Below are 55,956 nucleotides of genomic sequence, written 5' to 3'. Positions count from 1 at the left end.
GCTTGATTATCTGAATTTGATGGCCTGCGTTACGTTGCGAGATGCGAGTGATAAGGACATGAGCACGGTGACCAATACCGCCAGGTTATTGCTACAGGATGTGCGGGAGGTATTGGGGGTGATTGAAACAAGGGCGTTTAGCAAGTGATTTAGACACCAAGGAAGCCGGCTATGAGCCGGCTTTTTAATGCCTCAAGCGTTTTTAAAAGAACGCCCTTATTGAAAGACATAATTCCCTCTTACTTGAGCCCATATCCAAACCATCAGCATTTTTTAGCAGGCATTTCGTTGCTAGCGACATGTTCGTGTGCGACCTCATCTTTGAGCAACGCAAATAGAGCACAAAGCAGCCCACAAGCTCCGATCCCCACCCATGACCTGATTTCTACATGGGTTGCTACAGATAGGCTGTCCGACAGGTTAGACTTGCCGCTTTGCCTGCACTCCAAGGAACTCCCGCGTGAACACTGAAAATCATTCCCAGACGGCCGCCTTTCTCTGGTCGATTGCCGACCTGCTGCGTGGTGATTTCAAGCAATCCCAGTACGGCCGCATCATCCTGCCATTTACCCTGCTGCGGCGGATGGAGTGCGTGCTCGAACCGACCAAGGACGCTGTGATTCGCGAGTTCTACGCCCAGGAGGGCCGTCCGGAAAACGTACGTGAAATGTACATGCTGCGAGCAACAGGCGGCCTGCCGTTCTTCAACGCATCGCGTCTAACGCTTGCGACCTTATCTGACACACAGATCGCTGACGATTTGATGAGGTATGTACGAGCCTTCAGCAAAGACGCCTATGAGATCTTCGAACACTTTCACTTCGAGGACCTCGTTCAGCAGTTGGCTAGCGCCAACCTGCTCTATCAAGTGGTGCAACGCTTTGCCACCACCGACCTGAGCCCTGAACGCATCAGCAACTTCGGCATGGGCATCATTTTCGAAGAACTGATCCGCAAATTTGCGGAAAGCTCCAACGAAACCGCCGGGGAGCACTTCACTCCGCGCGACATCGTACACCTCACTACTTCGCTGGTGATCACCGATCAAGATCACAAGCTGGCGCCCAATAGTATCGTTACCATCTATGACCCAACCGCAGGTACGGGCGGCTTTCTGTCGGAAGGCGATGAATACATTCAGTCCATCAGCGAAAAGGTCAGCGTGTCGCTGCATGGCCAGGAGCTCAACCCCGAGTCTTATGCCATCTGTAAGGCCGACATGCTCATCAAAGACAAGGGTGTCAATAGCATTAAGCTCGGCAATACCCTGTCCAACGACCAGCTTGCCGACATGCGCTTCGACTTCATGCTCAGCAACCCGCCATTCGGTGTGGAATGGAAGAAGGTGCAAAAGCAGATCACCGACGAGCACAACCACAAAGGCTTCGACGGCCGTTTTGGCCCGGGCCTGCCACGAGTGTCCGACGGCTCACTGCTGTTCCTCCTGCATCTAGTCAGCAAAATGCGTGACCCACGTGACGGCGGCTCGCGCATCGGCATCATCCTCAACGGCTCGCCGCTGTTTACCGGTGGCGCGGGCTCGGGTGAGTCGGAGATTCGTCGCTACCTGCTGCAAAACGATCTGGTCGAAGCCATCGTCGCGCTACCCACGGACATGTTCTACAACACCGGCATCGCCACCTATGTGTGGATACTCAGCAACCACAAGGCTCCTGCGCGCCAGGGCAAGGTCCAGTTGATTGATGGCAGCCAGCACTACGCCAAAATGCGCAAGTCGCTAGGCAGCAAGCGACAGTACATCACCGAAGAGCAAATCAACGAACTGGTGCGCCTGTATGGCAGCTTTGAGCAAACCGCGCAGAGCAAGATCTTCCCTATCGAGACCTTCGGCTATCGCCGCATCACCGTGGAGCGGCCGCTGCGCCTGAACTTCCAGACCAGCACCGAGCGCGTCGCCAAAGTGCTGGAAGAAAAAGCTATCCAGAAACTCGACAGCACCGCGCAGCAACAACTGATGACAGCACTGCAAGCGATGGACGCCGGCCAGTTGCACCGCAACCGCGAGCAGTTCAGCAAGCTACTGAAAAAAACCCTCACTGCCCACGGCGTCAGCCTCAGCACGCCAGAGCTAAAAGCGCTGCTCAATGCCTTGAGCGAACGCGACCCCAAGGCGGATATCTGCACCAGCAAAGGCCAGCCGGAGGCAGACGCAGGACTGCGTGACAATGAAAACGTACCGCTGGGTGAGTCGGTGTACGACTACTTCCAGCGGGAAGTTATTCCTCATGTGCCAGATGCCTGGATCGACGAAAGCAAAACCGACGCCCAAGACGGCGAGGTCGGCATTGTCGGCTTCGAGATTCCGTTTAATCGCCACTTCTACGTGTTCCAGCCGCCGCGTCCGTTAGCAGAAATCGACCGCGATCTCAAAGCCTGCACTGATCGCATCAAGCAAATGATTGAAGGGTTGTCGGCATGACAAATTTGTCGGGAGCAAATTTGAACAGCGACGCAGCCGTTGGCCCGCAAGGCGAGGGCAGGGATTGCCCGAGTAATTTTCCGGCATATTCGGCGTATAAAAATTCCGGGATGGAGTGGCTGGGTGAGGTGCCCGTGCATTGGGCTTTAGGTTCCTTGAAACATTTGGCTTGGATACGTAACGGAAGGGATTACAAGGATGTTGAAAGCCCAGATGGCGAGTACCCTGTCATCGGCTCGGGAGGGCAATTTGCAAATGCAATTCAGTATCTTTATGACGGCGAATCCGTACTGCTCGGCCGAAAGGGGACTATAGATAAACCACTGTATATCCATGGCCGATTCTGGACCGTTGATACCATGTTTTATACCGAGGTTTCATCAGACGCTTCCGCGAAATTCCTTTATTACAATGCACTCACGATACCTTTTCAGTACTACTCGACCAGTACTGCTCTGCCGAGCATGACGCAGGGTGATTTACTAAATCATCCCTGTGCGATTCCCACACTCAAAGAGCAAACCCAAATCGCCCGCTTCCTCGACCACGAAACCGCCCGCATCGACGAACTGATCGAAGAGCAGCAACGCCTGATCGAACTGCTCAAGGAAAAGCGCCAGGCGGTCATCTCCCATGCAGTCACAAAGGGCCTCGACCCCACGGTGCTGATGAAAGACTCCGGCGTGGAGTGGCTAGGCGAGGTGCCGATGCATTGGCCCTTGCCAAAGCTTGGGCACTTAGCAAGGGTATTAAATGGTTCAACTCCGAGTCGGGAGAATATGGATTATTGGAGTGAAGGTAATATCCCTTGGATCGCGTCCGGCTCACTGAACGACTATCGAATTGACTTGGCATCCGAATACATTACTGAGAAGGCTCTCAAGGAGTGCTCTGTAGAAATGATTCCCCGCGGGGCGATATTGGTTGGCTTAGTTGGGCAAGGTAAAACTAGAGGGTTAGCTGCGTTACTAAATATCGATGCAACGATAAATCAGAATGTTTGCGCAGTTATACCTGATAAAGAAAAGGTGCTTTCTGGTTTCTTGCACCTCTATTTGCACTGTGTCTACGAACCTTTGAGGGATTTTGGTCGAGGAGCTAATCAGGCGGCACTCAACTGCGAGCTAGTTTCGGCGTTGCGTATTCCATTGCCCTGTATGGAAGAGCAAGGTCGGATTGTTAGGCACATCGAGAGCAAGTTGAACGAATTTGATGCTTTGGAAGATTACGCACTGCGCTCAATAGGCTTAATGCAAGAACGCCGCTCCGCCCTAATCTCCGCCGCCGTCACCGGCAAAATCGACGTACGCGGCTGGCAGCCCCCAGCCAGTGCAACATCCCCAGAATTAGCACAAGAGGCCGTGTAATGGCGGACAGCAAGGAAGCTCAGTTTCAGCAGGACATTATCGCGGCCCTATCCGCCCAAGGCTGGCTAGTCGGCACCGCCAGTGGCTATGACCGTCGCACGGCGTTGTACACCGAAGATGTGCTGGGCTACTTCAAAGACGCCTGGCCGGAGCGTTGGGACAAGTTCGCCAAGGCCAACCCCAATGCCCCTGAAGATGTACTGATTCAGAAGCTGGTGCGCGAGCTGGAGCAGAGCGGCACCTTGGATGTGTTGCGTCATGGCTTCAAGCTGCCTGCGGTAAAGGTGGAGCTGTGCAGCTTCCAGCCCGACCACGGCATGAACCCGGACACTCTCAAGCGCTACCAGCACAATCGCCTGCGGGTGGTGCCAGAGGTGTCTTACTCGCCACACGCCCGCGAAGCGGGTGGCAGTGGGCAAAGCTACAACCCTCGGCTGGACTTGGTGCTGTTCGTTAACGGCATCCCCACCGCTACGCTGGAGCTGAAAAGCGAGTTCAAGCAGTCGGTGGAAAACGCCAAGCGCCAGTACCGCTACGACCGCCCGGTCAAAGACCCGCTAACCCGCAAGCCCGAGCCGCTGCTGACCTTCAAGCGTGGCGCGCTGGTGCACTTTGCCGTGGGCCAGAATGAAGTGGCGATGACCACCAAGCTGGACGGCAAAGACACCTTCTTCCTGCCCTTTAACCTCGGTACAGAGGAAGGCGGCGCCGGCAACCCAATGCCTGCCGACGACAGCCAATACGCCACCAGCTACCTCTGGCAACGCCTGTTGCAACCCGATGCCTGGCTCAAGGTGCTGGGGCGTTTTCTGCACCTGGACAAAAAAACCAGCGAAGCCTTCGACGGCACGCTGGTCACCAAGGAAACGATGATCTTCCCGCGTTACCACCAATGGGAAGTGGTCAACAAGCTGGTCAACACCACCCGCACCGAAGGGCCAGGCAAGCGCTATTTAATCCAGCACAGCGCCGGCTCGGGCAAGTCCAACTCCATCGCCTGGACGGCCCATCAACTGGCCTCGCTGTACGATGATGCCGGCCAGCGGTTGTTCAACTCGGTGATCGTGGTCACCGACCGCACGGTGCTGGACAGCCAACTGCAAAACACCATCTACCAATTCGAACACGCCCAGGGCGTGGTCAAACCCATCAGCCGAGACATCAGCAATCAGAGCAAATCCGAACAACTGGCCGAGGCGCTGGCTGAGCAAACGCGCATCATCATCGTCACCATCCAGACCTTCCCTGCCCTGTTCGATGCCCTGGACAAGTACCCCAAGCTCGCCAGCGGGCGCTATGCGGTGATTGCCGATGAAGCGCACTCCTCGCAGACCGGCTCGTCGGCCAGCAAGCTGAAACAGATTCTTGGCAGCGATGTACCGGATGGAGAAGAGATCAGCGCCGAGGAACTGCTGGACGCCGCCGTGCAGGCACGCCAACCCAATGAGCGCATCAGCTACTACGCCTTCACCGCTACGCCCAAGGCCAAGACCCTGGAGCTGTTCGGGCGCCCTACCGACCCAACGCTGCCGGCCAGTTCCAGCAACAAGCCGGAGGCGTTTCATCTGTATTCCATGCGTCAGGCCATTGAGGAAGGCTTCATCCTCGACGTGCTGCGCAACTACACCACCTACAGCACCGCCTGGAAGATCGCCCACCCGGAGGGCGAAGACGACGAGGTGGACAGCAAGAAAGCACGCATCAAGCTGGCGCGTTGGGTGCGTTTGCACCCGTACAACATCAGCCAAAAGGTGGAAGTGATCGTCGAACACTTCCGCGCCAATATCCGCAAGCTGCTCAATGGCCAGGCCAAGGCCATGGTGGTCACCAGTAGCCGCCAGGAAGCGGTGCGCTACCAGTTGGCGCTGCGGGCCTACGTACAGCAGATGGGCTACAAGGATGTGCACCCGCTGGTGGCGTTCTCCGGCAGCGTGCTCGCGGATGAGGTGATCCCCGATGAGGTGACGGAAAACAGCAACCTGCTTAACCCCGGCCTGCATGGCCGTGACTTGGCAGTGGCCTTCGACACCCAAGACTTCAACGTGATGATTGCGGCCAACAAGTACCAGACGGGGTTCGATCAGCCCAAGTTGTGCGCCATGTACGTGGACAAAAAGCTGCAAGGTGTGGACTGCGTGCAGACCTTGTCGCGGCTGAACCGTACTTTCGGTGACAGCAAGGAAACCTTCATCCTCGACTTCTTCAACGAGCCGCAGGACATTCTCGATGCCTTCTTGCCTTACTACACCAAGGCCGAGCTGACCGATGTCACCGACCCGCAGATCATCTATGACCTGCAGAAGAAGCTGGATGCCGAGGGCATCTATCACTGGCAGGAGGTCGAGGCATTCGCCATGGCCTTCTTCGACCCCAAAGCGGCCGCCAGCAAGCTCAGTTATTACTGCACACCCGCCAGGGAGCGCTTTGCCAAGCGCTACGCCTTTTCGCTGGAGTCGCACCAGCAGGCGCTTGATTACAAACGCACCGCCGAAGCCAGCGGCGACAGCGCTGGCTTGAAAAAAGCCGAACATGCATTGAAAGAAGCCGGTGAACAGATCGATCAGCTCGACTTGTTCCGCAAGAACCTACAGAGCTTTGTGCGCCTGTATGAGTTCCTCTCACAGATCATCCCTTATGAGGATCGTGAACTGGAGCAGCTCTGCGTGTACGCCAAGCACCTACACCCGCTGCTGCGTTCGGATCGCCTGCAACAAGAAGACGTCGATGTGGGCGAGCTGCAATTGAGCCACTACCGCCTGAGCAAACGTGCTGAGCACCAGTTGCGCCTGAGCGAAGAAAAAGGCGAATACACCCTCAAACCCGGCAACGATGTGGGCAGCGGCAAGCCCCATGACCCAGAGAAAAAGCGCCTGTCGGAAATCATCGACGCGCTGAACGATATTTTTGGTGCCGAAACGCAAGATGATGACCAACTGCATTTTGCTACGGGCATCACCCAACGTCTGTTGCGCCAAGATGACTTAATGGCTCAAGTCAACGGCCACTCGGTGGACCAGGTGATGCACGGCCTGCTCCCCAAACGCGTGGTGGATACCGTACTCGACGCCATCACTGACAACGAGAAATTGTCGTTGGAAGTGCTGGACAACGAAACCAAGAGCCGAGCCTTTGCGCTGGTGATTTTGAAAATGCTCAAGGCAGCGGCAGGCCTCGCTGAGAGCGATCAACTGGGTTAAGGAGTGACCATGGCAATTCCGGACTTTCAAAGCGTCATGCGGCCGGTGCTGACCACCGTGCAGAACGGCGCGCCGCTGCCACTCAGAGAACTGCGCGAGCGCATTGCCGATCAGTTCCAACTGACCGAGGAGGAGCGCAAAGAACACCTGCCCTCTGGGAATCAGACGGTCATCAATAACCGCGTAGGCTGGGCCCGAACGTATCTCAACAAAGCAGGGCTGCTGACCATTCCCGCCAAAGGCATGGTGCAAATCACCCCGCGTGGCCTCGACGCCTTGGCCAATGGACCCGCGCGCATCACCGTGAGCTGGCTGAAACAATTCCCCGAGTTCGCTGACTTCCATACCGCCAAGCCACAAACAACGGACATCCCGGCTGCGCTGGATATCGCCCCATCGGAAACCACTCCCGACGAACAACTGGCCGAGGCTCACCAGGCACTGGTGCAATCACTGGCGGATGAACTGCTTGCTCAAGTACGAGCGGCAACGCCAAGCTTCTTCGAGCAGGTGGTGGTCGACCTGATGCTAGCCATGGGTTACGGCGGCTCACGTAAAGAAGCCGGCAAAGCCACCCAACTCACGAATGACGGTGGTATCGACGGCATCATCAAGGAAGACAAACTCGGCCTCGACGTGATCTACCTACAAGCCAAGCGTTGGAGCAACACCGTACATCGCCCTGAGATCGACAAATTCATCGGCGCCCTGACCCGCCAACGGGCACGCAAAGGTGTGTTTATCACCACCTCGGATTTCTCCATGGGCGCAAGGGACGCGGCGCTGGGCTTGGATATCAAAGTGGTGTTGATTGATGGCGTCGAACTTGCTCGGCTGATGGTCGAGCACAACCTCGGGGTGAGCGTGAAGCAGGTGTACGAGGTCAAGCAGCTCGACAGTGATTATTTTGCGGAGGAGTGATCCAAAAACGCGCGATTGAAATCCAGGTTGAACTTGTGAGCCCAGGCGATAGCACAACAGAATCATCATCGGCACACTGCTAAACCGCACCAGCGTGTGAGTATTTATTTAAGGTTGTTGTCCGCACGGAAGAAGTAGCAGGGCTGAAATCGCTCAGCAATTGCATAGGTCAAGGAGACCGACATGGTAGATATCAAGGAACAAAAACTGCTTTATCACCTCACCGCCCTTGAAAATTTGAGCAGTATCTTTCAGAACGGCCTCAGGCCACGCGCGCAACTCAAAGGGTTCAAAGACGTAGCTGATGCTGAAATTCTTAAAAAGCGACAAGCGCTGGGACTCGAAAACTACGTCCCCTTTCATTGGTTTGCCGCGAATCCATTTGACGGAAGCGTTCAGGGCAATAAACGCGACACCCAATTCGTAGTCATATCTATTCGCCGATCCTTCGCGATTGAAAAGGATTGGAAGGTCATTCCTCGGCACCCATTGGCTAATGACACCATTCAATTGCTTGACTATGAGGCAGGCTTCGAGGCCATTGACTGGGATGCGATGAACCAAAGGGACTATCACGACCCTCACTGCAAAAGCGTCTGCATGGCAGAATGCCTGTCTCCCACCGTTGTTTCTGCTAATGATTTTTTCAAGATTTTTGTCGCTAATTCAGAGGTTGAAGAGCATTGCGGGGCTAAAATGCGCGAGGCTGGTGTTTCTGTGCAGATTGGAGTGAATCCCGGAATGTTTCGTCGATGAATTACAGCAGACTGAATCCAGAGAAGGCTCTGATTTGGCGTATCGTCCATCGCGACAACCTGCCTTGGATTCTGGACAACGGTCTGCATTGTGCGAGCGCTGAAATAAAGGCTCCACAATACGTGAACATCGGCAACGTCGACCTGATCGACAAGCGTCGGTTACGCCATGTCCCTATTGCCCCTGGCGGTGTGCTCGCTGATTATGTGCCCTTCTACTTCACCCCTTTCTCTGTGATGATGAAAAACATTCACTCAGGCCGGAGTGTTCAACAGCGCACCAATGACGAGATCGTGATTCTGGTCTCAAGCCTGTACCGCGTCGAACAGCTAGGAATACCGTTCGTCTTCACAAACGCACACGCCTATCCGTATTGGACAGACTATTACAGCGATCTGGCGAGTCTCAGCCAGGTCGACTGGGCTATCCTTCAGCGACGCGACTTCAAACGCGACCCCGATGACCCTAGAAAAATGGAGCGTTATCAGGCCGAAGCGCTGATTCACCGTCACCTACCGATTACAGGACTCCTCGGCATCATGTGCTACAGCGATGCAATGAAGAAACGCATAGAACAAGACTTGGCCACCAGAGGCTTGGCCTTACCTGTTCATGCGCGTCCGGGATGGTATTTCCAATGATCCGTTTTACCAAAGGCAACCTTCTGGAAGCCAAAACCGAAGCCCTGGTCAACACGGTGAATACCGTAGGTGTAATGGGCAAAGGAATCGCTCTGATGTTCAAAGAGCGCTTTAGCGAGAATTACCGTCTGTACTCGGCAGCCTGCAAAGCTGGCGCGGTGGAGACAGGCAAAATGCATGTCACCGCCGTCAACGAGTTGGATGGACCACGTTGGATCGTGAACTTCCCCACTAAGCGTCACTGGCGATCACCGTCGCAGATGGCTTGGATAACAGAAGGTTTGCATGACCTTCGCCGTTTTTTGCTTGAAAACCAGGTGAAGTCCGTCGCAGTGCCTCCGCTGGGGGCCGGTAACGGTGGTTTGAAATGGCCTGAAGTTCGAGAGCAAATCGTTTCGATACTCAGCGATCTGGATGTCGATATTTTAGTGTTTGAGCCTTCTAAACAGTATCTGAACGTCGCCAAACGAAACGGAGTGGAGAAACTCACGCCCGCTCGCGCGTTGATTGCTGAACTGGTTAGGCGTTACTGGGTTTTAGGCATGGAGTGCAGTCTGCTAGAAATACAGAAACTCGCTTGGTTCCTTGAGCGAGCCATAGAAAAACTGCCAGGTACCGAAAACCCTTTAAACCTTAAATTTGTTGCTCACAAATTTGGGCCATATGCCAACCGCTTGGAGCATTTGCTAAATAATCTGGATGGCAGCTATCTGCACTGCAACAAGCGAATCAGTGACGCCGATATTAGCGATGTGATCTGGTTTGACGATGTGCGCAAGACTTTTCTACAGACCTATCTCAAAACCGAAGCAAAAGAGTACGCCCAAGCATTGGAGCGCACCGCTGAGCTGATCGACGGTTTTGAATCTCCCTTTGGCATGGAGCTATTGGCGACGGTCGATTGGTTACTAAACCGAGAAGGGGTTTCTCCAACTGTTCCCGCCGTACGCGAAGCCTTGAAGCAGTGGGACGGTGGGGCTGGCTCTGCTGCTCGCAAGAACAGGCTGTTCGACGATCAGGCTCTTGATATAGCGCTTAAACGCCTAACCACCAGTAGCTTCAGCCCTGAATTGGCTGTCTGTTAAATAGAGTTCAAGTTCCGCCAAACCACAAACGGCGGACATACCCGCTGCGCTGGATATCGCCCCATCGGAGACTACTCCCGACGAACAACTGGCCGAGGCTTACCAGGCACTTGTGCAATCACTGGCGGATGGCCTTGGCGGCGAGTAACGCTGAAAGTTCGATCCTGAATAGCCTGAAAGACACCGTACCTACGTCCGTAGGTCATCACTCCATGTTCAGCGTCCGTCCCGGCATCAATGCCGAAGAAGCCTTGGTGCATGTGTCGTTGCTGCTGGACTGCGCAGTACAGGTCAGCGATGAAATCACCGAGCGCGCCAGCGGTGTGGAGCGTGGGTTGATTTGGTCGATGATTCATTCGGTGGAAATGGCTAGAGCAGTGGTGGATTCGTTGCTGGATGCCAATAGACCGGCAGAAAACATTCAGCAGATCTGAGGAAGGAGAAAACGGGGTAAGGCGTGACTTACCCCGTTGCCATCTGACTGAAGCGCTAAACAACTTGCGACTAAAACTCAGTAACCGGCTTCTTTCTGATGCCGAAAGGCAAGTAGGTAAACAGCATCATCCGCACGCTCATGCCGATAAAGTGCGACATAACCCGAATCACCGAACTCGATGATCAGCTCGCGCAGCTCCGGCAGTTCTGGAAAGGGACGACCGATTTCTGGGTCTTCCTCCAGTCGAGCGATTTGACGCTCAATCACTTGGGCAGCTCGTTGAGCGATCAGCGGGCCTTTCTCGACTAGAAACTGGCGACAACGCTCCAACCCTTGCGCAGCACCTTCGGTGAGCATCAATCGTGGCACTTAGGCAGCTCCGCCTCAGCCTCGGTACCCCAGGTATTGAGCCAGGCCCGAGTTTCTTCGCCGGTCAGGTGCCGACCCGTTTCCTGATACGCCGCCCAAGACGCCAAGGCTTCTTGTTTGAAGCCCTCACGGGCTTCCTCGCGCTCGACGTACTGCGCTATTGCTTCGCGCATAATCCAGTGGGACGAACGTTGACGCAGTCCCGCCAGATGCTGAATGCGTTTTTTCAGCTCGTCATCAATCTTGATAGAAGTGGCCATAGCCGAACCCTTGTTATCGAAAGGTATTACCTTTCGATAAGGTATCAGGCACCCAACGCAGCTGTCCACGCACCGAAAGCGCGGATAATGTCACGCAGCCCTGGCCTGGGAGGACACGTGGGGAGCAGATATGTATTTAAAAATAAACCTGATTAACGCCGTTTCCATCTAACTTCCCCCCTTTCTCCGTGATGGATGAAAAACATTCACTCAGGCCGGAGTGTTCGATAGCGCACCCATGATCAGGTTGTGATTCTGGTCTCAAGCCTGTAACGCGTCGAACAGTTGGCAATACCGTTCGTCTTTGCACATGCACGTGCCTATCCGTACTGGACGGACTATTACCGCGATCTGACGAATCTCAGCCAGGTCGACTGGGCTGCCCTTCAGCGATGCGACTTCAAACGCGATCCCGATGACCTTAAAAAGCTGGCAAGCCAGCTCCGGCCGGCGTCACCCGATGGCTGTGCGGTGTCAGCGAACGTTGCGATGAACCAGCGGTGATTGCCGCAGGTTTGCAGGTAGGCGAAGAACGGCTGGTTTTGGGGATGGCGCGATGCACCTACCTGTTCATGGAAGATGCCGGAGCGGGTATCAACGAAAAAGAACGCGGACGGTTGCTGGAGCGTTTTTACAGCCAGGGCAACGCCAATAGCGCTGGGCTGGGCTCGGGCTGGCGATCGTGCAGATGATCGTCAGCAAGATCGGTGACCGCCTAAAGCTGCGCAATCGGCCCGAGGGCGGGTTGTGCGCACGCCTGCTGCTGAAGCCGGCGCTCTAGTCGGCGGCGCGCAGGGCCTGGCCCGTGCGCCGCTCGGCAATGGTGGTGGTCTGGCGGGTATCTCGACGAGCCCATGAGGCTGTCACCACTGGCTCCGCCTACTACAGGTTGCGCACAACATTCAGCGCCGCGCTGCTCTGCGCCACCGGCATGATTTCGATGGAGTTGATGTTCAGATGCTCCGGCTGCTGGGCGATCCAGCACACGGTGTTGGCGATGTCCTCGGGGCGGATGGCTTCAACATCCTTGTACAAGGCTTGCACCGCGTCCATGTCGCCGTTAAGCCGCACCACCGAGAAGTCGGTGCCGGAACACAGGCCAGGTTCGATGTTGGTCACCCGCACCCGGGTGCCGGCCAGGTCTGCGCGCAGGTTCAGGCTGAACTGTTTGACGAAGGCCTTGCTGGCGCCATAGACGTTGCCACCCGGGTAGGGATAGGTGCCGGCAATCGAGCCGATGTTGACGATCAGCCCGCTGTTGGCTTCGACCATGCGTGGCAGGACGCGCTGGGTAATCAGCGCCAGGCCGGTGATGTTGGTGGCGATCATGCGCTCCCAGTTCTCTGCGCTGCTTTGCTGGGCACGTTCGATGCCCAGCGCCAGCCCGGCGTTGTTGACCAGTAGATCGATGGCCAGGGACGCCTCATGGATCTGTTCCACCGCCCGCTCCAGGGAGGCCTTGTCGGTGACGTCCAGCTCCAGGGCGATGAAGTTTTCACCCAGTTCCTGTTCCAGGCGCTGGAGCTTGTCCATGCGCCGTGCACCGCCGATCACGCGATAGCCTTCGGTGATCAGTCGGCGACAGATCGCTTGGCCAAAACCGGCCGAGGCGCCGGTCACAAATGCGGTTTTCATAGGGTTCTCTCCTTTGTCAGGCGCTCAGGCCAGGTATTTCACGCCAAGGCTGGCGAACAGACACAGCATCGAAAGCACCAGCACTTTGCGCACCACATCGTTGCCCTTGCGAATGGCCAGGGCGCTGCCCAGGTGGTTGCCCAGGATGTTGCAGGCCACCAATGGCAAGGCCAGCAAATAGATGACTTTGCCGGCCATGATGAACGCCACCAGGGCGCCGATGTTCGAGGCGAAGTTGAAGGTCTTGGAGTTGGCCGAACTGGAGACCAGGTCCATTTTCAGCAGGTAGTGAAAGGCGATGATGAACATGCTGCCGGTGCCCGGGCCGAAGAAGCCGTCATAGAAGCCGATGACCAGGCAGGTCAGGGGCACCACGGTAAACAGCATGGCATCGGACAGCACGTGCTCCTGCACGGGCCGGTCTTTGGGCGCGAGGAAAATCAGAATGCCGAAGGGGATCAGGGCCAGGATGATTTTGCCCACGGTTTCCTGCGAGATCGACACAATCAGGTGCGCCCCCAGGTAGGCACCGAGCAGGGAAAACGGCACGCCCACCAGCGCCACTTTCCAGACCATCTTGCTGTTGACCAGAAAGTTCCTGATCGCCGCCAGGGTGCCCAGGGTGCTGACCAGTTTCTCCTGGCCCAGCGCCACTTGCGGTGGCAGGCCCACCAGCAGGAAACCCGGCACCAGAAACAGCCCGCCCCCCCCGGCGATGCTGTCGACAAAACCGGCGACGAAAGCAATGGCGCCCAGCAGCAGAATCGCCAATACCCAGTGTTCAGCCCAATAGGCTCCTAACAGTTCCATAGCGTTACCCAATAAAGATGAAAAAATTCAGGAAAGGACTTCATACAGATGGTCGGCTCGCGCAAAGCGCACGCGGTTCAGGTCATTGACCGAGAACAGGCGCAACAGCCAGCGATCCGCCCCGTCGTTTTGCGGTTCGAAACCGTCCCGGGCATGCAGCACCCGCTGGTTCTTGAAGATCATGAAATCCCCCGGCAACAGCAGGTGCGGCTCATCGAAGCGGCGGGTTTCCAGCAGTGCACGCAAGGTATTGAGCGCAAGCTCGGCGGAGGCATTCATGCCGTAGGTGTTTTCACTGTCAAAACGGCACAGCCACTCGTTGGCCGACCCGCGCACCAACACCGCCAGGTGGGGCGTTGAACGCCGCTGGCTGGCGAACGAATCCGGGCGGCGTATTTCGAACTGCGGCAGGCTCAGTTCACGCACGGTGGCGGCCGGCAGTTGGTCGAGCACATCGTCCAGGTTGACCAACGTGGTGTTGATTCGCGGGTCGCAACGCATACCGAAGAACGACAGGTATTCCGGGCAGCAGGAGAGTTCGCCGAGCGCTTCGGAAGACAGCGGCAAGTCCGGGTTGTCGACGTGGTAGGAGAAGCGCAGGCGCGAACCGTGCGAGCTTTTCTGACTGGAGGAAGTGCGTGAAGGAATCACATGGCGAAACAGGCGTCCGTCATTCTCCCCTTCGTAGACGACCGGGTGGATACCCAGCAGGCTTTGCAGCGACAGGCTGACCAGGCAGGCAATGGGCGTGCTCTTGGGGCTCAACACCCCGGAGTAAGGCGTCGGCGGAATGTCACGATCTCGCGGGCAGTTGCGAATCACCATCGAGGTCAGGGCGGGGTCTTCGACAAACGCCCGAATCTGCCGCGTCAGGGCCGCACCCAGTACATCCTGGGCCTGCTCCTTGAGCTGAAAATAAATTTCTTTGCTGGCTTCGAATTCCAACGGCGTCTGGCTCAAGACGGTTTGCCATGCGCTGGAAATAACCCACGGCAAGCGGATTTCCAACGTTGTCACGGCCTCGACTGCCTGCTTGTGCTGTGCGCTTTCCATTTCAGTTGAATTCCATAGTTCGATGCGCGTTGCACCTGACCCGGGGGACGGCACAACCTGTTGTTTTTTGTGATTCAGCTCACACGAAACCCGTGTAATGCCAGGTAAACCCAGTCAATGCATTGATAACATCTCGAAACAACATCGACGCAATCATTGTAATTATACAAATAGATTCGATTCAATTTATTTCTACAAAACCAGGTTGAAGCGCGCAATCATCGCGCAAAAACCATTGAATTTATTGATATTTTTTATATATAAATTTTCAAGTGCCTCAAGGCCGGCAAAAAGCATCGGCCATCCTGAAAAATTAAATCGCATCAATTAGGTGCAACAGACTCGATTACCCAGGAATTACGCCCCTTCATGGGTTCATGTTACGCTTGCGCGCTCGTGCAGACTTTGGTGCTTTACCTATGTGGGTTCCTCAATACAGCGGCCATGCGCAGCCGGTTTACCTAATGATTGCCGACGCTCTGGAGCAAGACATCCGCTCCGGACGCCTGAGCCCTGAAGATCGGCTGCCCACGCTCAAGGAGCTGGCCGAGGCCTTGAAAGTTACCCCCGGCACCGTGGGTCGCGCCTATGACGAAGCGGCCAAGCGCGGACTGGTGGTGGGCGAGGTCGGACGCGGGACTTTTGTCCTCCCGGCCAAAGCCAGGGCTGCATCTCCCGCACCGGAAATCAGCACCAGCGACGACAACGCGCAGATCGATTTGTCGATCATCAAACCCAATGACGCCAACGTCGGGATGTGGCTACGGGATTCGTTGAGCGAACTGGCACAGTCGGCCGACCTGAGCCGTGTTCTGGACTACACCACCGATGGCGGGCACGCCGTGCACAAACAAGCCGGCGCCCGCTGGGTGCAGCGCAGCCTGCCCGACGCGCGCTGGCAGCAGATCGTGCTCACCAGCGGCGCGCAACACGGCTTGCTGGTGACGATCAGTAGCTTGTCCAACACCCACGACGTGATTCTCTGTGAAGAGCATTGCTACCCTGGGATCATCTCCCTGGCCCACAGCCTGGACAGGCGTCTGGTGGGCGTACAGATCGACGAATACGGTCTGGTGCCGGAAGCCTTGCGCGCCGCGTGCATCGAGCACCGTCCGGCACTGCTGGTGTGCGTGACCACCCACCAGAACCCGACCAACTCAATCATGCCGCCAGAGCGCCGTGAAGCCATTGCCCAGATCGCCCGTGAATACGATGTGTTCATCATTGACGATGACATTTATGGCTTTTTGGAATCACAAACCGTGCATAAACCGATTTCGGCCTATGCCCCCGAGCGCTCCGTTTATCTGACCAGCCTGTCGAAAAGTATCCTGCCGGCCCTGCGCATCGGTTACCTGTATGCCCCTCCTGAAACCCTCTCGCGCCTGTCGTCCATGGTCCGCAGCAGCGTATGGATGCCCTCACCGATGATGGCGCAACTGGCCAGCAACCTGATCAACAGCGGCATGGGTGAGCAGTTGGTCAAGGTGCAACAGCAGGAGGCGGCGGTGCGCCAGCAGATGGCCAGGGAAATTCTTGGCAACTATCAAATTCGCAGCCAGCCCAACAGTTTTCATATCTGGCTGGTATTGCCGGAGCCTTGGAGCTGCGATGAGTTTGCCAACCTGGCGCGAGCCCAGGGGGTCACCGTGGTCAGCGGCAGTCAGTTCCTGGCTCAGCGCACCGCCGCCGCCAGTGGCGTGCGCATTGCCTTGATGTCGCCAAGCCGCGCCGAGCTGCGCTTTGCCCTGACCAAGCTGGCCAGCTTGCTGGCCTCACCCGAGCCGCGCCTGTTTTACTGACGGCCGCCGGCGGCAAGCCTGAGGCCGCCGGGTTTCAGCCCTGATCGCCACCGCCCACCGGCATGACCGTCCCAGTGATGTAGGACGCTTCGTCGGAGGCCAGGAACAGGATCGCCGCGGCCTGTTCGTCAATGCTGCCATAGCGCTTCATCAAGCTGCTCTCCAAGGTCTGGTCGACGATCTGCTGATACCAGGCCTGCTCCTCGGCGCTTGGCTCGGCGCTGTTGCGCGGGATGCGCCGCGGCGGGGCTTCGGTGCCGCCGGGGGCGGTGGCATTGACCCGCACGCCCCGGCCGGCGGTTTCGAAGGCCAGGCAGGCGGTCAGCGCATTGACCCCGCCCTTGGCCGCACCGTAGGGCACGCGGTTGAGGCTGCGAGTGGCAATCGACGAGACGTTGACGATGGCGCCACGGCCCTGCTCCAGCATCTGCGGCAAGGCGGCGTGGCAACACCACAGAGTCGGGAACAGCGAGCGGCGCACTTCGGCTTCGATTTGCGCAGGCTCATAGTGTTCGAAGGGCTTGGCCCAGATAGTGCCGCCGACGTTGTTGACGAGGATGTCGAGGCGGCCGAAGTGGGCGATGCCCGCCGCCATGATCCGGCTGCATTCGCTGTACTGCTCCAGATCGGCGGTCAGGGCCAGGACCGGGTAGCGGGGGCTCAGTTCGGCGCCCAGTTCGAAGACCAGTTCCGAGCGGTCCACCAGCACCACGCGGGCGCCCTCTTCGGCCAGGCGCTGGGCAACGCGATGGCCGATGCCTTGGGCAGCGCCGGTGACCAGGGCGACTTGGTTATGAAAGCGGTTCATGAAAACCTCGTGCGTGCAAAAGAATGGAGAGAACGCCACTCGCCATAGGCGTAGGTTTGCCGGCGAAAAGGCCCTGAAGCCTTGCCGCGCGCTTGTGGACGCCTTCGCTGGCAAGCCAGCGCCGACAACTCGATGGCTTGCCGTATGGAACTCCGTAGGCGCCGGCTTGCCGACGAAAGGGCCCTTGAGCCTTGCAGCGCCCTTGTGGGCGCCTTCGCTGGCAAGCCAGCGCCTACGAGAGTGAAATGCCCTTCAGGCGGCGCTGGCGGCAAACTTCTCGTAGTAGAAATTCGCTGGGGCGATGCCTTGTTCGTGGATGAACTGGCTCACCGCCTCGACCATCGGCGGCGGCCCGCACAGGTACACATCCACATCGCCCTGGTTGAGGTGCGCCGGTTCGATGTGCTGGGTCACGTAGCCCTTGCGCGGGTACTGGCTCTCGGGGTTGGCCACGCAGGCGCTAAAGCTGAACTGCGGGATGCGCGCGGCAAAGTCTTCCAGGCGCTCCAGCTCCACCAGGTCAAAATCGTGGGTCACGCCATAAATCAGGTGCAGAGGGTACTCGCTGCCCTGCTCGGCGATTTTTTCCAGCATGGCGGTGAACGGCGCCAGCCCGGTGCCGCCGGCCAGCAACAGCAGGGGCCGGCGGATGTCCCGCAGGTAGAAACTGCCCAAGGGCCCAGCCAGGGTCATGCTGTCGCCGACTTTGGCAAGACCGGTGAGGAAGCTGCTCATCAGCCCGCCGGGCACATTGCGGATCAGGAAGCTGACTTCGCCGTCGCGCTGCAGCGAGCTGAAGGAATAGGCCCGGGTTTGTTCGCTGCCGGGCACCCCGAGGTTGACGTATTGCCCCGGCAGGAACGCCAGTTGGCTCAGGGCTTCGTCCTTGATCGATAGGGCGATGGTGCTGTCGGACAGCTGGCGCACCGCGCTGATGCGGGCCTGGAAAGTACCCTGCCCGGCACGGCAGACCTGGGACGAAGCCGGCACCCGCACCACGCAGTCGCCAAGGGCGCGCATCTGGCAGGTGAGGACAAAACCCTGCTCGGCCTCATCGGCGCTCAGGGCGTCTTCGATGTAGTCCTCGCCCAACTCGTAGCGCCCGGCCTCGGCAAAACATTTGCAGGTGCCGCAGGCGCCGTCGCGGCAATCCAGGGGTATGTTGATGCCCTGGCGGTAGGCGGCGTCGGCCACGGTTTCGCCCGGGTTGGCGTTGACGAAACGGGTCACGCCGTCTTCGAAATTGAGTGCGATTTGATGGCTCATGGCGGTCGCCTCAGAGGTGGTAGATGTCGACGACCTGGCGAACGTAGTCGTTCTTCAGGATGACTTTCTTGGCCAGGATCAGCGGGGTTTCGCCGCGCAGGTCGAGGGTGTAGAAGCTGCAGCCGAAGTAGCTGTCCACGGTCTTGTAGCGAACGCTCAGGGTGTGCCAGTTGAAACGCAGCTTGCACAGGCCGTCGCCCTGCTCCAGCAGCTCGATATTGCTCAGGTTGTGGGAGGTGCGGGTGTCGGGAATGCTCGCACTGGAGCGCTCGGTCTTGATGCGGAACACCCGATCTTCCAGGCCGCTGCGGTTGCCGTACCAGATCAGCGAGATTTCCCGCTGCGGGTCTTCGGTCAGTTGGTCGCTGTCGTCCCAGGACGGCATCCAGAAGGTCGCGTCCGGGGCATAGAGTTCCAGCCAGTTGTCCCAGTCCTTGTCGTCCAGGTAACGGGCTTCGCGATACAGGAAATCGCGCACGGTGTCGTCGGAAACAGTCATTGCACTGCCTCCACGTCGATCTGGCGAGAGGCTTCACGCTCCAGGGCCGCGAGCAGGGTCTGCTGCCAGTACTTGTGCTGCATCACGAACAGGCCTTCATCCTCGGTGCGCACACCGCTGAGGATCGGCTGTAGGTCGATTTCTTTCGCGGCATCGTCAGCCCCCCGAACCCAATGTTCGGCACCGCGAGACATGTCGTTCCAGGCCGTGCTGCTGCCCTGGTAGCCGAGCTGGCAGGAGCGAAATTCCTCCAGATCGTCCGGGGTGGCCATGCCGCTGACGTTGAAGAAATCTTCGTACTGGCGGATGCGCCGGGCCCGGGCGTCGTCGCTCTCGCCCTTGGGCGCGATGCAGTAGATGGTGATTTCGGTGCGGTCCACGGAGATCGGCCGGGCGATGCGGATCTGTGAGCTGAACTGGTCCATCAGGTAGAGGTTCGGGTACAGGCACAGGTTGCGCGAGTTCTCGATCATCCAGTCGGCGCGGGCCTGACCGAAGTCTCGGGCCAGCTCGTCGCGGCGTTCGTACAGCGGGCGATCCTCAGGGTTGGACCAGCGGGTCCAGAGCAGCATGTGGCCCTTGTCGAAGGCGTAGAAACCGCCGCCCTGCTTGGCCCAGGTGCCGGCGCTCATGGTGCGGATGTCTGCCCCGGCCTCGCGCTGCTTGCGCTGGTTCTGGGTGGCGGCGTAATTCCAGTGCACCGAGCTGACGTGGTAGCCGTCGGCACCGTTCTCGGCGGTGAGCTTCCAGTTGCCTTCGTAGATGTAGCTGGAGGAGCCGCGCAGCACTTCCAGGCCGTCGGCGGACTGGTCGACGATCATGTCGATGATCTTCGCCGACTCGCCCAGGTGTTCCACCAGGGGCAGCACGTCGGGGTTGAGGCTGCCGAACAGAAAGCCACGGTAGGACTCGAAGCGCGCGACGCGGGTCAGGTCGTGGGAGCCTTCGCAGTTGAAGCTGGCCGGGTAGCCGGCAGCGGCCGGGTCCTTGACCTTGAGCAGCTTGCCGGTGTTGTTGAAGGTCCAGCCGTGGAACGGGCAGGTGAAGGACGCCTTGTTGCCGGTCTTGTGCCGACAGAGCATGGCGCCGCGATGGCTGCAGGCGTTGATGAAGGCGTTGAGTTCACCGTTCTTGTTGCGCGCGATGAACACCGGCTGCCGGCCCATGGTGGTGCTGTAGTAGTCGTTGGGGTTGGGGATCTGGCTGTCGTGGGCCAGGTACAGCCAGTTGCCTTCGAAGATGTGCTGCATCTCCAGGTCGAACAGCCGGGGGTCGGTGAACATCCCCCGCTGGCAGCGGTAGACGCCCAGGTCGGGGTCTTCTTCAAGCAGGGAATGCAGGTATTCGGGTCGCAGGGACATGGCCGCCGCCTCCATTGTTTTTATTCAGGCAGGGCCATGCTAGGACGGGGGTTGGCGGGGCAATAGCCAATGCGTGCAGACCTGTATCCGTTTTCTGCAGATTGCTCTGTAGCCGCTGCCGCAGGCTGCGAACGGCCCGAAGGGACGCAAGGCTCTCAAGGCCACTGGAGGTTCGACTGGTGATCGCCAGGCAAGGTCCTGCGGACCTTTTCGCAGCCTCGCAGACTCGGCAGCGGCTACAGGGGCGTGTTGCCGCTGCCGCAGGCTGTGAACGGCTCTGCAGGAGACGCAGGGATCCCGAGGACGCCGAAGGTCTGCCGGGTGATCGCCAGGCACAGGTCGGAACGGATGCCCATAGCGGGGCGAGCCGGTCAGTGGCGACGCTTGAGGGTGTCAGAGGGCCGTTCGCCATATTGCTGGCGGTAGCTTTGGGCAAAACGCCCAAGGTGCAGGAAGCCGAAATCCAGGGCCAGTTCGGTGACGTTGCGCACCGGGCTGTACGGGTCGCTGAGGCAGGCGTGCACACGCTGCAGTTTTTTCTGGCGGATGTAGTTTTTCGGCGTGGTCCGGGCGTTGCGTTCGAACAACGCGTACAGCGAACGCAGGCTCATGCGCGCCTGCTGCGCCAGTTCTTCGCAGCCGATGTCGTGCTTGAGGTTGCGTTCGATGTAGTCGGCAATGTGTTCGAAGGTCGCCGCCGAGGCACTCAGGGTGCCGCGTTGCACGTTGGTCTGCATCAGGCCCAGCAGTTTGTTCACCAGGATGTGCGCGTAGTGCTCCTGGACCTTGGGCATGCTTTCCAGGGCTTCGGCTTCCTGGCACAACAGGCTCAGCAAGGGCACGAAACCTTCCAGTTCCTGCAGTTGATAGCGCTGGCGCAGAAAGCGCACGCCCTGCCCCGGGTACTGCCAGCGCTGTTCCTGGCAGGCGGCTTCCAACAGGTGCGTGGGAATCTTGATGATGAATTTTTCGCAGTCGTCGGAATAGGTCAGGTCCACCGGATCGTCGGGGTTGATCAGCAGCAGTTCCCCCGGGGCGAAGCAGTGTTCCTGGTCGCGGCTGCGCCACAAGCAGTGGCCGCGCAGCAGCACCTGCAGGTGGTAAATGCTTTCCAGCGCCGGCGAGGTGACGCGCACGCTGCCGCCGTAGCTGAGGCTGCACAAATCCAGGCTGGCCAGGGCCCGATGGTTGAGGCTGGCCTGGGGCTGGCCCGCCCGAGGCAGGCGGATGCAGTGGCTGCCCACGTGCTGATTGACGTAACCGGACACGGCATGGGGATCGGCTTGAACAAACACGCGGCTGCGTTCACTCAACAGATGCATTTGCATGATCGGGTCACTCTGCTGGTTCTGGTTGGGGGCTGCATCACGTGCTGGCGAGCCACGGATGCAGACAATCACGCCGGGGCAACGAGCCAAGGCCGACAACGACAAAAGCCACGGGCCGCACAAGGCGTCCGTGGCTCGGTCTTGCCGTGCAGGGGTCAGGCCTCCAGGGCACGCACCCGTTCGTGGCGCTGCTGCTCTTGCGGCTGGGCCGAGGACTGCAGGGTGAAGTCGAAGTGAATTTCCGCGAAGCGGCCACTCACGCCCAGCTCCTTGGCCCGCACCTGGTCCTCGCTGAAGCTGATCTTGGCGATCAGCTCGTCGCGGGTGGCGTAGGCAAAGTCGTCGTGCAGGTACGGGTCGCCGTCCAGGTTGATCTGGGTGGTCAGGTGGCGATGGTCATCAGCCGAGATGAAGAAGTGGATGTGCGCCGGGCGCTGGCCGTGGCGACCCAGTTGATCCAGCAGTTGCTGGGTCGGGCCTTCCGGCGGGCAGCCGTAGCCGGACGGCACGATGCTGCGAAAACGGTAGCGGCCCTCGGCATCGGTGACGATGCGCCGGCGCAGGTTGAACTCCGACTGGCTGCCGTCGAAGTAGGAATAGGTGCCACCGGTGTTGGCGTGCCAGACGTCAACAACGGCGCCAGCCAGGGGCTGGCCGGCGGTGTTGGTCACCTGCCCCTGCATGAACAGCACCACACCCGGATCGAGGCCGTCGTCCAGGCGCGCTTCGCCCTGGCTCAGGGGCGCGCCGGCCACGTACAGCGGGCCTTCAATGGTGCGCGGGGTGCCGCCGGTCTTGCCGGCCTGTTCGTCGGCGGCGTCCATCAGCAGGTCCAGGTAGTGTTCCAGGCCCAGGCCTGCCGCCAATAGGCCGGCTTCCTGGCGGGCGCCGAGGACGTTGAGGTAGTTGACGGCTTTCCAGAACTCTTCCGGGGTGACGTTCAGGTCTTCGATGATGTTCACCGTGTCCCGCAGGATGCGGTAGACGATGGCCTTGGTCCGAGGGTTGCCGCCTTCGGTGAACTGGCCGCTGGCTTCTTCAAGAAAGCGTTGGGCGCTGGCAGTCTGGGAAATTCTGACGTTCATGATTAATCCTCATCTTGTATTTATTAGAGTGGTGAACGGGCTGATGCAAACTCAGCGATCATCCTCATGAATGGACGAAGGATGCCTGCACAGGGCGTTAACTTCGATGGCCATGTACGGGTACAGCGGCAGTTGCATCAGGGTGTCGTGCAGTTCCTGCACGCTGTCGACATCGAACACGCTGTAGTTGGCGTACAGCCCGGCAATGCGCCACAAGTGACGCCACTTGCCTTCGGCCTGCAGGCGCTGGGCCAGGGCCTTTTCCTCGGCTTTCAGTTGCGCGGCGCGCTCGGGGTTCATGTCGACCGGCAGGTTCACGGTCATTTTCACGTGGAATAGCATGCAGCCCTCCTCAGGTGTGATGCAGCACGGGGGTGGTTTTGTCGCGACGGAAGAACGCCAGGCGCTCTTCGTCCAGGCTCAGGCCGAGGCCCGGTGCCCGTGAGACATGCAGGTGGAAATCCCGGTACACCGGCGCCTCGGCGAGGATGTCCTCGGTCAGCAGCAGCGGGCCGAACAGCTCGGTGTCCCAGCTCAGTGTGTTCAAGGTCAGGAAGGCGTGGGCCGAGGCCAGGGTGCCGATACCGCCTTCGAGCATGGTGCCGCCGTACAGGCCGATGCCCGCTGCCTCGGCAATCGCCGCGGTGCGCAGGGTGGCGCGGGGGCCGCCGTTCTTGGCGATCTTCAGGGCGAACACCGACGCCGCGCCTTCGCGGGCCAGGTTGAAGGCGTCTTCCACGCATTCGATGGACTCGTCGGCCATGATCGGCGCCGGGCTGCTGGCATTCAGGCGCACCATGCCGGCGCGGTTGTTGCGCGAAATCGGTTGCTCGATCAGGTCGATGCCGTTGCCGCCGAGGATGCGGCACGCGCGCAGGGCCACCGCTTCGTCCCAGGCCTGGTTGACATCGACCCGCACACTGGCGCGATCGCCCAGGGCCTTCTTGATGGCGCTCACGTGGGCCAGGTCGCGGTCTACTTCACCGGCGCCGATCTTCAGCTTGAAGATCCGGTGACGGCGCAGGTCGAGCATCTTTTCGGCTTCGGCGATGTCCTTGGCGGTGTCGCCGCTGGCCAGGGTCCAGGCCACCGGCAGCGCATCGCGCACGCGGCCGCCCAGCAGCTCGCTGACCGGCAGGCCGAGGCGCTTGCCCTGGGCGTCGAGCAAGGCGCTTTCGATCCCGGACTTGGCGAAGGTGTTGCCGCGGATGCTCTGCTCCAGGCGCAGCATGGCGGCGTTGATGTTGCTGGCGTCCTGGCCGAGCAGCAGCGGGGTGAAGAAGCGGTCGATGTTGGTCTTGATGCTGTCCGGGCTTTCGTTGCCATAGGCCAGGCCGCCGATGGTGGTGGATTCGCCCAGGCCTTCGATGCCGTCGGCACAGCGCAGGCGGATCAGCACCAGGGTCTGGTTCTGCATGGTGTGCATGGCCAGCTTGTGGGGGCGAATGGTCGGCAGATCGACGATGATCGTTTCGATCGATTCAATGGCAGAAGCGTGCATATCCATACCCGTGAGGTTCTTGAAGTTCTGCGCTCGATTCTGTCCCGGCTTTTTCCGGGGTTCCAATATAGAATTGGTCTGGCTTGATACCTTAGAGGTATGCACATCACTACTGGGGAGCTGTCATGGAATTGCGTCATCTGCGCTACTTCCAGGTGCTGGGGGAAACCCTCAACTTCACCCGCGCCGCCGAGCGCCTGCACATCGCCCAGCCGCCGTTGAGCCGGCAGATCCAGCAGTTGGAGGACGAGTTGGGGGTGCTGTTGCTGGAACGCGGCCGGCCGCTGCGCCTGACCGCCGCCGGGCGGTTTTTCTTTGAACATTCCAACCGGGTGCTGGAGCAGTTGGGCAAGGTCTGCGATAACACCCGGCGAATTGGCCTGGGGCACAAGACCTGGCTGGGCATCGGTTTTGCCCCCTCGACCCTGTACGGCGTACTGCCGCAACTGATCCGCCGCCTGCGCAGCAACGAAACCCTGGAGCTGGAACTGGGCCTGTCGGAAATGACCACCCTGCAACAGGTGGAAGCCTTGAAGGCGGGACGCATCGATATCGGCTTCGGACGCATCCACATCGACGACCCGGCCATCGTGCAGAGGGTGCTGACCGAGGACCGGCTGGTGGTCGCCCTGCCCGCCGGCCATCCCTTGCTGGGACAAGAGGTGAGCCTTGAGCAACTGGCCAACGAGCCCTTTGTGCTGTATCCGGCCAACCCGCGCCCGAGCTACGCCGACCACGTGATCGCGCTGTTCAGTGCCCGCGGCCTGAACCTGAAGATCGCCCAGTGGACCAACGAATTGCAGACCGCCATCGGCCTGGTGGGCGCCGGCATTGGCATCACCCTGGTGCCGGCCTCGGTACAGGTGCTACACCGCGACGACATCGGTTTTTGCCCCTTGCTGGAAACCGCCGCCACCTCGCCGATCATCCTCAGTCGCCGGGTCGGCGAGCCCTCGCCGGGGCTCACCCACTGCCTGCACCTGATTGCCCAACTGCGCAGCGAGATCGGTCGCGAGCAGCCCGTGGTCAGCTGACTCGGTGCGGGTGCAGTAGCCCCCCCGCCAAAACCACTGCTACACCCCGCCCTGCGGGGATTACACTGCGCCCCATGTGATGGAAAAACCTTGGAATCGACCATGAAAGTCTCAAGAACCCAACTGATCCTGCGCCGCGCCGCCGCCTTCATGTTCGACCAGGTGCTGGCGCTGGCGGTGTATGTGTTCCTGTCGCTGAGCCTGCACGGGGTACTGGCGTTGCAGCCGGTCAGACGGTGGCTCGACCTCGAGCAACAGACGGGGCTGGAGCCCTACCTCCACTCAATGCTGTTCATGCTGGTCTGGCCCTTGTACTTCGTGGCCTGGGAGTATTTCTTCAAGGGCCGGACGCCCGGCAAGTGTGCCCTGGGCCTGGTGGTGATCAACGCCGCCGGGACGCCGCCGACGCTGATCCAGGTACTGATCAGAAGCGCCACCCGCTATCTGGAGGCCGCTTTCGCCTTTGTCCCGCTGATGGCCTGCGTGGAATCAAGCCGCTGCCAGCGAATAGGCGATATGCTCGCCCGCACCTACGTGATCCCGCACAAGGATCTGCAGCAACTACGCAGTCAAATGCCAGCACATACCCTGTCCCGGGCTTGATGCCTGAAGACTGCCCGTTCCCCTCAAGGAGCCCCGATGCCCGCCGATGCCCTGCCCCACGAAATAGCCTTGGAAAAATTTCTCGCCGCCCGCCCCGAACTGCGCGAAGCCCTGGACAAGCTCAATCCGCTGGAGGCCCAGGTCAAGGGCGAGACGCCCGAGCAGTACCGCAACGAACGCCTGCATGAAGCCTTTGAAGCCCAAGCCGAGCGCCTGGGGCTGTTCGCCTGGGAGTTGAGCCTGCAACTGACCGCCGCCAGCCCCGAGGAGTTCCATGCCCAGCGCCTTGAGGTGCACAAGGAGGTGGCGGAAATGGCCGGCATGCCCTGGGATGACTATTGCGCCCTGCATCACCTCGCCCCATAGCCTTGACCCGCACGCGTCCCCCGCAGTCCCTGTTCAGGAGAACCGACGATGTTGCCTTCAACTTCCACCCAAGCGGCCAGCGCCGCCTTGCAGTACACGCAGAAATGGCGCGGGCGGGTCGGCCTCGGGCTGGTGGCCTGCCTTTCGGTACTGGCTGGCATGACCGACGCCATCGGCTTCATGGCCACCGGCGATTTCGTTTCCTTTATGAGCGGCAACACCACACGCCTGGCGGTGGCCATCAGCGATGGCGAGCTGGGGCTGGTGCTGCGCCTGCTGCTGTTGGTGGCGACCTTTGTCGTCGGCAACGCCCTGGGCGTAGTGGTCAGTCGCCTGGCCGGGCACCGCGCCCTGCCCTTGCTGCTGAGCATCGGCGCATTGCTCTGCGCCTCTGCCGCCTGGCCCTTCGACCAGCACCTGCCGGCCCTGCTGGCGGCCATCATCGCCATGGGCATGCTCAATGCGGCGGTGGAGGAAGTGAACGGCCTGCCCATTGGCCTGACCTATGTCACCGGGGCCCTGTCGCGTTTTGGCCGTGGGCTGGGACGTTGGATGCTCGGTGATCGGCGCAACGGCTGGCGGGTGCAACTGGTGCCGTGGAGCGGGATGTTCGCCGGAGCGGTGCTGGGTGCCCTGCTGGAACAGCACCTGGGGCTCAAGGCGCTGTATGTCAGCGGGTTGTTTGCCGCCCTGCTGGGCATCGCGTCATTGAAGATTCCGCGCCGCTGGCAACTGGGCTACAAGACCCGCTGACCTGCGCCGCCGTCAGTCGAACAGACCGCCGCAGTCGGTATCGATGACAATCGACGACAGGCTGATGTGACGTGGTCGGGTCAGGGCGAAAACCACTGCTTCCACCACGTCGCGGTTGGTGCCCTGCTGGCCTTTGTGCCGTGCCGGAACCTGCTGCCAGGCCGGGTCCAGCGGCGAGATGTCTTCCAAGTACGGCGGATGCACGCACAACGAGCGCACCGGCGTGCCCTTGAGTACCTGGCGCAGACCGTCGGCCAGGGCCAGTTGCCCGTGCTTGGCCGCGTAGAACGGCAGCGACACGCTGTGCAGGGGGGCATTGGGCAAGCCGCTGATGGAGCCGATGGTGACGATGTCCGGGCGCCGCGAGGCCTTGAGCGCCGGCATCAGCCCCTGGGTCAGGAGAAAGGTGCCCGTCAGGGCCGCATCGATCACTCCGGTGACCTCGGCCGCACTGTGGGGCTGCTCGCTGGCCTCCAGCCACATGGCGCCGTTGTTGATCAGAATGTCCACCCGGGGCTGGCGCACATGAATCTCCGCCAGGGCCACCTTGACACTCTCGCTGCTGGCCAGGTCCACCACCACGCAATCAGCAGCCTGGCCGGTGCGCGTCTTGATGGCCGCGCTCACTTGCGCCAGGGCTTCGGCGTTGCGCCCACAGAGAATCAACTTGCAGCCCAGGTCCGCCAGACTGATGGCCAGTGCCGCGCCCAGACCACGACCGGCACCGGTGACCACCACCACCGCCGAATTCAAATCCATCATCCCTTGCTCCTTGTCCCAGGTTGATTGAAGGCGCGAGTCTATCCCTGGTTGCTGCTTCAGGGCCCGGGCAAAGCTTTACCCGATATGTCCTGAGCTCCCGGAGCCAGAGCCTTCGGGGCGAAAGGGGTTTAGCCGATCCACGGAGAAAGCTTTATCATGGCCGCAGTTTTATCCATCGAGTCCGTCATGAAGTTCGCCATCGCCCTGTTCTCTGCCGCTCACGCGCCGTCCTCGCGCCGCGCCCTGCTGTTCGCCCAGGCGGCGCTGGCGGGCGGGCATGAGATTGTCCGGCTGTTTTTCTACCAGGACGGCGTCTACAACGCCGCCAACAGCATCGTCACGCCCCAGGACGAACAGGACCTGCCCCGGGAATGGCGCGACTTTGTCGAGCAGCATCAGCTCGATGGCGTGGTGTGCATCGCCGCCGCCCTGCGTCGGGGTGTGTTGAATACTGACGAAGCCCAGCGCTATCAGCGCACGGCGGTGAACGTCGAGGCCCCCTGGGAACTGTCGGGGCTCGGCCAGTTGCATGACGCGGTACAGGCCGCGGACCGCCTGATCTGTTTTGGAGGGGCGTGAGATGGCCAAATCCTTATTGTTGATCAGCCGTCAGGCGCCGTGGTCCGGCCCCGGTGCCCGGGAGGCCCTGGACATCGTCCTGGCCGGCGGCGCCTTCGACCTGCCCATCGGCCTGCTGTTTCTCGACGATGGCGTGCTGCAACTGGCACCGGGGCAACAGGCTTCGTTGCTGCGTCAGAAAGACCTGAGCGCCAACCTGCAGGCGCTGTCGCTGTTCGGCGTCGACGAACTGTTCGCCTGCAGCGCCAGCCTCGCCGCCCGTGGCCTGGACCCGGCCGCCTTGAACCTTGACGCTGTACAACTACTGGCCGCCCCGGAACTGGCGGCGATCATCGACCGCTTTGACCAGGTGATTACCCTCTGATGTCGATCTTGCATGTGTTGTCCCACTCGCCCTTCACCGACACCCGCCTGAGCAGTTGCCTGGGTTTGCTAGGCAGCGCCGACGGCCTGCTGCTGTGCGGCGATGCCGCCTATGCCTTGCAACCGGGCACGACGCTTTACGGCGAACTGGGCGTCCGTGACGGCCTGAAGCTGTATGTGCTGGAAGAAGACTTGCGAGCCCGGGGCCTGGAGCTGCCAACCTGGGCCCGCGCGGTGGATTACCCAGGCTTCGTCGCCCTGTCGATTGAGCATGACAAGGTCAACACCTGGCTATGAGCACCCTGACTGTAGGCACCCGCGCTATCGAACTGGACAAGGACGGTTACCTGGTCAACCTCGACGACTGGTCCGCCGAAGTGGCGCAAGCCCTGGCCGCCAACGAAGAGCTGGAGCTGAGCCCGGAACACTGGGAGATCCTCGAACTGTTGCAGGGCTTCTATCAAGAGTTCCAGCTGTCCCCAGCCACCCGCCCGCTGATCAAGTACACCGCCCTCAAGCTGGGCCCGGACAAGGGCAACAGCCTGCACCTGAACCGACTGTTCAAGGGCACTCCCGCCAAACTTGCCGCCAAGCTGGCGGGCCTGCCGAAGCCGACCAATTGCCTATGAACGATTTCGCCCCCCTGCTCACCCAGACCCCACAAGAGCATCCGTTCGCCCAGTTCGTGCGCATCCTTGGCAAGGGCAAGCGCGGTGCGCGCAACCTGACTCGCGAGGAAGCCCGCGAGGCCATGGGCATGCTACTGGACGACAAGGTCGAGGACACTCAGCTCGGTGCCTTCCTCATGCTGCTGCGGCACAAGGAAGAAAGCCCGGAAGAGCTGGCAGGCTTCACCGAAGCCTTGCGCGAACGCCTCAACGCCCCGGCGATCGCCCTGGACCTCGACTGGCCGACCTACGCCGGCAAGAAGCGCCACCTGCCCTGGTACCTGCTGGCGGCCAAGTGCCTGGCGCAGAACGGCGTGCGCATCCTGCTCCACGGTGGCGGCGCCCATACCGCCGGGCGCCTGTACACCGAACAATTGCTGGAACCCCTGGGGATTGCCCTGTGCCGTGACTGGCCATCGGTCGGCAAGGCACTGGACCAGGGCAACCTGGCCTTCATGCCGCTAGGCGACTGGGCGCCACAGCTGCAACGGATGATCGATTTGCGCAACATCCTCGGCCTGCGCTCGCCGATCCACTCCCTGGCTCGCCTGCTCAACCCCCTGGGTGCCCGTTGCGGCCTGCAGAGCATCTTCCACCCCGGTTACCAGGCGGTGCACCGCGATGCCAGCGGACTGCTGGGGGACAACGTGATCGTGATCAAGGGCGATGGCGGCGAGATCGAGATCAACCCGGACACCACCAGCCATCTGTACGGCAGCACCGGTGGGGTCAGTTGGGACGAGGAATGGCCGGCCCTGTCGGCCCAGCGTCATGTGAAGCCGGCCAGCCTCGACCCCGAGCACCTCAAGGCGTTGTGGCGTGGCGAGGTACAAGACAGCTATCCGCAACTGGCCCTGCTGGCGACCATGGCCCTGGCCTTGCGCGGTTTGGGCACGCCGCGGGAACAAGCCTTCGCGCTGGCCCAGCAGTACTGGGATGCCCGGGACAGATCGATTTAATCGATCAAAACCGCCCATGCTTTGCGCTTTTTGTTCGAACCCAGGGGCATAGACTGCACGCCAACGCACAATAGCTGAGGAGCCTGACATGGGGCTGTTGATCGAAGGGCGCTGGCATGACCAGTGGTACGAAAGCGGCAAGGACGGCGCCTTCCAACGGGAACAGGCGCAACGCCGCCACTGGGTCACCGCCGACGGCAGTCCCGGCCCCAGCGGCGAAGGCGGCTTCGCTGCCGAGGCCGGGCGCTACCACCTGTATGTCTCCCTGGCCTGCCCCTGGGCCCACCGCACCCTGATCCTGCGCAAGCTCAAGAGCCTGGAACAACTGATCGACGTCTCGGTGGTCAGCTGGCTGATGGGCGAGAACGGCTGGACTTTCGACAGCGCCTACGGCTCCAGCGGCGACGGACTGGATCACTTTGACTTCATGCACCAGCGTTATACCGCCGACAGCGCCGACTATACCGGCCGCGTCACCGTGCCAGTGCTGTGGGACAAGCAGCAACAGCGCATTGTCAGCAACGAGTCGGCAGAGATCATCCGCATGTTCAACAGCGCCTTCGACGGCCTGACCGGCAATGCTCTGGACTTCTACCCGCAGCCGCTGCGCGCACCCATCGATGAACTCAACGCACGCATCTACCCCGCGCTGAACAATGGCGTGTACCGTGCCGGGTTCGCCACGTCACAACAGGCCTATGAGGCGGCGTTCGATGACCTCTTCACCGAGCTGGACGCCTTGGAGGCGCTGTTGGACAAACAGCGCTACCTGGCCGGCGAGTACCTGACCGAAGCCGATGTGCGGCTGTTCACCACGCTGATCCGTTTCGATGCGGTGTACCACGGCCACTTCAAGTGCAACCTGCGGCGGATTGCCGATTACCCGAACCTGTCGAACTGGCTGCGGGAGCTGTATCAATGGCCGGGGATTGCCGAAACCGTTGATTTTGCCCATATCAAGGGGCACTACTACGCCAGCCATAAGAGCATCAACCCGACCGGGATCGTGCCAAAGGGGCCGTTGCAGGATTTCAGCCGCGGCCATGATCGGCAGCGATTGGGTGGGCATGGAGTTTGGCGCAGGGGTTGAGGGGGCGTTCGCTGGCCAGCCGACTCCTATGCAGATCGTGGAGCCGGCTGGCCGACGAAGCTTTTCAGACCTCGGACTGGGCGCCTTCGAACCAGGCCAGCTTTTCGCGCAACTGAACCACTTCGCCAACAATCACCAGGGTCGGCGCGTGCACTTCGTGCTCTGCCACCAGCGCCGGCAGGTTGGCCAGGGTGCCGGTGAACACTCGCTGATTGCGGGTGGTGCCCTGCTGAACCAGCGCTGCCGGGGTGTCGGCGCCGCGCCCGTGCTTGATCAGTTGCTCGCAGATGGTCGGCAAGCCCACCAGGCCCATGTAGAACACCAGGGTCTGGGCCGGTGCCACCAGGTCGCTCCAGGGCAGGTTGCTGGTGCCGTCCTTGAGGTGACCGGTGACAAAGCGCACCGACTGTGCGTAGTCGCGGTGAGTCAGGGGAATCCCGGCATAGGCCGAGCAACCACTGGCTGCGGTAATCCCCGGCACCACCTGGAACGGAATGCCGTGGGCCGCCAACTCTTCGATCTCTTCGCCACCCCGGCCGAAGATGAACGGATCGCCACCCTTGAGCCGCACCACCCGCTTGCCTTGCTGGGCCAGGGTCACCAATTGCTGGTTGATCTGCTCCTGGGGCACGGCGTGATCGGCGCGGCGCTTGCCAACGTAGATGCGCTCAGCATCGCGGCGGCACAGTTCGAGAATCGCCGGCGCCACCAGACGGTCGTAGAGCACCACGTCGGCCTGTTGCATCAGGCGCAGGGCGCGGAAGGTCAGCAGATCCGGATCACCTGGGCCTGCGCCCACCAGATACACCTCGCCCGGAGCATGGGGCGCTTCACCGGCAATCTTGGCCTGCAACAGACGCTCGGCTTCCGCACCCTGCCCCGCCAGCTGGCGATCGGCGATGGGACCCTGGAATACATCCTCCCAGAACGCCCGGCGCTGCTGCACATCCGGAAACAGGCCCTTGACCTGTGCCCGAAAACGCGCTGCTAACCCGGCCAACTGGCCATAGGTGGAAGGAATCCAGGTTTCCAGCTTGGCCCGGATCAGCCGCGCCAGCACCGGCGCATCGCCGCCGCTGGAAACCGCAATAACCAAGGGCGAACGGTCGACGATGGCCGGGAAAATCACGCTGCACAGGGCCGGCGCGTCCACCACGTTGACCGGCACGCAACGCCGATGGGCGTCGGCGGAGACCTGGGCATTGAGGGATTCGTCATCGGTGGCGGCGATGATCAGGGTGCAGCCGTCGAGGTCGGCCTCGACATACCCACGCGGCAGGGACTCACCGCCGCTGGCGACGATCAGTTCCTGCAATTGCGCTTCTATTTCAGGTGCGACCACTCGCAGCTGCGCACCGGCATCGGCCAGCAGACGGGATTTGCGCAAGGCAATCTCCCCCCCACCGACCACCAACACACGACTGCCGCGAAGGTTGTGAAACAGCGGCAGATAGTCCATTTAGCCGATGACCTCAAGGCCACCCATGTACGGCTTCAGCACGTCCGGCACACGGATCGAACCGTCGGCCTGCTGGTAGTTCTCCAGCACCGCCACCAGGGTGCGCCCCACGGCCAGGCCGGAACCGTTGAGGGTGTGCACCAGCTCCGGCTTGCCGGTTTCCGGGTTGCGGAAACGTGCCTGCATGCGCCGGGCCTGGAAGTCGCCGCAGTTGGAGCACGAGGAGATCTCGCGGTACTTGTCCTGGCTCGGCACCCAGACTTCCAGGTCGTAGGTCTTGACCGCGCTGAAACCCATGTCGCCGGTGCACAGGGCCAGTACGCGGTACGGCAGTTGCAGCAGTTGCAGGACTTTCTCGGCGTTGGCGGTCAGGCCTTCCAGGGCTTCCATGGAGGTCGATGGCTCGACCACCTGGACCATCTCGACCTTGTCGAACTGGTGCTGGCGGATCATGCCGCGAGTGTCGCGACCCGAGGCACCGGCCTCACTGCGAAAGCACGGCGTGTGGGCGACGAACTTCAGCGGCAGTTGCTTGGCGTCGAGAATCTCGCCGGCCACGATGTTGGTCAGCGACACTTCAGCGGTCGGGATCAGGTACAGATCGGCTTCGCCTTCGCGAGTGATCTTGAACAGGTCTTCCTCGAACTTCGGCAGCTGGCTGGTGCCCACCAGGGCCGGGGCCTGCACCAGGTATGGGGTGTAGGCCTCTTCGTAGCCGTGCTCGCCGGTGTGCAGGTTGATCATGAACTGCGCCAGGGCGCGGTGCAGACGGGCAATCGGGCCGCGCAACAGGGCGAAGCGCGCGCCGGACAGCTTAGCGGCGGTTTCAAAATCCAGCCAGCCGTGGGTTTCGCCCAGGGCCACGTGATCCTTGATCGGGAAGTCGAAGGTGGTCGGGGTGCCCCAGCGGCGCACTTCAACGTTGCCGTCTTCGTCTTCACCCACCGGCACCGATTCGTGAGGCAGGTTGGGAATACCGAACAGGATCGAGTCCAGTTCGCTCTGGATGTTTTCCAGCTCGACTTTGCCGGTGCTCAGCTCGTTCCCCATGCGCTCAACGTCGGCCATCAGCGGGGCGATGTCTTCGCCGCGTTGCTTGGCCTGGCCGATGGACTTGGAGCGCGCGTTACGTTCAGCCTGCAGTTGCTCGGTGCGGGTCTGCACGGTCTTGCGCTGCTCTTCCAGCGCTTCGATGCGTGCCACATCCAGGGCAAAGCCGCGGGATGCCAGACGATCCGCTACGTCCTGGAGGTTGCTACGTAACAGTTTGGAATCGAGCATGTCGTTCTCTCGTTTATCAAAGTTTGGTCAAGGACAGGCCGGCCCAGGTAGCAAGCAGCCCGCCGAATACGCTCAGTGCCGCGTAGCCCAGGGCCAGCGCCACTTGTCCACTTTCCAGCAGACGCACGGTATCCAGTGAAAAGGATGAAAAAGTCGTCAGGCCACCGAGGAAGCCCACTATCACGCCGGCGCGTACTTCGATCGGCACTTCCGGACGGACCAGGAACAGTCCGTACAACACGCCGATCAGCAGGCAGCCCACGATATTAACGGCCAGCGTCGCGGTATAGAAGTGCCGCGGCCAATTGCCGCTGATCCAGTTGGCGCTGGCAAAGCGTAACAAGGTGCCTGCCATGCCGCCGGCGGAGACTGCGAGGATCAGAGGAATCAAGGTTTTCTCCGCTGCTGGGGGCTGGCCCGGTCCAGAGCCGCCAAGTGCTTGAGTTTTTCGCCGATCTTCAGTTCCAGGCCACGGGGCACCGGCTGATAGAGGGACAGGGGTTCGAGCTCTTCGGGAAAGTAGTCTTCACCGGCGGCGTAGGCATCCGGCTCGTCATGGGCGTAACGGTATTCATCGCCATAGCCCAACTGTTTCATCAGCTTGGTCGGGGCATTGCGCAGATGGATCGGCACTTCCAGGGAACCGTGCTCGGCAGCGGCGCGCATCGCAGCCTTGAAGCCCATGTACACGGCATTGCTTTTCGGCGCGCAGGCCAGGTAGGTGATGGCCTGGGCCACTGCCAGTTCGCCTTCGGGGCTGCCCAGGCGCTCCTGTACATCCCAAGCCGCCAGGCACAGGCTCAGGGCTCGCGGATCGGCGTTGCCGATGTCTTCGCTGGCCATGCGCACCACGCGCCGGGCCAGGTACAGCGGGTCGCAGCCGCCGTCGAGCATGCGTGCAAACCAATACAGGGCGCCGTCGGGGTTGGAGCCGCGCACAGATTTATGCAGCGCGGAAATCTGGTCGTAGAACGCCTCGCCGCCCTTGTCGAAACGCCGACGGGTATCCCCCAGCAGGCTTTGCAACAGATCAACGCCGATCTCGCCGCCGTCTTCCGCCAGGTCCGAGGCGTTTTCCAGCAGGTTGAGCATGCGCCGGCCATCGCCATCGGCCGCCGACAGCAGCACCTGGAAGCCTTCATCGCTCAGGCTCAACTGGCGCTTGCCCAGTCCTCGCTCTTCAGTCAGCGCGCGCTGTACCAGGGTGCCCAGGGCCGCTTCATCCAGGCTTTTGAGCACATACACCCGTGCTCGGGAGAGCAAGGCGTTATTGAGTTCGAAAGACGGGTTTTCCGTGGTGGCGCCGATAAAGATCAGGGTGCCGTCTTCCACATAGGGCAGGAAGGCATCCTGCTGCGACTTGTTGAAGCGATGCACTTCGTCGACGAAGAGGATAGTCCGCCGACCGTATTGACCGGCCTGTTGCTTGGCGATCTCCACCGCCTGGCGGATCTCCTTGACCCCGGCCAACACCGCCGAGACGGTTTCGAAGTGAGCGTCCGAGACTTCGGCCAACAGTCGTGCCAGGGTGGTTTTGCCCACTCCCGGCGGGCCCCAGAAGATCATCGAATGCAGGGCACCCTGCTCCAAGGCTTCGCGCAGCGGCTTGCCCCGGGCCAGCAGGTGCTGCTGGCCGACGTACTCGTCCAGGTTGGTGGCACGCAAGCGTGCGGCCAGTGGCTGGGCGATCGGGGCACTACGAAACAGGTCCATGGACTACCTTCGACACCTTGCGGTTGCGGCTGCTTACTCTTGGATCACATCGGCACCCTTGGGGATGTCGAACTTGAACTTGGACGCTGGGATCGCTTCGTTGGCCTTGACCCCGGTGAACAGGATATTGGTGCGCTGACCAACGCTGTCAATCAACTGCATGTCGTTGATCATGCCGTTACGGAACGACAAGCGCAGGCTGTCGAACAAGGTATCGCGGGTTTTCGGCTTGAGGGTGAAGTCCATCACGCCACCGGCTTCCTTAGAGGTGATGTCGAAGCTTTCGCTGATCTTCGACACGTCACCGGACAGCAGCAAGGCTGGAGTCTGGGTCAGGCGCTGATCGAGCTTCTTGATGGTCACCTGCTCCAGGTCCGGGTCCCACAGCGAGACTTTCTGGCCATCGGAAACCATCAGTTGCTCTTGCGGCGCGTCGGTGTGCCAGTAGAACAGACCTGGACGCTTCAGGGACATCTCGCCCGCGGTTTCCTGCAACTGAGTGCCGCTGCCGTCGAGGGTCAGTTGGGAAAAACGCGCGGTCAGGGTCTGGGACTTTTCCAGCAGCTGGGTCAGGCGCGCCGCGTCTTTGGGATCGGCGTGGGCGGACAAGGTGGTCACAGCCAGTACCGGCAGCAGCAACATGCGAATCAGGCGCATGGAATTCCTCATAAATTGGATGGATGTACGAGCGGCGTGACCTCACGCCGCTGATATCGAAACAAGCATCAGTCGCGCACCGGACCCGGCGCCAGCACTTCGCGGGAGCCGTTGGTGTTCATTGCCGTCACCACCCCGGCCATTTCCATGGCCTCAATCATCCGGGCGGCGCGGTTGTAGCCAATCTTCAGTTTGCGCTGTACCGCCGAAATCGAGGCCCGGCGGCTTTCCAGGACAAACTGCACGGCTTCGTCGTACAGCGCATCGGCTTCCGGGTCATCGCCGTCACCGCCGCCACTGCTGCCCTCAAAACCACTGCCCGCCTCTTCGACACCGTTGAGGATGTCGTCGTTGTATTCCGGCGCGCCGCGCAGTTTCCAGGCCTCCACCACGCGGTGCACTTCATCGTCGGAGACGAAGGCGCCGTGGACGCGGATCGGCAGGCTGGTGCCCGGCGGCATGTAGAGCATGTCACCGTGCCCCAGCAGTTGTTCGGCGCCACCCTGGTCGATGATGGTCCGCGAGTCGATCTTGCTCGACACCTGGAATGCCATGCGGGTCGGGATGTTGGCCTTGATCAGGCCGGTGATCACATCCACCGACGGCCGCTGGGTCGCGAGGATCAGGTGGATACCGGCGGCCCGGGCCTTCTGGGCGATACGGGCGATCAGCTCTTCGACCTTCTTGCCGACGATCATCATCATGTCGGCGAATTCGTCTACCACCACCACGATGGTCGGTAACTTGGCCAGCAGCGGTGCTTCGTCGTGGATGCTTTCGCGGTTGTACAGCGGATCGGCCAGCGGTGTGCCGGCGTCGATGGCTTCCTTGACCTTGGCGTTGAAGCCCGAGAGGTTGCGCACGCCCATCTTGGCCATGAGTTTGTAGCGCCGCTCCATCTCAGCCACGCTCCAACGCAGAGCGTTGGCCGCGTCCTTCATGTCGGTGACCACCGGGCACAGCAAGTGCGGAATGCCTTCGTAGATCGACAGTTCAAGCATCTTCGGGTCGATCATGATCAGCTTGGCGTCTTCCGGGCCGGACTTGAACAGGATCGACAGGATCATCGCGTTGACCCCCACCGATTTACCGGAACCGGTGGTACCGGCCACCAGCAGGTGAGGCATTTTCGCCAGGTCGGTGATGATCGGCTTACCGCCGATATCGTGCCCCAGGGCCAGAGTGACCGGGGATTTGAAGTTGTCGTATTCCGGGGTCGAGAGCACTTCGGAGAAGCGCACGATCTGCCGGTCTTCGTTGGGAATCTCGATACCCACGGTGGTCTTGCCGGGAATCACTTCCACCACCCGCACGCTGGTCACGGCCAGGGAACGGGCCAGGTCCTTGGCCAGGTTGGCGATACGACTGACCTTGACCCCCGCCGCTGGCTGGATTTCGTAACGGGTAATCACCGGGCCCGGATGAATCGAATCCACCGTCACTTCGACGCCGAATTCCTTGAGTTTGATTTCCAACAAGTGGCCGATGGCCGCCAAGGACTCGGGGGAATAATTGAGTTGCTTCTTTTCGGCCGGGTCGAGGATCGAAATCGGCGGCAAAGTGCCTTCTACCGCGCTGTCGACAAACAGCGGCGCCTGTTTCTCTTTCTGCACCCGCTTGCTTGGTTCTGGAGGCTTGGTGGCCACCGGCGTGATCACTGGCGGCACCTGCTTTTCGCGCTCGGACATGTGTTTGCTCAACGCTTGCTCACGTTCGATAAGGCGCTCCTTGGCCTTGGCCTGCTCACGCTTGTCGACAACGCTCGGAGCTACCACCTCATCGACCCGCGCATCCACCTCCCGCAGTTGCGCTACCAACTGTTTGCGCTCAACGCGAGCATCCCACCAACGGTTAGCCGCGCCTTGGAACAGCTCGAACAGATCGAGGGTAATCTTGCCGGTGACGTCCATCACCTTGAACCATGACAGGTCGGTGAACACCGTCAGACCGAACAGGAACAACGCAATGAACATCAGGGTGCTGCCCTGGACGTTCAAGGCGTTTTTGGCCAAATCGCCCAGGCTTTCTCCCAGCGCCCCACCGGCACCGGCGGGCAGGCCCGTGGCCGCATGAAAATGGATGTGCGCCAAGGCCGCGCCAGACAACACCAAAAACACCAGGCCGATCAGCCGCCAGGAAAACAGCCAGCCGCTCCACTGCCAGGGTTCATGGCGCTGACGGAAGATCTGGTAAGTCTTGATCGCCAACAGCAAGGGGAAGATATAAGCGAAGTAACCCAACACCATAAACAGGATATCGGCGCTGTAAGAGCCCGCAGGGCCACCGAAGTTCTGCACATCTTCAATCTTGCTGTTATGACTCCAACCCGGATCATCTTTACCGTAGGTCAGAAGTGCCATCATCAAGAACAGACACAGGGCTCCAATGGCGATCAACGCACCTTCCTTGAGCCGGTAGTGCAATTGTTGACGCCAGAGCGGAACAACAGGTTTAGGTGTTGCGGTGGATTTCTTCAAAACGCGTCTTTTCCTGCGCCATAAGCGCGTCCAACGGGTGATTGACTACAAGATATTGCTCAAACCGAGCAGGTAAATAAAGTTGACCGGCGTAACTGGGGCTACTTTTAACACTCTGCCCCTTGCTTCTGAAACGGTGCAATTCTGAATAAGCCTGGTACATCGTCGTATTGTACGGGTTTGTTCACACCGTGCCACGTCAGAACAGTCTGTTAAGCATAGCCAATTGCGTAATACGCACTGTTCAATTGGAGCATGCATTCTCTTTTGTGACAAAGGCTTATGAGGTGTTTTTATGAACCAAACGAAGCATTCACGCCTGATCATTCTGGGCTCCGGCCCTGCCGGTTACAGCGCCGCCGTTTATGCCGCGCGTGCCAACCTCAAACCGACAGTGATCACTGGCCTGCAAGCTGGCGGTCAACTGACCACCACTACCGAAGTCGACAACTGGCCCGGTGACGTCGAAGGCCTGACAGGGCCGGTATTGATGGAGCGCATGCAGAAACACGCCGAGCGCTTCGACACCCAGATCGTCTATGACCACATCCACACCGCTCAGTTGCAACAGCGGCCGTTTATCCTCATCGGCGACAGCGGCACCTACAGTTGCGACGCGCTAATCATTGCCACCGGCGCATCGGCCCAATACCTGGGCCTACCATCGGAAGAGGCGTTTGCCGGCAAAGGCGTTTCCGCCTGCGCTACCTGCGACGGCTTCTTCTATCGCAATCAGGTGGTCGCTGTGGTGGGCGGCGGCAACACAGCCGTGGAAGAAGCACTGTACCTGTCGAACATCGCCAAGGAAGTGCACTTGGTCCACCGCCGCGACAAGCTCCGCGCAGAGAAAATCCTCCAGGACAAACTGTTCGACAAGGCCACCAACGGCAATATCCGCCTGCATTGGAACCAGCATCTGGACGAAGTACTGGGTGATGCCAGCGGCGTCACCGGTGCCCGCCTCAAGGACAGCCATAGCGGAGAAACCAAGGATCTGGCACTGGCTGGGGTGTTTATCGCCATCGGCCACAAGCCCAATACAGAGCTGTTCCAGGGACAACTGGAGATGCGCGACGGCTACCTGCTGATCAAGGGTGGCAGCGAAGGCAATGCCACCGCCACCGGCATCCCGGGAGTATTCGCCGCCGGCGATGTGGCCGATCACGTCTACCGCCAGGCCATTACGTCCGCCGGTGCCGGCTGCATGGCAGCTCTGGATGCAGAAAAATTCCTCGACGACAACTAAGCCCACGCCCTAGGCTTGTGGCGGGCCATCATTGGCCCGCCACCGCCCTCCCCTGCCGTAAGTCTGGATGCCATGCTGACCTGGTTACAACGCAACAAGCTTGATTTCCCCCCATTGGAAAAGGCCATGCGCGAGCCCAACGGGCTGCTGGCTGCAGGCGGTGATCTGTCCGCCGATCGCCTGATTCAGGCCTATCGTCATGGCTGCTTCCCTTGGTTTTCCGAGGGTCAACCGATCCTCTGGTGGTCCCCCGACCCACGCACCGTGCTACTGCCGGACGAGCTGCATGTCTCCCGCAGCCTGGGCAAGCTGCTGCGCAAAGAGCGCTATCAAGTGACGTTCGACCAGGACTTCGCTGCGGTCATCAGTGCCTGCGCAGCACCTCGGGCTTATGCCGACGGCACCTGGATCAGCGAGGCGATGCAACAGGCCTATTTGCAATTGCACCAGCGCGGCTATGCCCATTCGGTTGAAGTCTGGGATCAAGGCATGTTGGTGGGAGGGCTGTACGGCCTGGCCATGGGCCAACTGTTTTTTGGCGAATCGATGTTCAGCCGTGCCGACAACGCCTCGAAATTCGGATTCGCCACCCTGGTACAGCATCTGAAGGCGTGGGGATTTGTATTGATCGACTGCCAGATGCCTACCGAGCATCTGCACAGCTTGGGTGCGCGCTCCATTTCCCGACCAGAGTTTGCTGGCTACCTTACGCATCACCTGGATCAGCCGAGCCGCGCCATATGGGTTTCCTAGGCGGGTTTTACGGCTGTGGCTTACACTTAATTTCAAAGCTTATTCCGAGGGTTGACTCATGACCGAGTTGGCGCGTCTGAAGTTTTATGCCACTCAACCCCACTCCTGCAGCTACCTGCCCGACGAACAGGCCACCACCTTGTTCCTCGATCCCAGCCAGCCCATGGACGTGCATGTGTACGCGGACCTGTCGGAAATGGGCTTTCGCCGCAGCGGCGACCATCTGTACCGCCCCCACTGCCAGAACTGCAACGCCTGCGTGCCAGCGCGCATTCCTGTAGCGCAGTTCCTGCCCAACCGTCAGCAAAAACGCATTCTCAAGCGCAACAGCGACCTCAGCGTACAAGCGGCCAAGCCGGGGTTCAGCGAAGAGTATTTCGAGCTCTACCAACGCTACATTGAGCAACGCCACGCTGACGGCGATATGTTCCCCCCCAGCCGCGACCAGTTTTCGACCTTTCTGGTGCGCGACCTGCCGTTTTCCCGCTTCTACGAATTCCGCCTGGATGGGCGCTTGCTGGCCGTGGCCGTTACCGACCTGCTGCCGAACGGCGTTTCGGCGGTGTACACCTTCTATGAACCCGACGAAGAACGCCGCAGCCTGGGACGCTATGCAATTCTTTGGCAAATCGGCGAAACCCTGCGCCAGGGCCTGGACGCGGTATACCTTGGCTACTGGATCAAAAACTGCAAAAAAATGAACTACAAGACCCAATATCGCCCCATAGAGCTGCTGATTAACCAGCGATGGGTGATGCTCAACTAGAAGGTCTTGGCTTAAACGTCACTTTTCGGGCACAATGCACGCCGCTTTTGCCTGGCGCAGTTGCACCGGGCCATTCATTGGATACCGAGGGCTTTACTGCATGTCGAAAGAAGACAGCTTCGAAATGGAAGGCACTGTCGTCGACACCCTGCCCAACACCATGTTTCGTGTGGAGTTGGAAAATGGGCACGTCGTAACCGCGCATATTTCCGGCAAGATGCGCAAGAACTACATTCGTATTCTTACCGGTGACAAAGTGCGCGTCGAGCTGACGCCCTATGACTTGAGCAAAGGGCGCATCACCTACCGCGCTCGCTAAGCAAGTCAATACAAAACGCCCGGTTATGCCGGGCGTTTTTGTTCGTCTGCAAAAAAAATTTTAAGTCCCAGATAGTACAAAGGCACCCTCCGGTGCCTTTGTCGGTACTGCTGCGTTACGCGATCATCAAGCCATTTCCGCCGTGGTCTCGAAATCGAAGGTCAACTCGCCATCCTTGATGTCGATGTGTACCACACCGCCATGATCGGACAATTCGCCAAACAGGATCTCCTCGGCCAAGGGACGCTTGATCTTGTCCTGAATCAAACGCGCCATCGGGCGCGCGCCCATCGTCACATCGTAACCACCGGCGGCCAGCCAACTGCGAGCGGCATCGGTCACTTCCAGCTGCACGCGCTTGTCTTCCAACTGCGCTTGAAGCTCGGTAAGAAACTTGTCCACCACGCTCTTGATCACTTCGTGACTCAGGCGACCGAACTGGATAATAGTGTCCAGACGGTTGCGGAACTCCGGCGTGAAGCTCTTCTTGATCACTTCCATGGCATCGGTAGAGTGATCCTGATGAGTAAAACCAATGGACGCTCGCGCCGCGGTTTCAGCGCCTGCGTTGGTGGTCATGATGACGATCACATTGCGGAAATCCGCCTTGCGCCCGTTGTTGTCGGTGAGGGTGCCGTGATCCATCACCTGCAGCAGCAGGTTGAAGACTTCCGGATGCGCCTTCTCGATTTCATCAAGCAGCAATACGCAATGCGGCTGCTTGGTGATCGCCTCAGTCAGCAAGCCACCCTGGTCGAAACCGACATAGCCGGGAGGCGCACCAATCAAGCGCGATACGGTGTGCCGCTCCATGTACTCAGACATATCGAAGCGCACCAGCTCGATCCCCATGGCCTTGGCCAACTGCCGAGCTGCTTCGGTCTTGCCGACACCGGTAGGTCCGGCGAACAGGAACGAACCCACCGGCTTGTCCGGCGACTTCAGCCCCGCACGGGACAGCTTGATCGCAGTAGACAACGAATCGATCGCCGCATCCTGACCAAACACCGTCAGCTTGAGATCACGCTCAAGGTTGCGTAGCAGCTCTTTATCGGAACTGGTGACATGTTTTGGCGGAATGCGGGCAATTTTCGCCACGATGTCTTCAACCTGAGCCACCTCAATGCGCTTCACGCGCTTCTCGGCCGGCTGTAGACGCTGGTAGGCACCCGCCTCGTCGATGACGTCGATGGCCTTGTCCGGCATATGCCGGTCATTGATATAGCGCGAGGCCAATTCAGCCGCGGCACGCAGGGCTTCATCGCTGTATTCGATGCTGTGATGCTGCTCGAAACGACCTTTGAGACCTCGCAGGATGCCGATGGTGTCCTCAACCGAAGGCTCGGACACATCGACCTTCTGGAAGCGCCGAGCCAGGGCCCGGTCCTTCTCGAAGATTCCACGGAATTCCTGGAAGGTGGTCGAACCGATGCAACGGATATCACCTGAGGACAGCAGCGGCTTGAGCAGATTCGAGGCATCCATTACCCCACCGGAAGCCGCACCGGCACCGATGATGGTATGAATCTCGTCAATGAACAGAATCGCCTGGGGACGCTTCTTCAACTCGCCCAGCAACGCCTTGAAACGCTTCTCGAAGTCGCCGCGATACTTGGTACCCGCGAGCAGCGCCCCAAGATCCAAGGAGTAGACAACACTGTTGTTCAGTAGATCAGGCACTTGATTGTCGACAATGCGCTTGGCCAACCCTTCGGCAATCGCAGTCTTACCCACACCCGCCTCACCCACCAACAACGGATTGTTCTTACGTCGACGAGCGAGGATCTGCGCAACGCGCTCGACCTCCTGCTCGCGACCGACCAGCGGATCAATCCGCCCTTGACGGGCCAGCTCATTGAGATTACTGGCATAGGCATCCAGCGGATTGCTCGAAGAAGACGACTCGCCACCTTCCTCGTCCTGCATATCCTGCTCACCTTCAGAGTGATCACCATGCCCAGGCACCTTGGAGATGCCATGAGCGATGTAATTGACCACGTCGATACGGGCAACACTCTGCTGCTTCAGCAGAAACACCGCCTGGCTCTCTTGCTCACTGAAGATTGCCACCAGCACATTGGCACCGGTGACCTCGCGCTTGCCCGAGCTCTGTACATGAAAGACAGCACGTTGCAATACACGCTGAAACCCCAGAGTAGGCTGAGTCTCGCGATCCTCATCGTGTACAGGAATCAATGGCGTGGTGGAGTCGATGAACTCCTGCAGATCATGCTTGAGTTTGTCGAGGTTGGCTCCGCAGGCACGTAAAACAGTGGCGGCGGCCTCATTATCCAAAAGAGCCAGCAGGAGATGCTCGACGGTCATGAACTCATGACGCTTCGAACGGGCCTCCTTGAAGGCGAGATTGAGGGTGACTTCGAGCTCGCGGTTTAACATAGCTTCACCTCATACCCAAGTGGTCGGCGTTAACCGTCCTTCTCGATTTCACAGAGTAGCGGATGCTGGCTTTCACGGGCGTACTGGTTGACCTGCATGGCCTTGGTCTCGGCGATGTCGCGGGTAAACAATCCACACACTGCCCGCCCTTCGGTATGGACGGCCAGCATGACCTTGGTCGCCAGCTCGCGATTCAGGTTAAAAAACATCTCGAGCACTTCGACGACGAAATCCATCGGGGTGTAGTCATCGTTGAACAAAACCACCTTGTACATCGGCGGCGCCTGTAACGCAGGCTTAGCTTCCTGTACAGCCAAGCCAGCGGAATCGTCGTCGTGCAAGTCCGGGCGATCCTGATTGAATGTTAGTCGAATCTGGCTGATTGCATGCATGGAAAGAAAGGTTCGTCAGTTGTGCAAATGCAGTGGTGGGGGCGCCCTGGATGGAATTCAACTCCGACCGCCGGGTCACCTTGACTATCGGCAAAACGGTGTTACAACCAATAGGGCCCACATTGGGTAATAAACGTCCGCGGCGTCAACCTTTTTACCAAGCTTGGCGGCGGATGAACTGGATGATACTCCAGTGATGGAGTCTGTTGCAGAGGGATATGAGTATGGCTAGCGGTAAGGTCAAGTGGTTCAACAATGCCAAGGGCTACGGCTTTATTAATGAGGAGGGCAAAAACGAAGATCTGTTTGCCCACTACTCAGCCATCGATATGGATGGCTACAAGACCTTGAAAGCCGGACAGGCCGTGAGCTTCGAGATCATTCAGGGACCCAAGGGCCTGCACGCGGTCAAAATCAGCGCCCTGAAAACACCCGACACCTCCCTCAGCGCCGAGACTCAACATGAGAGCGCCCTGAGCTGATCGACCCAACATCCAGTCATAAAAAAACCGGCCGACTCAAGGGATTGAATCGGCCGGTTCGCTTTGTGCCCGAACTCGCTTACATGTGCGAGATCAGTGCATCACCAAATGCCGACGACGACAGCAACGTCGCGCCATCCATCAGCCGCTCGAAGTCATAGGTCACCGTCTTGGCCGAGATAGCGCCGTTGGTGCCCTTGATGATCAGGTCCGCCGCCTCGGTCCAGCCCATGTGACGCAGCATCATCTCTGCAGAGAGAATCAGAGAACCTGGGTTGACCTGGTCCTTGCCGGCGTACTTGGGCGCGGTACCGTGGGTCGCTTCGAACATGGCCACGGTGTCAGACAGGTTGGCACCCGGAGCGATGCCGATACCGCCAACTTCAGCCGCCAGGGCGTCGGACAGGTAGTCACCGTTGAGGTTGAGGGTGGCAATCACATCGTATTCGGCAGGGCGCAGCAGGATCTGCTGAAGCATGGCGTCAGCGATAGCATCCTTGACGATGACGTTCTTGCCGGTTTTCGGGTTCTTGAACTGCATCCAAGGACCGCCGTCCAGCAAGGTTGCGCCGAACTCTTCAGCCGCCACTTCGTAGGCCCACTCTTTGAAGGCACCTTCGGTGAACTTCATGATGTTGCCTTTGTGCACGATGGTCAGCGAGTCACGGTCGTTATCCACGACATATTGCAGCGCCTTGCGCGCCAGACGCTTGGTGCCCTGCAGGGATACCGGCTTGACGCCGATGCCGCAGTTTTCGTCGAAACGGATCTTGGTAACGCCCATTTCTTCTTTAAGGAATTTGATGACCTTGGTGGCCTCCGCCGACCCAGCCTTCCACTCGATACCGGCGTAAATGTCTTCGGAGTTTTCACGGAAGATGGTCATGTCCACATCACCCGGCTTTTTCACTGGGCTAGGCACGCCTTCGAACCAGCGCACCGGGCGCAGGCACACATAGAGATCGAGTTGCTGACGCAGGGCCACGTTCAGGGAACGGATGCCGCCACCGACCGGAGTGGTCAGCGGGCCCTTGATGGAAACCACGTAATCCTTTACTGCATCCAGGGTTTCCTGAGGAAGCCAGGTGTCCTGGTCGTACACTTGAGTCGCTTTTTCCCCGGCATACACTTCCATCCAGGAAATCTTGCGTTCGCCGCCGTAAGCCTTCTTAACCGCAGCATCGACAACCTTGATCATGACCGGGCTGATATCAACACCAATACCGTCGCCTTCGATGAAAGGAATAATCGGGTTGTTAGGAACATTGAGAGAATGGTCTGCATTGACGGTGATTTTGTCGCCGACTGCTGGAACCTGAATCTTCTTGTATCCCATGCTGAACTCCGTTGTGTGGATTGAACATCTGGCTGCGTTCGAGCGTAACCCAGTTGAATCTGGACGGGAACCTCATGTTCCACCCATATGCCGTGAAAGCTTTACGGTTCGCGGCCTACAAGCCTGAATGCAAAGGGAAAAGTGCCAAATTCGAGCACAGCCAACGACTCTACGCCTGCACCCCGCCTGCGACCTTTAGACCAATGGACGAGCGCCGGTACCTATGAAGCACCGGCGCTTTGCTAGCTACCTATGTATAATGCCGCCGCTGACCACAGAGTCACGACGGCCGAACGCTCTGCTACCGAAGAAAACAAGCCGAGATCGGCCGCCCAAAGCCGGGTTGTTACCGCAGCCCACCCGCTTGACGCTCGACTGATGCACCCAACATCACCGCGAAGAAACCTCGACATTCGGCTCATGGATGACCTTTGAACGAAAGCGCTTACCCGGCGCACCTCGAGTTTCTGCGCACGCTTTAGCAAAGAAGAGAGTTAATCCGAATATGCCCACCCGCTCGAAGATCATCTATACCTTCACCGACGAAGCTCCGGCCCTCGCCACCTATTCCCTGCTGCCTATCGTAGAAGCCTTCACCGCTTCGGCTGATATCGCCGTGGAAACCCGCGACATCTCCCTGGCCGGCCGCATCCTCGCCAGCTTCCCTGAGCAGTTGGGTGCCAAAGCGGTGCCGGACCACCTCGCCGAACTGGGCGAGCTGGCCGTCACCCCGGAAGCCAACATCATCAAGCTGCCGAACATCAGCGCCTCGGTACCGCAGCTGCAAGCCGCGATCAAGGAACTGCAAGCCCAGGGCTACGCCCTGCCGGACTATCCGGAAACCGTGACCAGTGACGCCGACAAAGACGCCAAAGCGCGTTACGACAAGGTCAAGGGCAGCGCCGTGAACCCGGTCCTGCGTGAAGGCAACTCCGACCGCCGCGCTCCGCTGTCGGTGAAGAACTACGCGCGCAAGCACCCGCACAAGATGGGCGCCTGGGCCAAGGACTCCAAGTCCCACGTTGCCTACATGAGCAACGGCGACTTCTACGGCAGCGAAAAAGCCGCCCTGATCGATGCCGCAGACAGCGTTAAAATCGAGCTGATCGCTCAAGACGGCACTGCCACCGTCCTGAAGGAAAAGACCACCGTGCAAGCCGGTGAGATCCTCGATTGCGCAGTCATGAGCAAAAAGGCCCTGCGCGCCTTCATCGCCACTGAAATCGAAGACGCTAAGAAGCAAGGCGTACTGCTGTCGGTGCACCTCAAAGCCACCATGATGAAAGTCTCCGACCCGGTCATGTTTGGCCAGATCGTTGCCGAGTTCTATCAGGACGCCCTGAGCAAGCACGCTGCCGTGCTGCAAGAAATCGGTTTCAACCTGAACAACGGCATCGGCGACCTGTACGCCCGCATCAAGGCCCTGCCAGCCGAACAGCAAGCCGCGATCGAAGCCGACATCCAGGCGGTCTACGCTGCCCGACCTGCCCTGGCCATGGTCAACTCCGACAAAGGCATCACCAACCTGCACGTACCGAGCGACGTGATCGTCGACGCCTCGATGCCAGCCATGATCCGTGACTCCGGTAAAATGTGGGGCACCGACGGCCAACTGCATGACACCAAGGCGGTCATTCCGGACCGTTGCTACGCCACCATCTACCAGGCCGTGATCGAAGACTGCAAAGCCAATGGCGCATTCGACCCGACCACCATGGGCAGCGTGCCAAACGTTGGCCTGATGGCGAAAAAAGCCGAAGAGTACGGTTCCCACGACAAGACCTTCGAAATCAAGGCTGACGGCGCGGTTCGCGTCACCGACAGCCAAGGCAAGCTGCTGCTGGAGCAGAAAGTCGAAGCCGGCGACATCTTCCGCATGTGCCAGACCAAGGACGCGCCGATCCAGGACTGGGTCAAACTTGCCGTCAACCGTGCTCGCGCCAGCAGCACCCCGGCCATTTTCTGGCTGGACCCAATGCGCGCCCACGACGGTGTGATGATCGAGAAAGTCCAGGCCTACCTGAAGGATCACGACACCAGCGGCCTGGACATCCGCATCATGTCTCCGGTCGAAGCCATGAAGTTCACCCTGGCCCGTACCCGCGACGGCCAGGACACCATCTCGGTGACCGGCAACGTACTGCGCGACTACCTGACCGACCTGTTCCCGATCATGGAACTGGGCACCAGCGCCAAGATGCTGTCGATCGTGCCACTGATGAACGGTGGCGGCCTGTTCGAAACTGGCGCCGGCGGTTCGGCTCCGAAGCACGTGCAACAGCTGCTGGAAGAGAACTTCCTGCGCTGGGATTCCCTGGGTGAGTTCCTGGCCCTGGCCGCTTCCCTGGAACACCTGGGCAACACCTACAACAACCCGAAAGCCCTGGTACTTGCCAAGACCCTGGACCAGGCTACCGGTCAGTTCCTCGACAACAACAAGTCGCCATCGCGCAAAGTCGGCAACATCGACAACCGTGGCAGCCACTTCTACCTGGCGCTGTACTGGGCCCAAGCCCTGGCCGCCCAGACCGAGGACGCCGCCCTGCAAGCGCAGTTCAGCCCTCTGGCCAAGACCCTGACCGAGAACGAAGCGACCATCGTCGCCGAGCTCAACGCCGTACAGGGCAAGCCCGTGGACATCGGCGGCTACTACAGCGCCAACCCTGAACGGGTGAGCAAGGCCATGCGTCCGAGCGCCACCCTCAACGCGGCCATCGCTGCGCTGGTGTAAGTACGATCGAACACACAAACCCCGGCCCCGCGCCGGGGTTTGTGCTTCTGAAGCCCTTAGGAGCCGGCTTGCCGGCGAATGCCCTCACGCCGGACATGCGGCGCTCGCTTCGCCGGCAAACTGACTCCTACAATACCCGCCTCTTATAAAGGAGTGCCCATATGGAATGGCAACCCCATATCACTGTCGCCACCATCGTCGAAGATCAGGGCCGCTTCCTGTTCGTCGAGGAGTACTCGGGCAAACAGGCCGTGCTCAACCAGCCCGCCGGGCATCTGGATGCCAATGAAAGCCTGCTCCAGGCAGCCATTCGCGAAACCCTCGAGGAAACCGGATGGGACGTGGAATTGACTGCTGTGGTCGGCATCTACCTGTACACCGCCCCGAGCAACGGCGTGACCTACCAGCGCGTGTGCTTTGCCGCCAAACCGCTGCGCCACCATCCGGACTATCAACTGGACGACGGCATCATCGGCCCACGCTGGCTAACCCGCGAGCAACTGCTGGAGCAACGGGCCAACTGGCGCAGTGAGCTGATCCTGCAGTGCCTGGACGACTACCTGGAGGGCCAACTGCACAGTCTGGCGCTGATCCGACCAATGCTTTAACCGCAGTTTTAGCCTTGCAGGCCTCAGCCTGTTAGAATCGCGTCCTTTTTCAAGACTCCCATTGAATTCCTATGCGTGATCCAGCCCCTTCTGACACCCAAAAGAAACGCGTCATTGTCGGCATGTCCGGCGGCGTGGATTCTTCCGTTTCCGCCCTTCTGCTGATGGAGCAGGGATACCAGGTGGAGGGCCTGTTCATGAAGAACTGGGAGGAAGACGACGGCACCGAATACTGCACTGCCATGGATGACCTGGCGGACGCCCAGGCCGTGTGCGACAAGCTGGGCATCAAGCTGCACAGCGCCAACTTCGCCGCCGAGTACTGGGACAACGTGTTCGAGCACTTCCTGGCCGAATACAAGGCCGGCCGCACGCCGAACCCGGACATCCTGTGCAACCGCGAAATCAAGTTCAAGGCGTTCCTCGACTACGCCATGATGCTCGGCGCCGACCTGATCGCTACCGGTCACTATGTGCGTCGTCGCGACATCGACGGCCGCACCGAACTGCTCAAGGGCCTGGACCCGAATAAGGACCAGAGCTACTTCCTCCACGCCGTTGGCGGCGAACAAATCGCCAAGACCCTGTTCCCAGTGGGCGAGCTGGAAAAGCCCGAAGTGCGCGCCATCGCTGAGAAACATGACCTGGCTACGGCAAAGAAGAAAGACTCCACCGGCATCTGCTTTATCGGTGAGCGGCGCTTCAGCGACTTCCTCAAGCAGTACCTGCCGGCCCAGCCCGGCGAGATCAAGACCACCGAGGGTGAAGTCATCGGCCGCCATCACGGCCTGATGTACCACACCATCGGCCAGCGTCAGGGCCTGGGCATCGGCGGCCTGAAAGACGCCGGCGAAGAGCCGTGGTACGTACTGATCAAGGACCTTGAGCACAACGAGCTGATTGTTGGCCAGGGCAACGATCACCCCTGGCTGTTCTCCCGCGCCCTGCTGGCCTCCGACATCTATTGGGTCAACCCCATCGCCCTTAACCAGCCGCGACGCCTGACCGCCAAGGTGCGCTACCGCCAGAGCGACCAGCCCTGCACCCTGGAAAAGACCGCCAACGGCTACCGCGCCACCTTCGACGACCCGCAGCGCGCCGTAACCCCCGGCCAGTCCGTGGTGTTCTACGACGGTGAAATCTGCCTCGGCGGCGGCGTGATCGAAGTGGCCGAACCCTGGAGTAGCAAGGACGTCCGCCCATGAGCCCGATTCAGGAACAACTGACGGCGCTGGGTGGAGTATTCCTCGCCGCGGTGTTGGTAGACCGCATCGCCAAGACCGGCCAGGTCAGCGAAGCGGCCTTGAGCTGCATGCTCGGCAGCCTGCTGATCCGTGATCCGAAAGACACCCTGGAAGTCTATGGCGGCGACGACATCAATCTGCGCGAGGGCTATCGCGCCCTGATCGGCGCCCTGGAGCGCGACCCCAGCACCCTGCAACGCGAGCCACTGCGCTACGCCCTGTCGATGCTCGGCCTGGAGCGTCAATTGGCCAAACGCGACGACCTCTTGGAAACCATCGGCAAGCGCCTGCCACAGATCCAATCCCAGGTGGAACACTTCGGTCCGGCCCACGAAAACGTCATCGCCGCGTGTGGCGGGCTGTACCAGGACACCCTGAGTACCCTGCGCCAGCGCATCCAGGTGCACGGCGACATGCGCAACCTGCAGCAGCCGAGCAATGCCTCGAAGATTCGCGCACTGTTGCTGGCCGGCATCCGCTCGGCGCGCCTGTGGCGCCAATTGGGCGGTCATCGCTGGCAACTGGTGATCAGCCGGCGCAAATTGCTTAAAGAACTGTATCCATTGATGCGCAGCAGCTGAGCTGCTGCTTGCGCCACCCGTTTTTTTCAAGAGCTGCGCGTAAGACGCTGGTCAGTTGGCAACGGACCTGCGGATATTTTCATGTATGATACGCGCCCCATTTCGTTGCCCGACTGTCCGAGAACACCCCATGCAGCTCTCTTCGCTCACTGCGGTTTCCCCTGTTGACGGCCGCTACGCCGGCAAAACCCAGGCCCTGCGCCCCATTTTCAGCGAATACGGCCTGATCCGTGCTCGCGTCCTCGTTGAAGTGCGCTGGCTCCAGCGCCTGGCCGCCCACAGCGCCATCAGCGAAGTGCCGGCGTTCTCCGCCGAAGCCAACGCCGTCCTCAATGCCCTGGCAGAGAACTTCTCCCTGGAGCACGCCGAACGCGTCAAAGAGATCGAGCGCACCACCAACCACGACGTCAAGGCCATCGAATACCTGCTCAAGGAACAAGCCGCCAAGCTGCCTGAGCTGGCCAACGTCAGTGAGTTCATCCACTTCGCCTGCACCAGCGAGGACATCAACAACCTGTCCCACGCCCTGATGCTGCGCGAAGGCCGTGATGACGTGATGCTGCCGCTGATGCGCCAGACCGCCAACGCCATCCGCGAACTGGCAATCCGCTTCGCCGAAGTGCCGATGCTGTCGCGCACCCACGGTCAGCCGGCTTCGCCGACCACCCTGGGCAAGGAACTGGCCAACGTCGTGTACCGCCTGGAGCGCCAGATCGCTCAAGTCGCCGCCGTGCCGCTGCTGGGCAAGATCAACGGCGCCGTGGGCAACTACAACGCCCACCTGTCGGCCTACCCGGACATCGACTGGGAAGCCAACGCCCGCGCCTTCATCGAAGACGAGCTGGGCCTGGCCTTCAACCCCTACACCACCCAGATCGAGCCGCACGACTACATCGCCGAGCTGTTCGACGCCATCGCCCGCTTCAACACCATCCTGATCGACTTCGATCGCGATATCTGGGGCTACATCTCCCTGGGCTACTTCAAGCAGCGCACCATTGCCGGCGAAATCGGTTCCTCGACCATGCCGCACAAGGTCAACCCGATCGACTTCGAAAACTCCGAAGGCAACCTGGGGATCGCCAACGCCCTGTTCCAGCACCTGGCAAGCAAGCTGCCGATTTCCCGCTGGCAGCGCGACCTGACCGACTCCACGGTCCTGCGCAATCTGGGCGTGGGCTTCGCTCACAGCGTGATCGCCTACGAAGCCAGCCTCAAGGGCATCAGCAAGCTGGAGCTCAATGCTTCGAGGATCGCCGAAGACCTGGACGCTTGCTGGGAAGTGCTGGCCGAGCCGATCCAGACCGTGATGCGTCGCTACAACATCGAAAACCCGTACGAAAAGCTCAAGGAACTGACCCGCGGCAAGGGCATCAGCCCTGAAGCGCTGCAGACTTTCATCGACGGCTTGGACATGCCTGCCGCAGCCAAGGCCGAACTGAAACAACTCACCCCGGCCAGCTACATCGGCAATGCCGCGGCCCAGGCCAAGCGCATCTGAGCCACTGCTCGACCCTTTGACGCCCGGCCGCGCCGGGCGTTTTTATTCCTGCTAGAAAAGTACATTTTTTCAATAGGTTACACATGAATCCTGATATTCCTCTTCAACTTCTGGGCGGCATCACTGCACGGGAATTTCTGCGCGACTACTGGCAGAAGAAGCCCCTGCTGATCCGTCAGGCCCTGCCTGACTTCGAAAACCCGATCGAACCCGACGAACTGGCCGGCCTGGCCCTGGAAGAGGAAGTCGAATCGCGCCTGGTGATCGAGAACGGCGAGCGCCCTTGGGAACTGCGCCGCGGCCCGTTCGCCGAAGACGAGTTCAGCAAGCTGCCAGAGCGCGACTGGACCCTGCTGGTCCAGGCCGTAGACCAGTTCGTTCCGGAAGTCGCCGAGCTGCTGGAGCACTTCCGTTTCCTGCCCAGCTGGCGCATTGATGACGTAATGATCAGCTTCGCTGCGCCTGGCGGAAACGTCGGCCCACATTTTGACAACTACGACGTATTCCTGCTGCAAGGCCACGGCAAGCGCAACTGGAAGATCGGCCAGATGTGCGACTCAGAAAGCCCGTTGCTACAGCACGCAGACCTGCGCATCCTCGCCGAATTCGAAGAGACCGAAAGCTGGGTCCTGGAGCCGGGCGACATGCTCTACCTGCCACCACGCCTGGCCCACTACGGCGTCGCGCTGAACGACTGCATGACCTACTCAGTGGGCTTCCGCGCCCCGAGCGCCGCTGAAGTGCTGACCCACTTCACCGACTTCCTCGGCCAGTTCCTGCCGGACGAAGAGCGCTACACCGATGCCGACGCACAGCCAGTCAGCGACCCACACCAAATCCAGCGGGACGCCCTTGATCGCCTCAAGAGCCTGCTGGCCGAGCACATGGGCGACGAGCGCCTGTTGCTGACCTGGTTCGGCCAGTTCATGACCGAGCCGCGCTACCCGGAGCTGGTGGTCGGCCCGGAACTGGAAGAAGACGACCTGCTGGGCGGCCTGGAACAGGGCGCGATCCTGATCCGCAACCCAAGCGCGCGCCTGGCCTGGTCGGAGGTCGATGAAGACCTGCTGCTGTTCGCTAGCGGCCAAAGTCGCCTGCTTCCCGGTAAACTGCGCGAGCTGCTGAAAATGATTTGCGCCGCCGACGCCCTGCATATCGACAACCTCGGCCCTTGGCTGGCGGATGAAGATGGGCGCGGCCTGCTGTGTGAACTGGTCAAGCAAGGGAGCCTGGGGTTTGCCGATGAATAAGATTCACGTACGTGTCGCAGACTGGCAAAAGGATAACGCCGAGATCCGGCGCATTCGTGAAGCAGTGTTCATTGCCGAGCAATCCGTCCCCCCCGAACTAGAGTGGGACGCCGATGACGACAGCGCTGTGCACTTTCTGGCCTTCGAGGGAGATTTCCCTATCGGTACCGCCCGCCTGCTGCCGGACGGCCATGTCGGCCGGGTCTCGGTACTCAAGGATTGGCGCGGCCTCAAGGTCGGCGATGCACTGATGCATGCGGTGATCGACGAAGCCGAGAAACGCGGCCTCAAACAACAGATGCTCAGCGCCCAGGTCCAGGCCACGCCATTCTACGAGCGCCTGGGTTTCTCGATTGTCAGCGAGGAATTCCTCGAAGCAGGAATCCCCCACGTCGACATGGTTCGCGGCGCGTGACCGACAAGCCCTAACGGCAATAGCCAAAGCGAACGCCCTGCCATCCCCTTGCGCCCACCAGGCGCAAGACCAGGATGCCAGGGCGTTTTGCCGTCTAGGATTCAACTTGCCCCCGCCAAAGCCGACAAAGTGTCAAACTCAAGGCTTTACGCCAGCTACTCGCGGAGATAACGGATATGTCCCTACGCACTTTGCTCACGACGCTGCTACTGACCTTCAGTTGCTCAGTCATGGCCGCCACCGAGATCGTGCCCCTCAACAACCGCACCAGCGCTGACCTGCTGCCGGTGGCGCAGAACTTTCTTGGCAAGGACGGCAAGGTCAGCGTCTATGGCAACCAACTGATCGTCAATGCCGAACCGGGCAAGATCGCCGAGCTGCGGGCGTTCATTGCGCAATTGGATACGGCAGCCAAGCGCCTGCTGATCACCGTAGACACCAATGAAAACAACTTCCAGGACAACCAGGGTTATTCGGTCAACACCCCCCACCAGCCCCACATCATCACTCGCAGCACCGAGAGCCGCGATGGCGGCATCCAACAGATCCAG

Annotated in this window: 56 protein-coding genes and 1 pseudogene (2 of these 57 only partly in view); 34 read left to right on the top strand and 23 right to left on the bottom strand. The window is 60.1% G+C overall.

Annotated elements, in window-relative coordinates; all coding sequences use genetic code 11:
• The 9 genes from PLD_RS11320 to PLD_RS11280 form a co-directional block, all read left to right on the top strand.
• Positions 1-148, top strand: partial view of a fructose-bisphosphate aldolase gene (locus PLD_RS11320; protein WP_159892612.1) — the 3' portion only. Its footprint begins 134 nt before the window's first position; the window shows 148 of its 282 coding nt (coding positions 135-282); its start codon lies off the left edge, out of view; its stop codon occupies positions 146-148.
• A 312-nt stretch (positions 149-460) separates the two neighbouring features.
• Positions 461-2,440 carry a class I SAM-dependent DNA methyltransferase gene (locus PLD_RS11315; protein ID WP_159892610.1) on the top strand — a complete coding sequence of 660 codons (1,980 nt, stop codon included), beginning with the start codon at positions 461-463 and terminating at the stop codon, positions 2,438-2,440.
• A 110-nt stretch (positions 2,441-2,550) separates the two neighbouring features.
• The gene (locus tag PLD_RS11310; RefSeq protein ID WP_159893482.1) at positions 2,551-3,807 is read left to right on the top strand and encodes a restriction endonuclease subunit S; all 1,257 of its coding nucleotides are present in this window, start codon (positions 2,551-2,553) and stop codon (positions 3,805-3,807) included.
• On the top strand, positions 3,807-7,004 hold the full coding sequence (locus PLD_RS11305) for a type I restriction endonuclease subunit R (RefSeq protein WP_159892608.1): 3,198 nt from the start codon (positions 3,807-3,809) through the stop codon (positions 7,002-7,004). Before PLD_RS11310 ends, PLD_RS11305 begins: the two co-directional genes overlap by 1 nt.
• 9 nt (positions 7,005-7,013) lie before the next feature.
• Positions 7,014-7,925, top strand: a complete 912-nt coding sequence (locus PLD_RS11300) for a restriction endonuclease (RefSeq protein WP_159892606.1) — start codon at positions 7,014-7,016, stop codon at positions 7,923-7,925.
• A 183-nt stretch (positions 7,926-8,108) separates the two neighbouring features.
• Positions 8,109-8,681 carry a DarT ssDNA thymidine ADP-ribosyltransferase family protein gene (locus tag PLD_RS11295; protein WP_159892604.1) on the top strand — a complete coding sequence of 191 codons (573 nt, stop codon included), beginning with the start codon at positions 8,109-8,111 and terminating at the stop codon, positions 8,679-8,681.
• Complete coding sequence (locus PLD_RS11290; RefSeq protein ID WP_159892602.1) at positions 8,678-9,322, top strand: DUF4433 domain-containing protein; 645 nt, start codon at positions 8,678-8,680, stop codon at positions 9,320-9,322. Before PLD_RS11295 ends, PLD_RS11290 begins: the two co-directional genes overlap by 4 nt.
• The gene (locus PLD_RS11285) at positions 9,319-10,407 is read left to right on the top strand and encodes a macro domain-containing protein (protein ID WP_159892600.1); all 1,089 of its coding nucleotides are present in this window, start codon (positions 9,319-9,321) and stop codon (positions 10,405-10,407) included. The genes PLD_RS11290 and PLD_RS11285 overlap by 4 nt, the downstream gene beginning before the upstream one ends.
• 128 nt (positions 10,408-10,535) lie before the next feature.
• The gene (locus PLD_RS11280) at positions 10,536-10,841 is read left to right on the top strand and encodes a DUF6124 family protein (protein ID WP_256674626.1); all 306 of its coding nucleotides are present in this window, start codon (positions 10,536-10,538) and stop codon (positions 10,839-10,841) included.
• A gap of 77 nt (positions 10,842-10,918) precedes the next feature.
• On the opposite strand, the gene PLD_RS11275 is transcribed toward PLD_RS11280, so the two are convergent.
• Both PLD_RS11275 and PLD_RS11270 read right to left on the bottom strand, forming a co-directional pair.
• On the bottom strand, positions 10,919-11,200 hold the full coding sequence (locus tag PLD_RS11275; protein WP_256674590.1) for a type II toxin-antitoxin system RelE/ParE family toxin: 282 nt from the start codon (positions 11,198-11,200) through the stop codon (positions 10,919-10,921).
• Complete coding sequence (locus PLD_RS11270; protein WP_102864761.1) at positions 11,200-11,472, bottom strand: CopG family ribbon-helix-helix protein; 273 nt, start codon at positions 11,470-11,472, stop codon at positions 11,200-11,202. The genes PLD_RS11275 and PLD_RS11270 overlap by 1 nt, the downstream gene beginning before the upstream one ends.
• A gap of 563 nt (positions 11,473-12,035) precedes the next feature.
• Here PLD_RS11270 and PLD_RS11265 point away from each other — a divergent pair.
• Positions 12,036-12,253: pseudogene (locus PLD_RS11265) on the top strand (ATP-binding protein); the annotation flags it as partial.
• A gap of 101 nt (positions 12,254-12,354) precedes the next feature.
• On the opposite strand, the gene PLD_RS11260 reads toward PLD_RS11265, so the two are convergent.
• The 3 genes from PLD_RS11260 to PLD_RS11250 are packed head-to-tail and all read right to left on the bottom strand — an operon-like array spanning position 12,355 to position 14,970.
• A complete protein-coding gene (locus PLD_RS11260; RefSeq protein WP_159892594.1) occupies positions 12,355-13,107 on the bottom strand; it encodes an SDR family NAD(P)-dependent oxidoreductase in 753 nt (250 codons plus the stop codon).
• 24 nt (positions 13,108-13,131) lie between these two features.
• Complete coding sequence (locus PLD_RS11255) at positions 13,132-13,917, bottom strand: TSUP family transporter (protein ID WP_159892592.1); 786 nt, start codon at positions 13,915-13,917, stop codon at positions 13,132-13,134.
• A gap of 27 nt (positions 13,918-13,944) precedes the next feature.
• Positions 13,945-14,970 carry a TauD/TfdA family dioxygenase gene (locus tag PLD_RS11250; protein WP_159892590.1) on the bottom strand — a complete coding sequence of 342 codons (1,026 nt, stop codon included), beginning with the start codon at positions 14,968-14,970 and terminating at the stop codon, positions 13,945-13,947.
• 419 nt (positions 14,971-15,389) lie between these two features.
• Here PLD_RS11250 and PLD_RS11245 point away from each other — a divergent pair, with 419 nt between their 5' ends.
• Positions 15,390-16,772 carry a PLP-dependent aminotransferase family protein gene (locus tag PLD_RS11245; protein WP_159892588.1) on the top strand — a complete coding sequence of 461 codons (1,383 nt, stop codon included), beginning with the start codon at positions 15,390-15,392 and terminating at the stop codon, positions 16,770-16,772.
• Between the two features lie 34 nt (positions 16,773-16,806).
• Here the strand turns inward: PLD_RS11245 and PLD_RS11240 are convergent, their stop codons facing one another.
• The 8 genes from PLD_RS11240 to PLD_RS11205 form a co-directional block, all read right to left on the bottom strand.
• A complete protein-coding gene (locus tag PLD_RS11240; RefSeq protein WP_159892586.1) occupies positions 16,807-17,580 on the bottom strand; it encodes a 1,6-dihydroxycyclohexa-2,4-diene-1-carboxylate dehydrogenase in 774 nt (257 codons plus the stop codon).
• Positions 17,581-17,832: 252 nt separating this feature from the next.
• On the bottom strand, positions 17,833-18,846 hold the full coding sequence (gene benC, locus PLD_RS11235; RefSeq protein ID WP_159892584.1) for a benzoate 1,2-dioxygenase electron transfer component BenC: 1,014 nt from the start codon (positions 18,844-18,846) through the stop codon (positions 17,833-17,835).
• Positions 18,847-18,856: 10 nt separating this feature from the next.
• Positions 18,857-19,345, bottom strand: a complete 489-nt coding sequence (gene benB / locus PLD_RS11230) for a benzoate 1,2-dioxygenase small subunit (protein ID WP_159892582.1) — start codon at positions 19,343-19,345, stop codon at positions 18,857-18,859.
• A complete protein-coding gene (gene benA / locus PLD_RS11225; RefSeq protein ID WP_159892580.1) occupies positions 19,342-20,706 on the bottom strand; it encodes a benzoate 1,2-dioxygenase large subunit in 1,365 nt (454 codons plus the stop codon). The genes benB and benA overlap by 4 nt, the downstream gene beginning before the upstream one ends.
• Before the next feature lie 371 nt (positions 20,707-21,077).
• Positions 21,078-22,034, bottom strand: coding sequence for an AraC family transcriptional regulator (locus tag PLD_RS11220; RefSeq protein WP_159892578.1), 957 nt, complete (start codon positions 22,032-22,034; stop codon positions 21,078-21,080).
• Positions 22,035-22,189: 155 nt separating this feature from the next.
• A complete protein-coding gene (gene catA, locus PLD_RS11215) occupies positions 22,190-23,119 on the bottom strand; it encodes a catechol 1,2-dioxygenase (RefSeq protein ID WP_159892576.1) in 930 nt (309 codons plus the stop codon).
• 51 nt (positions 23,120-23,170) lie between these two features.
• Positions 23,171-23,461 carry a muconolactone Delta-isomerase gene (gene catC, locus PLD_RS11210; RefSeq protein WP_016966965.1) on the bottom strand — a complete coding sequence of 97 codons (291 nt, stop codon included), beginning with the start codon at positions 23,459-23,461 and terminating at the stop codon, positions 23,171-23,173.
• 10 nt (positions 23,462-23,471) lie between these two features.
• Entirely contained in the window at positions 23,472-24,620 is a 1,149-nt protein-coding gene (locus tag PLD_RS11205) for a muconate cycloisomerase family protein (protein ID WP_178116170.1), read from the bottom strand.
• 125 nt (positions 24,621-24,745) lie between these two features.
• Between PLD_RS11205 and PLD_RS11200 the strand changes: the two genes are divergently transcribed.
• The 4 genes from PLD_RS11200 to PLD_RS11185 all read left to right on the top strand — a co-directional run bounded on the left by PLD_RS11200 (position 24,746) and on the right by PLD_RS11185 (position 27,376).
• The gene (locus tag PLD_RS11200) at positions 24,746-25,654 is read left to right on the top strand and encodes a LysR family transcriptional regulator (protein ID WP_159892572.1); all 909 of its coding nucleotides are present in this window, start codon (positions 24,746-24,748) and stop codon (positions 25,652-25,654) included.
• A gap of 102 nt (positions 25,655-25,756) precedes the next feature.
• Positions 25,757-26,257 (top strand): RDD family protein, encoded by a 501-nt coding sequence (locus tag PLD_RS11195; RefSeq protein ID WP_159892570.1) that lies wholly within the window; start codon positions 25,757-25,759, stop codon positions 26,255-26,257.
• Between the two features lie 36 nt (positions 26,258-26,293).
• Entirely contained in the window at positions 26,294-26,623 is a 330-nt protein-coding gene (locus tag PLD_RS11190) for a DUF6388 family protein (RefSeq protein ID WP_159892568.1), read from the top strand.
• Between the two features lie 48 nt (positions 26,624-26,671).
• Positions 26,672-27,376 (top strand): YoaK family protein, encoded by a 705-nt coding sequence (locus PLD_RS11185; RefSeq protein ID WP_159892566.1) that lies wholly within the window; start codon positions 26,672-26,674, stop codon positions 27,374-27,376.
• A 12-nt stretch (positions 27,377-27,388) separates the two neighbouring features.
• On the opposite strand, the gene PLD_RS11180 is transcribed toward PLD_RS11185, so the two are convergent.
• Positions 27,389-28,138 (bottom strand): SDR family oxidoreductase, encoded by a 750-nt coding sequence (locus tag PLD_RS11180; protein WP_159892564.1) that lies wholly within the window; start codon positions 28,136-28,138, stop codon positions 27,389-27,391.
• 186 nt (positions 28,139-28,324) lie between these two features.
• Between PLD_RS11180 and tusD the strand changes: the two genes are divergently transcribed.
• From tusD to PLD_RS11150, 6 genes are all read left to right on the top strand, one after another.
• On the top strand, positions 28,325-28,717 hold the full coding sequence (gene tusD, locus PLD_RS11175; RefSeq protein WP_159893480.1) for a sulfurtransferase complex subunit TusD: 393 nt from the start codon (positions 28,325-28,327) through the stop codon (positions 28,715-28,717).
• A gap of 1 nt (position 28,718) precedes the next feature.
• Complete coding sequence (gene tusC / locus PLD_RS11170; protein WP_159892562.1) at positions 28,719-29,081, top strand: sulfurtransferase complex subunit TusC; 363 nt, start codon at positions 28,719-28,721, stop codon at positions 29,079-29,081.
• A complete protein-coding gene (tusB, locus tag PLD_RS11165) occupies positions 29,081-29,377 on the top strand; it encodes a sulfurtransferase complex subunit TusB (protein ID WP_159892560.1) in 297 nt (98 codons plus the stop codon). The genes tusC and tusB overlap by 1 nt, the downstream gene beginning before the upstream one ends.
• Complete coding sequence (locus tag PLD_RS11160; protein ID WP_159892558.1) at positions 29,374-29,709, top strand: TusE/DsrC/DsvC family sulfur relay protein; 336 nt, start codon at positions 29,374-29,376, stop codon at positions 29,707-29,709. The genes tusB and PLD_RS11160 overlap by 4 nt, the downstream gene beginning before the upstream one ends.
• Positions 29,706-30,707 carry a glycosyl transferase family protein gene (locus PLD_RS11155; RefSeq protein ID WP_159892556.1) on the top strand — a complete coding sequence of 334 codons (1,002 nt, stop codon included), beginning with the start codon at positions 29,706-29,708 and terminating at the stop codon, positions 30,705-30,707. The genes PLD_RS11160 and PLD_RS11155 overlap by 4 nt, the downstream gene beginning before the upstream one ends.
• An 88-nt stretch (positions 30,708-30,795) precedes the next feature.
• A complete protein-coding gene (locus tag PLD_RS11150) occupies positions 30,796-31,797 on the top strand; it encodes a glutathione S-transferase family protein (RefSeq protein WP_159892554.1) in 1,002 nt (333 codons plus the stop codon).
• A gap of 64 nt (positions 31,798-31,861) precedes the next feature.
• On the opposite strand, the gene cysG is transcribed toward PLD_RS11150, so the two are convergent.
• The 6 genes from cysG to ftsK form a co-directional block, all read right to left on the bottom strand.
• Positions 31,862-33,256 (bottom strand): siroheme synthase CysG, encoded by a 1,395-nt coding sequence (gene cysG / locus PLD_RS11145; RefSeq protein ID WP_159892552.1) that lies wholly within the window; start codon positions 33,254-33,256, stop codon positions 31,862-31,864.
• A complete protein-coding gene (gene serS, locus PLD_RS11140) occupies positions 33,257-34,537 on the bottom strand; it encodes a serine--tRNA ligase (RefSeq protein ID WP_159892550.1) in 1,281 nt (426 codons plus the stop codon).
• 16 nt (positions 34,538-34,553) lie between these two features.
• Positions 34,554-34,928, bottom strand: a complete 375-nt coding sequence (gene crcB / locus PLD_RS11135; RefSeq protein WP_159892548.1) for a fluoride efflux transporter CrcB — start codon at positions 34,926-34,928, stop codon at positions 34,554-34,556.
• A complete protein-coding gene (locus tag PLD_RS11130) occupies positions 34,925-36,250 on the bottom strand; it encodes a replication-associated recombination protein A (protein WP_159892546.1) in 1,326 nt (441 codons plus the stop codon). Before PLD_RS11130 ends, crcB begins: the two co-directional genes overlap by 4 nt.
• Positions 36,251-36,283: 33 nt before the next feature.
• A complete protein-coding gene (lolA, locus tag PLD_RS11125; protein WP_159892544.1) occupies positions 36,284-36,907 on the bottom strand; it encodes an outer membrane lipoprotein chaperone LolA in 624 nt (207 codons plus the stop codon).
• A gap of 68 nt (positions 36,908-36,975) precedes the next feature.
• Complete coding sequence (gene ftsK / locus PLD_RS11120; protein ID WP_159892542.1) at positions 36,976-39,384, bottom strand: DNA translocase FtsK; 2,409 nt, start codon at positions 39,382-39,384, stop codon at positions 36,976-36,978.
• A 295-nt stretch (positions 39,385-39,679) separates the two neighbouring features.
• Between ftsK and trxB the strand changes: the two genes are divergently transcribed.
• From trxB to infA, 4 genes are all read left to right on the top strand, one after another.
• A complete protein-coding gene (trxB, locus tag PLD_RS11115; protein WP_159892540.1) occupies positions 39,680-40,630 on the top strand; it encodes a thioredoxin-disulfide reductase in 951 nt (316 codons plus the stop codon).
• Between the two features lie 72 nt (positions 40,631-40,702).
• A complete protein-coding gene (gene aat / locus PLD_RS11110; protein WP_159892538.1) occupies positions 40,703-41,383 on the top strand; it encodes a leucyl/phenylalanyl-tRNA--protein transferase in 681 nt (226 codons plus the stop codon).
• A gap of 58 nt (positions 41,384-41,441) precedes the next feature.
• Positions 41,442-42,149, top strand: coding sequence for an arginyltransferase (locus tag PLD_RS11105; RefSeq protein ID WP_159892536.1), 708 nt, complete (start codon positions 41,442-41,444; stop codon positions 42,147-42,149).
• A 100-nt stretch (positions 42,150-42,249) separates the two neighbouring features.
• Complete coding sequence (gene infA / locus PLD_RS11100; protein ID WP_002553999.1) at positions 42,250-42,468, top strand: translation initiation factor IF-1; 219 nt, start codon at positions 42,250-42,252, stop codon at positions 42,466-42,468.
• A gap of 126 nt (positions 42,469-42,594) precedes the next feature.
• Here the strand turns inward: infA and clpA are convergent, their stop codons facing one another.
• Both clpA and clpS read right to left on the bottom strand, forming a co-directional pair.
• Positions 42,595-44,865 carry an ATP-dependent Clp protease ATP-binding subunit ClpA gene (clpA, locus tag PLD_RS11095; RefSeq protein WP_159892534.1) on the bottom strand — a complete coding sequence of 757 codons (2,271 nt, stop codon included), beginning with the start codon at positions 44,863-44,865 and terminating at the stop codon, positions 42,595-42,597.
• Positions 44,866-44,894: 29 nt separating this feature from the next.
• Complete coding sequence (gene clpS / locus PLD_RS11090; RefSeq protein ID WP_011062173.1) at positions 44,895-45,257, bottom strand: ATP-dependent Clp protease adapter ClpS; 363 nt, start codon at positions 45,255-45,257, stop codon at positions 44,895-44,897.
• Positions 45,258-45,481: 224 nt separating this feature from the next.
• Between clpS and cspD the strand changes: the two genes are divergently transcribed.
• A complete protein-coding gene (cspD, locus tag PLD_RS11085) occupies positions 45,482-45,739 on the top strand; it encodes a cold shock domain-containing protein CspD (protein ID WP_159892532.1) in 258 nt (85 codons plus the stop codon).
• Between the two features lie 79 nt (positions 45,740-45,818).
• On the opposite strand, the gene icd is transcribed toward cspD, so the two are convergent.
• Positions 45,819-47,075 (bottom strand): NADP-dependent isocitrate dehydrogenase, encoded by a 1,257-nt coding sequence (gene icd / locus PLD_RS11080; protein ID WP_011062175.1) that lies wholly within the window; start codon positions 47,073-47,075, stop codon positions 45,819-45,821.
• Positions 47,076-47,580: 505 nt separating this feature from the next.
• Here icd and PLD_RS11075 point away from each other — a divergent pair.
• The 8 genes from PLD_RS11075 to PLD_RS11040 all read left to right on the top strand — a co-directional run.
• On the top strand, positions 47,581-49,806 hold the full coding sequence (locus PLD_RS11075; RefSeq protein WP_159892530.1) for an NADP-dependent isocitrate dehydrogenase: 2,226 nt from the start codon (positions 47,581-47,583) through the stop codon (positions 49,804-49,806).
• A 161-nt stretch (positions 49,807-49,967) separates the two neighbouring features.
• On the top strand, positions 49,968-50,414 hold the full coding sequence (locus PLD_RS11070) for an NUDIX hydrolase (RefSeq protein WP_159892528.1): 447 nt from the start codon (positions 49,968-49,970) through the stop codon (positions 50,412-50,414).
• 71 nt (positions 50,415-50,485) lie between these two features.
• Entirely contained in the window at positions 50,486-51,619 is a 1,134-nt protein-coding gene (gene mnmA, locus PLD_RS11065; protein WP_159892526.1) for a tRNA 2-thiouridine(34) synthase MnmA, read from the top strand.
• Positions 51,616-52,239, top strand: a complete 624-nt coding sequence (gene hflD, locus PLD_RS11060) for a high frequency lysogenization protein HflD (RefSeq protein WP_011062179.1) — start codon at positions 51,616-51,618, stop codon at positions 52,237-52,239. The genes mnmA and hflD overlap by 4 nt, the downstream gene beginning before the upstream one ends.
• Positions 52,240-52,369: 130 nt before the next feature.
• Complete coding sequence (gene purB, locus PLD_RS11055; RefSeq protein WP_102864723.1) at positions 52,370-53,740, top strand: adenylosuccinate lyase; 1,371 nt, start codon at positions 52,370-52,372, stop codon at positions 53,738-53,740.
• An 83-nt stretch (positions 53,741-53,823) separates the two neighbouring features.
• Positions 53,824-54,990: a cupin domain-containing protein gene (locus PLD_RS11050; RefSeq protein WP_159892524.1), complete on the top strand. Its 1,167-nt coding sequence runs from the start codon at positions 53,824-53,826 to the stop codon at positions 54,988-54,990.
• Positions 54,983-55,405 (top strand): GNAT family N-acetyltransferase, encoded by a 423-nt coding sequence (locus PLD_RS11045; RefSeq protein WP_092313078.1) that lies wholly within the window; start codon positions 54,983-54,985, stop codon positions 55,403-55,405. Before PLD_RS11050 ends, PLD_RS11045 begins: the two co-directional genes overlap by 8 nt.
• 176 nt (positions 55,406-55,581) lie before the next feature.
• Positions 55,582-55,956, top strand: the 5' portion of a protein-coding gene (locus PLD_RS11040; protein ID WP_159892522.1) for a secretin N-terminal domain-containing protein. It continues 381 nt past the right edge of the window; only the first 375 of its 756 coding nucleotides appear in the window; the start codon lies at positions 55,582-55,584; its stop codon lies beyond the right edge, outside the window.

The organism is Pseudomonas sp. LD120 (assembly GCF_009861525.1).
Lineage (GTDB): Bacteria > Pseudomonadota > Gammaproteobacteria > Pseudomonadales > Pseudomonadaceae > Aquipseudomonas.
Note: the sequence above shows the minus strand (reverse complement) of the source record. Positions and strands in the feature narration are given on the sequence as shown.

What these genes read in the sequence shown, in the direction of transcription:
- clpS (WP_011062173.1), bottom strand. Translation starts at nt 45,257, where the DNA reads ATGCATGCAATCAGCCAGATTCGACTAACATTCAATCAGGATCGCCCG.
- PLD_RS11075 (WP_159892530.1), top strand. Translation starts at nt 47,581, where the DNA reads ATGCCCACCCGCTCGAAGATCATCTATACCTTCACCGACGAAGCTCCG.
- catA (WP_159892576.1), bottom strand. Translation starts at nt 23,119, where the DNA reads ATGAACGTCAGAATTTCCCAGACTGCCAGCGCCCAACGCTTTCTTGAA.
- purB (WP_102864723.1), top strand. Translation starts at nt 52,370, where the DNA reads ATGCAGCTCTCTTCGCTCACTGCGGTTTCCCCTGTTGACGGCCGCTAC.
- PLD_RS11280 (WP_256674626.1), top strand. Translation starts at nt 10,536, where the DNA reads ATGGCCTTGGCGGCGAGTAACGCTGAAAGTTCGATCCTGAATAGCCTG.
- infA (WP_002553999.1), top strand. Translation starts at nt 42,250, where the DNA reads ATGTCGAAAGAAGACAGCTTCGAAATGGAAGGCACTGTCGTCGACACC.
- PLD_RS11260 (WP_159892594.1), bottom strand. Translation starts at nt 13,107, where the DNA reads ATGAAAACCGCATTTGTGACCGGCGCCTCGGCCGGTTTTGGCCAAGCG.
- mnmA (WP_159892526.1), top strand. Translation starts at nt 50,486, where the DNA reads ATGCGTGATCCAGCCCCTTCTGACACCCAAAAGAAACGCGTCATTGTC.
- aat (WP_159892538.1), top strand. Translation starts at nt 40,703, where the DNA reads ATGCTGACCTGGTTACAACGCAACAAGCTTGATTTCCCCCCATTGGAA.
- benB (WP_159892582.1), bottom strand. Translation starts at nt 19,345, where the DNA reads ATGACTGTTTCCGACGACACCGTGCGCGATTTCCTGTATCGCGAAGCC.
- PLD_RS11200 (WP_159892572.1), top strand. Translation starts at nt 24,746, where the DNA reads ATGGAATTGCGTCATCTGCGCTACTTCCAGGTGCTGGGGGAAACCCTC.
- icd (WP_011062175.1), bottom strand. Translation starts at nt 47,075, where the DNA reads ATGGGATACAAGAAGATTCAGGTTCCAGCAGTCGGCGACAAAATCACC.
- PLD_RS11070 (WP_159892528.1), top strand. Translation starts at nt 49,968, where the DNA reads ATGGAATGGCAACCCCATATCACTGTCGCCACCATCGTCGAAGATCAG.
- benA (WP_159892580.1), bottom strand. Translation starts at nt 20,706, where the DNA reads ATGTCCCTGCGACCCGAATACCTGCATTCCCTGCTTGAAGAAGACCCC.
- PLD_RS11160 (WP_159892558.1), top strand. Translation starts at nt 29,374, where the DNA reads ATGAGCACCCTGACTGTAGGCACCCGCGCTATCGAACTGGACAAGGAC.
- PLD_RS11305 (WP_159892608.1), top strand. Translation starts at nt 3,807, where the DNA reads ATGGCGGACAGCAAGGAAGCTCAGTTTCAGCAGGACATTATCGCGGCC.
- PLD_RS11190 (WP_159892568.1), top strand. Translation starts at nt 26,294, where the DNA reads ATGCCCGCCGATGCCCTGCCCCACGAAATAGCCTTGGAAAAATTTCTC.
- PLD_RS11050 (WP_159892524.1), top strand. Translation starts at nt 53,824, where the DNA reads ATGAATCCTGATATTCCTCTTCAACTTCTGGGCGGCATCACTGCACGG.
- PLD_RS11310 (WP_159893482.1), top strand. Translation starts at nt 2,551, where the DNA reads ATGGAGTGGCTGGGTGAGGTGCCCGTGCATTGGGCTTTAGGTTCCTTG.
- serS (WP_159892550.1), bottom strand. Translation starts at nt 34,537, where the DNA reads ATGCTCGATTCCAAACTGTTACGTAGCAACCTCCAGGACGTAGCGGAT.
- PLD_RS11250 (WP_159892590.1), bottom strand. Translation starts at nt 14,970, where the DNA reads ATGGAAAGCGCACAGCACAAGCAGGCAGTCGAGGCCGTGACAACGTTG.
- PLD_RS11195 (WP_159892570.1), top strand. Translation starts at nt 25,757, where the DNA reads ATGAAAGTCTCAAGAACCCAACTGATCCTGCGCCGCGCCGCCGCCTTC.
- tusB (WP_159892560.1), top strand. Translation starts at nt 29,081, where the DNA reads ATGTCGATCTTGCATGTGTTGTCCCACTCGCCCTTCACCGACACCCGC.
- PLD_RS11105 (WP_159892536.1), top strand. Translation starts at nt 41,442, where the DNA reads ATGACCGAGTTGGCGCGTCTGAAGTTTTATGCCACTCAACCCCACTCC.
- PLD_RS11220 (WP_159892578.1), bottom strand. Translation starts at nt 22,034, where the DNA reads ATGCAAATGCATCTGTTGAGTGAACGCAGCCGCGTGTTTGTTCAAGCC.
- PLD_RS11270 (WP_102864761.1), bottom strand. Translation starts at nt 11,472, where the DNA reads ATGGCCACTTCTATCAAGATTGATGACGAGCTGAAAAAACGCATTCAG.
- PLD_RS11205 (WP_178116170.1), bottom strand. Translation starts at nt 24,620, where the DNA reads ATGCACGCTTCTGCCATTGAATCGATCGAAACGATCATCGTCGATCTG.
- PLD_RS11245 (WP_159892588.1), top strand. Translation starts at nt 15,390, where the DNA reads ATGTGGGTTCCTCAATACAGCGGCCATGCGCAGCCGGTTTACCTAATG.
- PLD_RS11045 (WP_092313078.1), top strand. Translation starts at nt 54,983, where the DNA reads ATGAATAAGATTCACGTACGTGTCGCAGACTGGCAAAAGGATAACGCC.
- PLD_RS11290 (WP_159892602.1), top strand. Translation starts at nt 8,678, where the DNA reads ATGAATTACAGCAGACTGAATCCAGAGAAGGCTCTGATTTGGCGTATC.
- tusD (WP_159893480.1), top strand. Translation starts at nt 28,325, where the DNA reads ATGAAGTTCGCCATCGCCCTGTTCTCTGCCGCTCACGCGCCGTCCTCG.
- PLD_RS11185 (WP_159892566.1), top strand. Translation starts at nt 26,672, where the DNA reads ATGTTGCCTTCAACTTCCACCCAAGCGGCCAGCGCCGCCTTGCAGTAC.
- catC (WP_016966965.1), bottom strand. Translation starts at nt 23,461, where the DNA reads ATGCTATTCCACGTGAAAATGACCGTGAACCTGCCGGTCGACATGAAC.
- cysG (WP_159892552.1), bottom strand. Translation starts at nt 33,256, where the DNA reads ATGGACTATCTGCCGCTGTTTCACAACCTTCGCGGCAGTCGTGTGTTG.
- PLD_RS11300 (WP_159892606.1), top strand. Translation starts at nt 7,014, where the DNA reads ATGGCAATTCCGGACTTTCAAAGCGTCATGCGGCCGGTGCTGACCACC.
- PLD_RS11255 (WP_159892592.1), bottom strand. Translation starts at nt 13,917, where the DNA reads ATGGAACTGTTAGGAGCCTATTGGGCTGAACACTGGGTATTGGCGATT.
- trxB (WP_159892540.1), top strand. Translation starts at nt 39,680, where the DNA reads ATGAACCAAACGAAGCATTCACGCCTGATCATTCTGGGCTCCGGCCCT.
- PLD_RS11240 (WP_159892586.1), bottom strand. Translation starts at nt 17,580, where the DNA reads ATGAACCGCTTTCATAACCAAGTCGCCCTGGTCACCGGCGCTGCCCAA.
- PLD_RS11130 (WP_159892546.1), bottom strand. Translation starts at nt 36,250, where the DNA reads ATGGACCTGTTTCGTAGTGCCCCGATCGCCCAGCCACTGGCCGCACGC.
- PLD_RS11295 (WP_159892604.1), top strand. Translation starts at nt 8,109, where the DNA reads ATGGTAGATATCAAGGAACAAAAACTGCTTTATCACCTCACCGCCCTT.
- benC (WP_159892584.1), bottom strand. Translation starts at nt 18,846, where the DNA reads ATGAGCCATCAAATCGCACTCAATTTCGAAGACGGCGTGACCCGTTTC.
- PLD_RS11285 (WP_159892600.1), top strand. Translation starts at nt 9,319, where the DNA reads ATGATCCGTTTTACCAAAGGCAACCTTCTGGAAGCCAAAACCGAAGCC.
- lolA (WP_159892544.1), bottom strand. Translation starts at nt 36,907, where the DNA reads ATGCGCCTGATTCGCATGTTGCTGCTGCCGGTACTGGCTGTGACCACC.
- PLD_RS11180 (WP_159892564.1), bottom strand. Translation starts at nt 28,138, where the DNA reads ATGATGGATTTGAATTCGGCGGTGGTGGTGGTCACCGGTGCCGGTCGT.
- cspD (WP_159892532.1), top strand. Translation starts at nt 45,482, where the DNA reads ATGGCTAGCGGTAAGGTCAAGTGGTTCAACAATGCCAAGGGCTACGGC.
- PLD_RS11275 (WP_256674590.1), bottom strand. Translation starts at nt 11,200, where the DNA reads ATGCTCACCGAAGGTGCTGCGCAAGGGTTGGAGCGTTGTCGCCAGTTT.
- clpA (WP_159892534.1), bottom strand. Translation starts at nt 44,865, where the DNA reads ATGTTAAACCGCGAGCTCGAAGTCACCCTCAATCTCGCCTTCAAGGAG.
- hflD (WP_011062179.1), top strand. Translation starts at nt 51,616, where the DNA reads ATGAGCCCGATTCAGGAACAACTGACGGCGCTGGGTGGAGTATTCCTC.
- PLD_RS11150 (WP_159892554.1), top strand. Translation starts at nt 30,796, where the DNA reads ATGGGGCTGTTGATCGAAGGGCGCTGGCATGACCAGTGGTACGAAAGC.
- tusC (WP_159892562.1), top strand. Translation starts at nt 28,719, where the DNA reads ATGGCCAAATCCTTATTGTTGATCAGCCGTCAGGCGCCGTGGTCCGGC.
- PLD_RS11155 (WP_159892556.1), top strand. Translation starts at nt 29,706, where the DNA reads ATGAACGATTTCGCCCCCCTGCTCACCCAGACCCCACAAGAGCATCCG.